The following is a 55,781-nucleotide window of genomic DNA, read 5'->3' on the forward strand; positions in this document are numbered from 1 at the left end:
AACGTCGCTGGCCGTCCACACGACCGCGCAATGTCGCAACGTCCTCCTCGTTCGTTTTGGCGTCTAGGGCGTCAAGCAGTGCCAAGGCTCCTGGCCGGCCGAGCTCAAGCCTGAGGGCATCCGATTGCGGGCGTTTTAGCTCCCCCTCTACGTCCCAGTTCGTTCTCGAAATGGCTTTGGCCGCGCGACGCAGGCCGGCATGCGCCTTGGTCGGGAGCTGATTCGTCATTCCTCCAAGTAAAGAGAAGCTCTCCTCGTTGCCCGATGTCCCGGCGCGCGCAAGCACGGCTGCCACAATCCCGAGCGACAACGAGTGCTGAGACTCTGTGCGCGCTTCGACAATGCTGCCGTCTTCCTCACGAGGCGGGGGTACGCGAAGCACCAAGTGAACCGATCCGGGCGCAGGCGCAACTATGTGGAGAGGCGATCTCAAACGCTGACGACCCATCGCCTGCTTGGAAACTTCCTTGACCGCGTCAGCGATCCCCCTTACGAACTCAGCAAAACTGTATGCGTCTGTCTCGTGGTCGATGACTCCCTCGCCCGAGAGGTGAACGTCTAACTCGGCTTGGAATCCGTTCTTAAGCTCGAATAGCGCCTGCTCGAGTTCGGGGACCTGGCTCGCCGAAGCCTCGAGTGACGACCTTGCGAGACGGGAGGCGAAATCGTTGCCCGACGAGGCGTGCCAAGCCCGACGGAGTTCACGCTCAAGCGTTGATTCGGGACTCATGCAACCACCTCCAGGTAGCCCTTAGAGACATTGTCCCTCGTGCCCCCGTCTTCGGCGCGAACTGCAGACCAGGTGCGGTGCCAATACGGCGCTGACTCGGGTTCCTCACGAATCGCCACGAACGCATCCACCAAGCCGTTCATTGGCTGGATGCGTCGTCCCGAGGCGTTGACCGTCATCAAATGTGACAGAGAATCTTGTTCGTCCGGGGAGAGCTGATTCAGTTCAATCTGCCGTGCCAGCAAAACGACGTCAATGTCTTTTGGGGCAGACCAAGGCTTATGGGTCACAAAGCCTCCATCTACCCAGTATCGATGACCAGGAAGAAGCTCGCTCACCTGCCTCAGCCACACGCTGAAGGCGTCGAAGATCAAACGCCTGCGCTCGGCAAACGGCGCATTCGTCACGAATGTCGCTTCGAGCTCTTGAAGCGTGGCTCGATGGCGACCTTCGGGAAGCAATCCCTCAGTGTTGAGGTCAGGAATGCTCAAGGAACCCCCAAGATTCTTGTAACTCCATGAGCATACATACAGAGTTTGTGGTGTGTAGACACCCCCGAAGGGGTTACCTCGGTGGCCCTGTCGGGACTGGAGGGCAATGGCTCGGCTGCACGCTCCGTACTAATGAAGGCCTGCGCGCAAGTCCTGAAGCCTCGGTAGGTCAGTCGATCGGGACGGGGTCGGGGCGCTGGGCGTGCACCACACCGGTGTCCACCCCGCGGCGGGTGCGGGAGCGGTCGATGCCGAACGACACGAGCGCGAGCGCGATGCCGGCGACGGCCAGGACGATGCCGACGAGGATCGGCGAGAGGTAGCCGAAGCCTGCCGCGATCGTGAGGCCGCCCAGGAAGGCGCCGGACGCGTTCGCGATGTTGAGGGCCGAATGGTTGAGGGCTGCGGCGATCGACTGGCTGTCGTGCGCGACATCCATCAGCCGTGTCTGGATCATCGGCGAGAGCGCCGACGCTGCGGCGGCGATGACGAAGATCGAGATCAGCAGGCCGGCCAGACTCCACGCGGTGAAGAACAGGGCGGCGAGGCCCGCGAGCATCACGCCGAAGAACAGCAGCATCCCGCGCTCGACGCTGCGGTCCGCCTGGCGGCCGCCGAGGATGTTGCCGACGGTCATGCCGACGCCGACGAGGATCAGCACCAGCGGCACGGCGGAGGCCGACAGCCCAGTGACCGTCGTCACCATCGGGGCGACATAGGTGTACACGGCGAAGAAGCCGCCGAAGCCGATCGCGCCGATGAGGAGCGCCAGCCAGACCTGCAGCCGGGTGAAGGCCCGCAGCTCGTTGCGCAGCGTTGCCGCGGGATCGCCGGCCTGCCACGGCACCAGCAGGGCGACGGCGGCGAACGTCAGGGCGAAGATCACCGCGACGACCAGGTAGGCGATCCGCCAGCCGTGGGTCTGCCCGATCCAGGTGATGAACGGAACGCCGATCACGTTGGCGATGGTCAGCCCCGAGAGCACGAAGGCGACGCCCTGTCCGCGCTTGCCCGGGCCCATCAGTGATGCGGCGACGAGGGAGGCGATGCCGAAGTACGCGCCGTGCGGCAGCGCCGACACGAACCGGGCGACGAGCACGAGTTGGAAGGTGGGCGCGAGCGCTGAGGCGACCGTGCCCACCGTGAACGCGACCAGCAGCCAGAGCAGCAGCTTCTTGCGCGGCCATCGCGCGGCGACCGCGGCGATGGTCGGCGCACCGACGACGACGCCGAGCGCATACGCCGAGATGATCCAGCCCGCCTGTGCGTTCGCTTCGGTGGGGGAGGCCGCGTACAGCTGCGGCAACAGGTCGTGGGCGATGTTCGGCAGCAGGCCCATCGCGACGAACTCCGTGGAGCCGATGCCGAAACCGCCGAGGGCGAGGGCGAGCAGCGCAAGACGAGTACGGGCCGACGACAGCTGCGTCGGCCCGTCGATAACCGGGTTCACCAGGTCAGTCTATCGAATCGTTTCGACTGTGACGTTTCAACCCCGTGAACAGGCGACGTGTCCCGACACGCGGCCCGTCGGCTGCGCGTCAGTCGTTCTGCAGCAGGATGCCGTCTTGGATGGCGCGCTTGCGCAACGCCACCTTCGTGCCGACGTCGTACCCGGCGACGCGGTACTTCTCGCGGATGCGCTTGAGGTAGCTCTTGGCGGTCTCGTCCGAGATCCCGAGCTGGAACGCCACCGCCTTCACCGGCTCGCCGGCGCCGTAGAGCGCCATCACCCGGCGCTCCTGCGCGCTGAGCTTCGGCGCGCCGCCGAGCTCGCCGGCGTTGAGCGCCAGGTCGAGCTCCGCCGAGATGAACGACTCACCCTTGCGCGCTGCACGGATGGCCTCCACGATCATCTCGGCGTCCTCGCTCTTGACCAGGTAGCCGAGCGCGCCGGCGGCCAGCGCCTCGCGAACGACGGCCGGTTCCGAGTAGGTGCTCATCAGCACCGTTCGCACACCCGTCGTCTTCAACGTCGACAGCTTGAGCGAGATCGGGATGTTGTCTTTGAGGTCGAGGTCGAGCAGGACGACATCGACGGGGAACTCGGGGTGGGTCAGCAACTCGGGCCAGCTGGCGACGGCCGCGACCATGCGGATGTCGTCCGCTGCGCCGCGGATCCACTCGGTGAGGGCACCGAGCAGCATCTTGTGATCGTCGACGATCGCGATTCTGATGGGGGGAGCCTCGCTCATGAGCAGCCTTTCTTCCTACGGGTGGTCGGCTGGGATCAGGTCAGCTCGGCCGTTGTGTCGCTCACGGTGGTGATCTCGATGCGGAGCGCCGAGTCGGAGAACGACTCGATATGCCGTCCCACCTTACGGATAGCTTGCCACGCCGCAGGGTCTACCCCGTTTCGCGGCACACCGGTGGTCGTGATCACGATCGACATGGTGGCGCCGGAGGCCACGGCGGAGCCCGCAGCGACCTGCGGCCCGGCTGCGCGCTCGATGTCGAGGCTGAGCGTGCGGGCCTGGCCCGCTCCCGAGCGCACCGGGTCGCTGATCAGCAGCCACACGGCGGTCAGCAGGCCGTCGCGCTGGTCGCGGGTGAGCCCGGCGGCGAGGCCGTCAGGGTCGGTCAGGGTCACGGTGGGGCCGAGCAGCGCCGACTCGGTCACCGCGTGGTACAGCCAGGTCTCCTTGCGACCCTGGATGAGGTGCAGCCGCAGCTCGGTGGCGATGCTGGCCGCGGTGTCGGCCGTGGCCTCGTCGAGCGGAAGGGCGGTGCGACCGGTCGCGACGCCGTCGAGGAGCCGCTCGGCGGCCAGGTCGAGGCGCGCGAGCTCCTCCGAGGCCATCATGCCGACCGCGTAGCCGGGGGACGACACGGTGCTCTGCACCTGCACGAGGTCGAGTTCCAGCTGGACCAGCGTGCTGAGCGAACGCACGATCTGCATGCCGACCAGGGGAGGCGCGATCGCGATGGCCACGGTGGCGATGCCCGGTCCGAGCATCTGCGGGTCGTCCACCGAACGGAACAGGAGAAGTCCAGCGAGCACGAGGCCGAGCACCGCTGTCGCGATGACGATGTCACGGGCCGGCCGCACCGGAACGCAGAGCAGCAAGGCCGGACCGACCGCGGCCGCGGCCGTGAGCGGGATCCACGTCGACGGCGACGCCGTGCCCACGACATCGAGCCCCACGACGCCCGCCCAGAGCACCAGGGCGGCGGCGAACAGCCAGGTCGGCAGGAGGTCGGGCAGCCGGAAGCGGAGGACGAGAGCCGTCACCAGGGTGACGACCAGCACGCCCCAGGCCGCCAGCGTGAACGGGAGATCGGGATACTCCGGCACTGTGATCACCATGATCGCGAACAGGGAGGCGATGAGCGCGATCGATGCGACGTTGAACCCCAGGTCGAGGCGCGCCCGGCCGAGCGCATCACGTTCCTGCCGCCCGCGCGGCAGGGCGGCGGAGCCGACCGTCCCCGACCGGCGGGAGCCGAGCAGCCCACGCGCCATCGGGATGGTGCGGTCGTCCGGGGTCACTTGGGCACCTCCAGCACCACGGTCGTCCCGCTGCCGGGCGACGAGAACAGTCGGGCATTGCCGCCCACGTCGCGCAGGCGGGCGACGATGGACTCGGTGAAGCCGAGCCTGCCCTCCTCGATGCTCGCGACGTCGAATCCCTTGCCCGCGTCGGTGACCATCGCACGCACCGTCGTCTCGTCGTCCGTGATGGTCACGTGGGCCTCGTTCACCCCGGAGTGCCTGCGCACGTTCTCGAGGCATTCGCCGAGGGCGAGCAGGAACGAGTCGAGGACGTCGCTCGGCAGCAGCACCTGGCCGGCGCCGTGCCAGTTGACCTCCAGCCCCATCCGCCGGAAGCGCTGCTTCACCGACTCCAGGGTGTTGCCGAGCGTGGACTCCTCGACCGGTTTGAGACGGTAGTCGCCGGATCGCGTCGGGTCGGGTGTGAAGCCGAGGCGCAGCTGGCGCAGCAGAGCGGCGTCCTCCGCGGCCTGCTCGCGCAGGGCGCCGACGCCGACGCCGACACCGGAGTGGGCGAGCAGCGTGAGCGTGGCGAGCACCGTGTCGTGCAGGAGCCGCGCGCCCTGGCGGCGTCGTGCCTCCGTCTCGCTGGCCTGACGCTCGACACGGTAGGCGCGGCTCATGGTCGAGATGCGCTTGAGCGCGCGGGGCACGGTGCGGGCCAGCCAGACGCCGGTGGCGGTGAGGGCGACCCAGCCCGCGGCGACGAAGATCAGGATCTCGACCAGACGCGACCCGGTGACCAGGAGCGTCGTCACACTGGCGCCGAGCGTCACGGCGCCCGCGAGGATCGTCACCAGGGTGCGGCGACGGGAGGTCGGCCCCAGCAGCGACACGCAGGCGACACCCACTGCGCCGATCACGCCGATCGTGGTGACCGCCGACGGTCCGAGCTGCACGCCCGGCAGCAGGTTCAGCAGGATGATCCCGACACCGGCGACGACGATCACGCACATCCACACTGTCAGCCGTGCGAGCGTCGTGAGCTGGAACTGCGCCACCCCCATGCAGGCCAGCAGGACCAGCGACGCGAAATAGAGGGGCAGCGGAATCGTGCCGGGGACGCTCAGCGTCAACAGCGTCGTCGCGGTGGCGGTGAGTCCGACGGTGCGGGCGGTGGTGGCGAGAAGCCGATCACGCTCCTTCTGGATGCGCGACATGCCCCTCCGTTCCCCTCAGGCCTCGAACAGCCTCCTCAGCTGCCCGGTGATCGCATCGTCTTCGATCAGGAACGCGTCGTGACCGAAATCGGAGCGGATCACCACCGGAACTCTACCGTCGATCGTCTCCGGGAGGTGGGAGGCGATGAGCTGCTGTCCTTCGACGGGGAACAGCCTGTCGCTGTCGATGCCGACCACGAGGGTGCGCGCGGTCACTCGTGCGAGCGCAGCGGCCAGCCCGCCGCGTCCGCGACCGACGTCGTGCGAGTTCATCGCCTCGACGAGGGTGAGGTAGCTGTTCGCGTCGAAGCGGCGCGTGAACTTGTTGCCGTGGAAGTCGAGGTACGACTCGACGGCGAACCGGCCTCCGCCGCCGAGCGGGCTGATCTCGCTCTGCCACGCGCGCTCGAACCGCTCGTTGAGCTCGGACGGGCTGCGGTAGTTGAGCAGCGCCATCCTCCGGGCGAGCGCCAGCCCACGATGCGGCCCCTCGCCGTCCTTCTCGTCGTAGTACAGGCCGCCGTGGAAGAGCGGGTCGGTGCGCACGGCCTCGATCTGCACCGAGTTGAGCGCGATCTGGTCGGCGGTGGAGAACGGGGGAGCGGCGATCACGGCCAGCCGCTCGACGCGGTCGGGGAAGGAGACGGCCCATTCGAGCGCCTGCATGCCGCCCATCGATCCTCCGACCACGGCGGCCCAGCGGCCGACGCCGATCGCGTCGGCGAAGGCGGCCTGGGCGTTCACCTGGTCGCGGATGGTGGTGAACGGGAACCGGGGGCCCCACTCGGCGCCGTCCGGCGCGATCGAGGCGGGGCCGGTGGTGCCCTGGCAGCCGCCGAGCATGTTGGGCGCCACGACGAACCAGCGGTCGGTGTCGATCGCCTTGCCTGGCCCGATGACGCCCTGCCACCAGCCGGCGGTCGGGTGCCCGGGGCCGGAGGCCCCGATGGCGTGGCTGTCGCCCGTGAGCGCGTGCAGCACGAGCACGGCGTTGTCGGCCTCCGGCGACAGCTCGCCCCAGGTCTCGTAGGCGACGCGCACGAAGGGGAGGGTCTCGCCGCTCTCGAACGCGAACGCGCCGATGCCGGCGAACCGCCGTGCGCCCTCGGGGTCGGATTCCTTCCAGGCCCCGCTCGCCGGAGGCTTGCCCAGCAGCGATCGCGCCTGAGCCTCCGTGATGAAGCTCGAGGGTGCCGTATCCGCCGAGGTCTGCCACTCCATAGGTTCATTCTCCTGGAGCGCGGAGCTGCACGGCGCAGTGTTACGGCGGCGGCGTCAGCGGGTGCTGCGATCCGGCCGCGGATCGTCGTCGCTGTCCGCCTCGTGGTGCTGGTGCTGGTGCTGGTGCTCGTGCTCCTGCGCCCGCCGCTCCCTCGCCTGTTGCGTCTGCTCGTTGAGGTAGCTCACGATGGTGGCGCTCGCGGTTCCGACGATCGCGATTCCACCGATCATGAGCACCACCGCCAGCAGCCTCCCCGTCAGCGTCACCGGGTAGTAGTCGCCGTAGCCGACGGTCGCCATCGTGACGCAGGCCCACCACAGCGAGTCGCCGAACGAGTGGATGTTCGAGCCGGGGGCGTAACGCTCCACCTGGTAGACCGCCAGCGAGATGACGTAGATGAACATCAGCACGAACGTGCCGGCGATGATGAGGATGCGCCGCCGCAGGTGACTGCCCGAGTTGCCGCGCAGGCTCGGCATCCGGAACAGATCGACGATCAACCGGAACGGCCGCGCGACCGGGATGAGCACCGAGAGCAGGTCGACGATGTTGTGGCGCACGAAGTCGCCTTTGTCGCCCGCGAGCCGCAGCCGCACGATGTAGTCCACGAGGAACGCCACCCAGATGAGCGCGAGCAACCAGATCAGCACCCGGTAGAGGCTCTGCGGCATCAGCGGATCGAGCACGGTCCACGAGTACGCGACAAGGAACGCGACGCTCGCGAGGATGCCCGGCCACACCGTGGCCGCCTCCCACCGCTTGCGCTTCGCCTCGTCCGACATGTCCGTCCCGGCGCCCTCCGCCTCCGCCTCTCAGTCCGTGATCCTCAGCCCTTGACCCTCAGCGGGCCCTTGGCGAACCGGTGCGAGGCCGCCTGCGCCACCGGCTTCACCACGATCAGGTCGAGGTCGACGTGGCGAGGCAGCTCCAGGGCGTGCACGATGGTCTCCGCGATGTCGTCGGCGGTGAGCGGCTCTGGCACGTCTTCGTAGACCGCGTCGCGACGCTCCCGATCGCCGCCGAACCGCACGAGCGAGAACTCCTCGGTGGCGACCATCCCCGGCGCCACCTCGACAACACGGATGGGCTCGCCGTTCAGCTCCAACCGCAACACCTCGGTGAGCGCGTGCTGGGCGAACTTGGCGGCGTTGTAGCCCCCGCCGCCCACATAGGCCGAGTGACCGGCGATCGAGGTGAGGTTCAGGATGTCGGCGTGGCCGGACTCCCGGGCTCCGTCGCGCAGCAGCGGCAGCAGAGCGCTGATCACCCGCTTGGTGCCGAGGACGTTGATCTCGAACATCCACACCCAGTCGTCGATGCTGGAGGCCTCGACCGAGTCGAGGCCCTTGGCCCCGCCCGCATTGTTGACGAGCGCGTGGATCGGACCGGTCGCCGCGAGGTGGTCGCGCAGCGCGTCGACATCCTCCTGTCGGGTCAGATCGGCGGCGAAGACGTCGGCGCCGGTCTCGGCGGCGAGCTCGTCGAGGCGGTCCTGGCGGCGGGCGACGCCGACGACCTCCCAGCCCCGCTCGCGGAACAGGCGGACCGTCGCCGCCCCGATCCCCGAACTCGCTCCCGTCACGACCACACGTCTGCTGCTCATGCTGCCTATTCTCACGGGTTACGGCATGTTTCGGCAGCGTTGCCCACGCGGGGCCGCGAGTCTAGCGTGTTACCGACCACCGAACGGTGCCCCAGCCGAGCAAAGCCATCACCCGAACGAGGAGCTCACGCCATGACCGATGCCGCCACCTGGCAGTTCGAGACCAAGCAGATCCACAGCGGTGCTGCACCCGACCCGGTGACCAACGCGCGCGCCACGCCGATCTACCAGACCACGTCCTACGTGTTCAACAACGCCGAGCACGCGAAGAACCTGTTCGCGCTCGCCGAGTTCGGCAACATCTACACGCGCATCCAGAACCCGACCCAGGCGGTCGTCGAGGAGCGCGTCGCCGCGCTCGAAGGGGGCACCGGCGCCCTCCTCGTCGCGTCGGGCCAGGCGGCGGAGACTTTCGCCGTGCTGAACATCGCCCAGGCCGGCGACCACATCGTCTCGTCGAGCTCCATCTACGGCGGCACGTACAACCTCTTCAAGTACACGCTCGCCAAGCTCGGCATCGAGACCACCTTCGTCGAGAACCAGGACGACGCCGAGGAGTGGCGCCGCGCGGTGCGCCCGAACACCAAGCTGTTCTTCGCCGAGACCATCGGCAACCCGAAGATCAACATCCTCGACATCGAGCTCGTCGCCGGGGTGGCGCACGAGTCCGGTGTGCCGCTGATCGTCGACAACACGATCGCGACGCCGTACCTGATCCGCCCGTTCGAGCACGGCGCCGACATCATCGTGCACTCGGCCACCAAGTTCCTGGGCGGCCACGGCACGGTCATCGGCGGCGTGGTCGTCGACGGCGGAAAGTTCGAGTGGTCGAAGAACGCCGAGAAGTTCCCCGGCCTGACGCAGCCGGACCCGTCGTACCACGGCGCGGTCTACACCGCGGCGGTCGGCGACGGCCTCGCCTACATCATCAAGGCCCGCGTGCAGCTGCTGCGCGACCTCGGCTCGGCGATCGCACCGGCCAGCGCCTGGCAGCTCATCCAGGGCATCGAGACGCTGTCCCTGCGGGTCGAGCGCCACACGCAGAACGCGCAGGAGATCGCGGAGTTCCTGGAGGCGCACCCCGACGTCGCGTCGGTCAACTACTCCGGCCTGCCGACCAGCCCCTGGTACGCCGCCGCCAACAAGTACGCCCCGAAGGGCGTCGGCGCGGTGCTCTCGTTCGAGCTCAAGGGCGGTGTGGATGCCGGCGCCGCGCTGGTCGACAACCTGTCGCTGTTCAGCCACCTGGCGAACATCGGCGACGTGCGCAGCCTGGTCATCCACCCGGCGTCGACGACGCACTCGCAGCTGACCCCGGAGCAGCAGCTCACCGCCGGCGTCACGCCCGGCCTGGTGCGCCTCTCGGTCGGCCTCGAGAACATCGACGACCTGAAGGCCGACCTCACCGCCGGCCTCGCCGCGGCCCGCGCGGTGGTCGAAGCCTCCCGCGTCTGACCCCGAACCAGTGCCGAGGGGCACGTCGTTGTCACTTTTCCGCCCGGAGAGTGACAACGACGTGCCCCTCGGTGCGTGTGGGTGACCAGTCAGGCGCGCGCGAGGGCGACGCAGGCGCGGAGGAGGGCGATGGACTCGCGGGCGTCGGCGGTCGTGAACGTCTGGCGCTCGCCGGCGCGGTCGAGTACGGCGCGGTCGAGCAGCGCGGCGTGCTCCGGCCAGCGTTCGGCGGCGGCGCGGGCGGCCGCGGTCTTCGACACGATGCGCCCGGTCTCCATCGTCTCCACCAGCCGGATCGGCCCGAGCGCGAGCCAGCGCACGGTCTCCGAGCGCACGATGTCGCCCTCCGCGCGGCCGGCGAGCTCGGCCTCCGCGCTGTCGCCGATCGGGTCCCAGTAGTCGACGAGGTTCGCGCGCGAGTGCGCGATGATGCCCGTGGCCGTGCCGGGATGGCGGTCGGCCGCCGGGGTCCAGATCACGTCGCCGCCGTCGGCGATGCCCTGCACGCCGTCCTCCAGCTCCCGCCAGGTCACCCAGCTCAGCTGCCCGCCCGCCAGCGCCGAGACGAGCACGCCCTCGACCACCTGGGGCGCCGACTGCACCGACTCCGGGCCGCGCGCGATCTCCGACTCCGTCAGGTAGACGCCGTCGATGTGCGGCGACGACTCCGCGTGGAGGGTGGCGAGGGCCGGGAGGTCGTCCCTGGGGTCGCGCGTGACGACGAACACCACGTCGATGTCGCTGACGCCGTCGTGCCAGTCGCCGGTCGCAGCCGAACCGGTGACCACGGCGCGGCTGACCAGGCCGGGGGCGATGCGCCGCTGTTCGAGGAGGAACCGGGTGAGGGCGTCGCCGACCTGCGGCGGTAGTGGAGTGTCCATGGTTCCCCCTGTCTCGTCCGGTCAGACGATCGCAGCCTCCGCGTCGGCGAATGCCAGGCGCGGCACGAAGAAGAGGAGGATCGCTGCCACGAGCGCGCCGAGACCGCAGATCGTCCAGACCAGCATGTAGCCGAACAGGCTCGCCGCCGTGGCGGTGACGGTCGCGGCGCCCGTCAGCAGCACGACACCGAAGACGGCGGAGGCGAAGGAGCCGCCGATCGTCTTCGTGGTGTTCGTCATCGCCGTCGCGACGCCCGTCTGGCCGCGCGGGGCCGCGGCGGCGGCGGCAGCGGGCAGTGCGCCGACAAGCGCCCCCGAGCCGATGCCGGCGATCGCCATGTTCAGGAACACCTCCCACGTCTGGAGGTGGAACGGCAGGAACATCAGATAGCCGATCGCGACCAGGAACGCGGCCCCGATCAGTGTGACGCGCGGGCTGAGCCAGGACGAGATCAGCGGGAAGAGGACGGCTCCGACGATCATCGAGATCAGGTACGCGCCGATCAGGATGCTGCGCTGCCCTGCGCTGAGGCCGAGCCCGTAGCCGTTCACGGGATCCGTGCCGGCGTAGGTGCTCAGCGGCGCCTGCGCTCCGAGGAGGCTGATCCCGATCAGGCCGGCCGTCAGCTGAACCGGCCACATGTTCGGCCTCCGCATCACGCGCAGGTCGATGGCCGGATCCTTCTGCTTCAGCTCCCAGCGCCCGAACGGCACGAACGCGAGGACGCCGAGCAGGATGAGCGCCCACACCCACCAGGTGCCCACCCCGTTGATCCGGAGGAAGGTCAGGCCGGACGTGATCAGCAGCAGAGCCAGCGTCAGGAGCAGGAAGCCGACGCCGTCGAGCGTACGGCCACGGACCGGCTCCGACTCCGGCACCCCGAACAGGATCGCGAAGAACACCAGCGTGACCGCTGCTGCAGGCACCATGAGCGTGAGGGAGACGTTCTGGCCCAGCGCCTCGAAGAGCAACCCGGCGCCGATCGCCCCCACGATGGCACCGACCTCCAGCGCCACCACCAGCAGGCCGGCGGCGCGGCGGGTGCGTGAGGCGGCTGTGCCCGTTCGGCGGCCCCGGTCGAAGATGAGCGCGATCTCCAGGGGAAGCCAGACCACGTAGAAGCCCTGCAGCGCGAACGCGAGGAGGTAGGTCGAGAAGTCGTTCGAGAAGGCGAGCGCCCAGCTGGCGAGCGCCGTGAGCACCGTGGCGATCAGGAGGATGCGCTTGTGGCCGAACATGTCACCGAGCTTGGCGAGCACGGGGACGACCAGCGCGGAGAGCAGCAGCTGGGCCGCCTCGAACCAGTTGTAGTCGGCGTCGTGGATTCCCAGATGCTTGACGATGTCGGAGATCAGCGGCACGTAGTAGCCCTGCAGGATGCCGCTGGTCAGCTCGACCAGCGCGAGCCAGCCGATGAGGGCCGCTGTCGCGCCGATCGCCGTGGTCGCCCGACGCTGGGCGACCGTCTTCTCCGATGTCATGCGCGGATGCTAACACCTGCCCTGCCCTTGTACGGTAGATGCGTGGCCAGCGAACTCGACGATTCAGGTACAGGCGTTCTCGCGGAGACCGAACGGGAGGTCCTGGGCTGGCTCGAGTTCGGCGAGGCGTCGCGCCATCTCGCAGGGGAGGTCGTCGAATCCGGCTTCGAACCCGACATGGTGGTGGCCATCGCGCGCGGCGGCCTGCTGCTCGCCGGCGCCATCTCGTACGCCCTCGGCATCAAGGCGTGCGGCGCCCTCAACGTGGAGTTCTACACGGGGGTCGACTCGCGCCTCCCCGAGCCGGTGGTGCTGCCCCCGATGCTCGACGCGTCCGCCCTCGAGGCCAAGCGCGTGCTGCTCGTCGACGACGTGTCCGATTCCGGCCGCACCCTCGCGCTGGTGGTCGACCTGATCGCGGCCTCCGGTGCCGACGTGCGCACCGTCTGCCTCTACTCCAAGCCGCACACCGTGCTGGAGCCCGACTTCGTCTGGCGTCGCACCGACCGGTGGATCACGTTCCCCTGGTCCGCGCTCCCGCCCGTCACCCCGGCCACGCACTGAGCACCGCACCGCGGAAACTCTGATGGCACGGAGACTCTGATGGCGAAGGCGCTCGCCGAGCTCGCCGCCGACGGCTCGATGGATCCGGGCTGGGCAGAAGCGCTCGCCCCCGTCGCCGACCGGATCGCGGCGATGGGCGACTTCCTGCGCGCGGAGGTCGCGGCCGGGAGGCCGTACCTGCCGGCCGGCGGGAACGTGCTGCGAGCCTTCCGTGCGCCGTTCTCCGACGTGCGCGTGCTCATCGTCGGGCAGGACCCCTACCCGACGCCCGGCCACCCGATCGGTCTCTCGTTCGCGGTGGAGCGCCACGTGCGCCCGATCCCGCGCAGCCTCCAGAACATCTACCGGGAGCTGCGCGACGACCTCGGCATCGTGCCGCCGGCGCACGGCGACTTGAGCGCGTGGTCGAACAGCGGCGTGATGCTGCTCAACAGGGTGCTGACCGTCCGCCCCGGCGCCCCGGCCTCCCACCGCGGCGCCGGCTGGGAGCCGATCACCGAGCACGCCATCCGCGCGCTGGTATCGCGCGGCAGGCCGTTCGTGAGCATCCTGTGGGGGAGGGACGCCTCCACGCTGAAGCCCATGCTCGACGGCAATCCCGTGATCGAGTCACCGCACCCGAGCCCGTTGTCGGCCTCCCGCGGCTTCTTCGGTTCGCGGCCGTTCTCGCGCAGCAACGCCCTGCTGGAGGGGGTCGGCGAACAGCCGGTGGACTGGTCGCTGGAGCCGTAACGCGCTCGAAACGCTCCACGACGTACGCTTGTCGTGCACGTTACGGAGGTCGCTGTGCTGGAAGAGGAATACGAGACGCGTCGGGTGCTCCCACGGCACCTGCGCAAGCCGGAGCCCGGAGAGTCGCCCTTCGAGTACAGCCTCCGCGACGCGCGACCGCAAGACCTCCCCGATGTCCGAGAGATCTACAACCACTACGTCGCCAACAGCACCGTCACCTTCGACGAGGACGCGATGACGCTGAAGGAGTGGAAGGACAAGTTCGCGTACCTCCACAAGCTCGGCATGCCGTTCATCGTCGCCGAGTCGTCCACCGGGCAGATCCTCGGCTACGCCCTGGTGACGCCGTGGAAGCAGAAGCGCGCGTATCGGTTCACCGTCGAGAACTCGATCTACCTGGGCGCGGCCTCCACCGGCAAGGGTCTCGGCCCTGTGCTCATGCAGGAGCTGATCGACCGGTCGAAGGCCGCGGGGCTCAAGGAGATGATCGCCGTCATCGCCGACAAGGGCGCGGAAGCCTCCATCAAGATGCACGAGAACTTCGGCTTCACCGAGATCGGCCGCATGGGACGCGTCGGCTACAAGTTCGAGCGCTGGCTCGGCACGGTGCTGATGCAGAAATCCCTCAAGTGAGGTGCGCTCGCCACTAGGGTGTGGTGCGTGACCACCGCCACCACCGACACCGGCAAGGTCGCCTCCGCCGCGCCAGCGGCGCCCGCGAACCTCCCGCTGCGCAAGCGCCCGTTCGACATCTTCTTCGTCGTGATGTTCTCGCTGTTCAGCCTCACCTGCATCATCAGCGATGCCATCCCGACCCTCGGCATCCCGCAGACGGCGACGACGACGAACATCCTCGCCCAGTGGAACTACACCTACTCCTCGCAGTACGACCCGCTCTACATGCACGAGCCGCTGTGGCTGCGGTTCATCACCGGCACGAGCGCCTTCGTGTATCTGCCGTTCTACATCCTGCTCATCGTGTGCCTGGTCAAGGGATTCAACTGGATCCAGCTCTTCTGCGTCATCTACGCGACGATGATCATCAGCCTGACGGCGATCCCGATCTTCGGCGTCGAGTTCTTCGGGCCGGTGGGGGAGCGTACGCCGAACCCCGTCGTCTTCCTGCTCTACAACGGCCCCTACGTGCTGGTGCCGTTGCTGCTGCTCATCCGGATGCGCAAGCCCATGCCGTTCACCAGGAGGTTCTGACATGCCGCTGCTGGAAGACCTGTCCGTCTACGAGGACGGCGACGTGTTCTCGGTCTACGACCACTCGTACGAAGACGAGGACGCCGTGCCGGACCGCGGCCGTCCGCTCGGCACGATCACGCTCACGGCCGGAGGCGACTACGTGCCGGAGGGCGTCGGCGCCATCTTCCCGTGGGTGCAGCCGGCGCGGACCATCGACGACGCCCTGGCGGCGTTCGTCGGCTGAGGGCGGCGGGCAGGCTCGGCTCAGGAGGCGGGGTGGCGTCCGCCGAGCTCGAGGAGGCCGACGCCTCCGATGAGCAGCACCAGGCCGAGGATCTGCACCCAGGTGAGCGACTCGTTGAAGAAGACCCACGAGATCACCGCGATCACGGCGACGCCGACGGCCGACCAGATCGCGTAGGCGACACCGAGAGGCACTCCGCGCGAGAGCGACTGGGACAGTGCGAAGAACGAAGCCACGTAGCCGACCACGACGATGGCGAACGCCCACCACCTGGGGTTGTCGCCCGACGTGAACTTGAGGAACGTCGTCGCCACGACCTCCGTCGCGATGGCGACGGCGAGGAAGATGTAACCCAGCACGCCACCACGCTACCGATCGGAAGGAAACCACGGATGGACGACACGACACCGGTGCGGCAGCTGCGCATCGTGGTGGAGGCGGAGGACTACGACACGGCGCTCGCGTTCTTCCGCGACGTGCTCGGACTCCCCGAGCAGGAGAGCTACGCGGGCGACGGCGGCGCGCGGGTCGCGATCCTCGATGCGGGCAGGGCAACGCTCGAACTCGCGAACCCGGCCCAGAAGGCGATGATCGACGACGTGGAGGTCGGCCGACCGGTCGCCCCGCACATTCGGCTGGCCTTCGAGGTGGGCGACGGGCGCGCGGTCACCGCTCGGCTGGTGGAGGCGGGCGCCGAGCTGATCGCGCCCCCGACGGTGACGCCCTGGAACTCGCTGAACTCGCGGCTCGCGACACCGGGCGAGCTCCAGGTGACGGTATTCCAGGAACTCGATTAGCAGCGTCTCTGCGTTTGCCGAGTATCCGGATGCGATCCGCCGGAACGACCTAGGCTGACGTCGACGACATCGTCGGACGGCCCGCGTGGCGGGTCGGCCGAGTGAGGCCGATGGCACAAATCGTGGCCGGGAGCAGAGCTCCCGGCCACGTCCATGTCCGGTGGTCCCGGAACGGCTCAGCTGCGCGGGGTCGCCCTGGCGAGCACCGCGTAGCCGGCCAGCGCGGCGAGTGCGGTCGGAACGAGCAGCCAGGCGGTCACGCCCACGGGCCCGTTGGCGACGAACCAGTCGCCGACCGCCGGCCAGCCGCCGGTGAAGGTGATCAGGGCGGATGCGCCGACGATCAGGAGCACGATCAGCGCGAGGATGGCGAGCACGCCGTACATCCGCCACCGCATGAACAGGGCGGCGGAGAACGCCCCGATCGCGAAGAAGAACAGCATGCCGCTGAACACGATGAACAGCCTTCCCGGGAACGACGCGCCCGCGAAGTAGACCGACGTGAACAGATGCCCGCCGAGCCCCCACCCGTTCGTCCACTCCTCGACGAACGAGAGCACTGTGAACCCGATCGAGTAGCCGGCGGACAGCAGGAGGAACGTGAGCGCGGAGCCGAGCGAGAAGTCGCGGCGGGTCACGCTGTAGCCGAGCGCGAACGGGAACGTCGCCGAGATCACCTGGATGCCCACGACGAGCATGTACACGAACACGTAGAAGGCGCCGCCGCTCCACTGCGTGCCGTCCATCGCCTTCGCGCGGTCGGCGGGTGCAGTCGCACCCCAGATGATCCACCAGATCAGCCAGTTGACCAGCCAGATGAAGAACATGATCATCACGGGCACCCAGATGGTGGTCCATTTGTTCACCAGGTTGAGGCGGACGACGCGCCAGATGCGCGTGCCGGTGCCGGGGCCGGCGTTCAGTGCCGGGGCGCTGGAGTCGTGGGTGATGGCGGTCATGCGCTCTGCTCGAATTCTGTCTCACGGACGTTGGTCTTGCGGACGATGAGTTGCTGGAGGGACACCGGAGCGAGCTCGAGGCCGGCAGCCGCCGCCTGCGTGCGCTCGGCAGGGCCGAGGCCGGAGACGGTCACGGAGGCCAGGCCGCCGATGCCGTCGCGCTGCAGCACCTCGCGGGAGCCGACGAAGGCGTCGACCGCGCTGCGCGGCCCGACGACCGTCGTGGCGGACGAGCGGAGCGTCTCCGCGTCGTCGTCCATCAGGATGCGGCCCTGGTCGATGACGATGACGTGCTCGAGGAGGTTGGCCACCTCGTCGATCAGGTGCGTGGAGAGCACGACCGTGCGCGGGTGCTCCGCGAAGTCTTCGAGCAGCCGGTCGTAGAACAGCTGACGCGCCACGGCGTCCAGCCCGAGGTAGGGCTCGTCGAAGAACGTCAGCGGCGCCCGCGATGCGAGCCCGACGATCACGCCGACCGCCGAGAGCTGGCCACGGGAGAGCTTCTTGATGCGACGGGTCAATGGGACCCGGAAGTCCTCGATCAGCCGGTCGGCCAGGTCGGCATCCCAGTTCTCGAAGAACCACGGCGCGCTGCGGAACACGTGCCGCGGCTGGAAGTCCTCCGGGTAGCGCTGGCTCTCCTTGATGAAGCAGATGTTCTGCAGCACGCGTGCGTTCTCGGTGGGCTTCTCGCCGAACACCCGGATGTCGCCGCCGCTGACGAAGTCCTGCCCGGTGATGAGCTGCATCAGGGTGGTCTTGCCCGCGCCGTTGCGGCCGAGGAGGCCGTGGATGCGGTTCGGCTTGATCGTGACGGACACGTCGTCGATCGCGGTGAACGACCCGAATCGCTTGGTCACGTTCGACACCTGCACCGCGGGGGCGATGGAGGTCGGTACCGGGGTCGCGCTCATGCGCTGATTCCTTCCTTCTGGATCATCTGGCTGATCTGGTCGGGGCCGATCCCGAGCTTCGCCGCCTCGGCGAGCAGGGGCCGGAGGTATTCGTCGCGGAACGCCTCGCGCCGCTTGGCGACGAGCTGTTCGCGCGCGCCGTCGGAGACGAACATGCCGATGCCTCGCTTCTTGTAGAGGATCCCGTCGTCGACGAGAAGGTTGACGCCTTTGCCGGCCGTCGCCGGGTTGATCCGGTAGAAGGCCGCGAACTCGTTCGTGGACGGCACCTGCGTCTCGGGCGGGTAGACGCCCTCGATGATGTCGTTCTCGATCTGCTCGGCGATCTGGACGAAGATCGGCTTGCCCTCTTCGATCACGCGAACCTCATGGGTTCATTAGTCATGTAACTAACCATGCAACCTGCACCGTGCGGCTGTCAAGAGATTTGCCGCAAATGTCGCTTTCGGGGACGCCAGAGACGACATTCGGCGCAAATCCGCCGCTCTCGGCCTAGCGTTGAGGGCATGGCGGAACTGCATGAGCTGACGGCGTTGGAGTTGTGGCAGGAACTGCAGGCGGGACGCGTCTCGCCTCGGGAGCTGGCCTCCCACTACCTGGATCGCATCGAGCGGCTCGACCCGCAGCTCGGCGCGTTCGTCACCGTGACGCGGGAGCGGGCGCTCGCCCGGGCCGACGAGGTCGCCGCGGCGGTGCCGAAGACGGCGCCGCTCTGGGGTCTGCCCTCCGGCGACAAGGACCTCTGGATGCGCGCAGGAGTCCCGACCGGATTCGGATCGCGCGTGATGGCCGGCTTCGTGCCGGAGGTCTCCGACGAGATCGTCGAGACTCTCGACGCGGCGGGCGCGGTGAGCCTCGGCAAGACGAACGCGCCGGAGTTCGGCCTCCCCGCCTACACCGAGTCGCTCGCGGCACCGCCGGCCCGCAATCCGTGGGATCCCACGCTCGGCGCGGGCGGATCGAGCGGCGGCGCGGCGGTCGCGGTCGCGAGCGGGATGCTGCCGTTCGCGCCCGGCTCGGACGGCGGCGGCTCCGTGCGCATCCCGGCAGCGGCCTGCGGGCTGGTCGGCATCAAGCCGTCGCGGGGGCTCGTTCCGGCCGGGAGCGGCATCGACTCCCTCGCCGGGCTCGTGGTCGACGGTCCGCTCGCGCGCACGACGGCCGACGCCGCCCTGCTGCTGGACGGGATGATCGCCCGGGTCGGCGGCCGGATCGACCACCACTACACGCTGCGAGCCCCGTACGACGACGACGGCCCCTTCCTCGGCACCGCCGTGCGCGGCGAGGGCCGGTTCCAGCTGGCGACGATGACCACCTCCGCCTGGGATGACGCGTACGACATCGCGATCGACCCCGAGGCGCGGGCGGCACTGCACGTCGCCGTCGAGGCTCTGACGAGCCTGGGGCACGGGATGGAAGAGGCCGCGCTCGAACCCGACCCGACGTACGCGCCCGCCTTCCGGACCATCTGGCAGGCCGGCGCCGCGCGCATCCCGGCGGAGGGCGACGCCCTCGCCCTGCTCGAGCCGCTCACGGCGTGGCTCGTGCAGCGCGGGCGCGCGATCAGTGCGCGCGAGCTGAGCGAGGCGCTGAGCGCGCTCACCGCGTACGAGCGCTCGTTCATCCGGCAGCTGGCGTCGTACGACGCGGTCCTCACCCCGGCCCTTGCGCTCACACCACGGCCGATCGGCTGGTACGACCAGGAGGACGGCGAACGCAACTTCGAGCAGCAGGTGCAGTACACGCCGTTCACCTCGATGCTGAACGTCACCGGCCTCCCGGCTATCGTCGTCCCGGTCTCGCAGACCGCCGAGGGGCTGCCGATGGGTGTTCAGCTCATCGGCCGCCCGGGGGGAGAGCGCACCCTGCTCTCGCTGGCGGCGCAGCTCGAGCGTCGCCTGCGCTGGGCGGACCGCCGGCCGCCGGTCTGGTGAGGACCCCAGGTCGCTGAGACGACGCGAGGCCCCCGAACCGTGTTCGGAGGCCTCGCGGACTGCTGGGTGCTAGAGCTTGAGCGCGGGGGCGAGCAACGCGGCCGTGTAAGCGAAGCTGTCGATGAGCGTGCCGGCGCTGTTGTAGACGTGGACCTTCAGGAAGTTGCCGTTGGAGCCGCCGAAGTCGGCGGTCGGAATCACGAACGACACCTTCTGCGGCGCGAACGCCTTCAGGTTCAGGTACTCGGCGATCTGGCCCCTGGTGGGGCTCCACATCGTGACCTTCACGCTGGTGCCGAACTGGCCCTTCGTGACGGTGAGCGTCGAGGTCAGCGTCTTGGAAGTGGTCTTCACCAGAGTCGGCACGGCGAGCCCGGGCGCGGTCGTGAGGGTCACGGGCGCGGCGAGGAACTTGCTGATCAGAATGCCCTGGCCGTCGATCCGGACGCCCTTGGCATTGAAGATCTCGACGTACAGCTGGTTCTCGTGACCGGCTCCGACGAAGTCTGCCTTCTGCACGGCGAACGTGACGGTTCCGGCGATGGCGGTCGAGCCCACGACGCCGATGTCCTTGAGCCGGACAGCGGCCGCGTCGGTCACGTACGCGCGAACGGTACCGCCGGTGACGGCGGAGATGGTCGCGTCGATCTGGTAGAGGTTCGGCGCGTAGGCCACTTCGTGCGTGACGATCGTGCTGAGCGTGCGGGTCGGTGTGGTCGCGGTCGCGGCGGTGGCCGGTGCAAGGACGAGTGCCGCGGCGACGGCGAGACCCGTGAGTGCCCTGAGGGGGGTAGTACGCAATTGTTCTCCAATGATGGTGTTGCCCGCCGACCGGCAGTCGGCGCCCCTGAAGTCTAGCCCTATGAAATGTTATGTTCGACGCCTCGTCAGCGCCCTGCCGCATACCCCTGCATCCCTCGGGGGTTCGCCGCGCCGTACACGGTGCCGCTCCGGGGGTCGCGGCCCACCGCGGAGAGCCGGCCGAGCGCCCAGTCGCCGGCGCGGGTCACCACGTGGCCGCGCGCCTCCAGCCCCGCGATCACCTCGTCGCCGAGCCGTGACTCCACGACGGCTCCTGCCGGCACCCACGTGCGCGGCCAGAACGACTCCGTCAGCGACGTGGTGTGGAGCGCCGGTGCGTCGATGGCCTGCTGCGGCGTGTACCCGCCCACGATGGTCCGGAGCAGGTAGAGCAACTGCCACTGATCCTGCTGGTCGCCGCCCGGCGAGCCGAGAGCGACGACGGGGACGCCGTCGCGAAGCACCAGAGTCGGGGTGAGCGTCGTGCGCGGCCGGTGACCCGGCCTGAGCGTCGACGCGGAGCCCTCCTCCAGCCAGGTCATCTGCAGTCGGGTGCCGAGGCAGAACCCGAGCGCGGGGATGGTCGGCGACGACTGCAGCCAGCCGCCGGAGGGCGTCGCCGAGACGATGTTGCCCCACCGGTCGACGACGTCGAGGTGACAGGTATCGCCGCGCGTCTCGCCGCTGCTGGAGACGGTCGGCTCGCCGGTGCCGGCGATCGGGGCGGACGCAGGAGGTTCGTAGGCGGTCCGCAGCGGCGGCACGAACGGAGCGACGCCCGGCACGACGCCCGGCCGGAACTCGGCCGAGGCGCGATCGCCGATCAGGGCGCGGCGCTCGGCGAGGTAATCGGGGGAGAGCAGCTCCGCGACCGGCACCGCCGCGTCGCCGAAGTAGGCGTCGCGGTCGGCGTAGGCGAGCTTCTGCGCCTCCAGGATCGTGTGGGCGCCCAGTTCCGTCGACGGGTCGAGGCGCTCCTCCTCGAAGCCGTCGAGGATGGCGAGGGTCTCCAGGAGTGTAGGACCCTGGCCCCACGGCCCGGTCTTCGCGATCGTGCTGCCGCGGAACTCCAGCATCGTGGCCGGCTCGTAGGTCGCGCGGAAGGCCGCGAAATCGGCTTACGCGATCACCCCGGCGTGGTCGGTTCCGGGGGAGTGCCGGTGCGGGATCGCCGCGAACGCGGCCGCCTCCCGTGCGACGAGCCCGGTCGCCCACTCGCTTCTGGCTGCCTCCACGCGCCCCTCTCGGCTCGCAGCGCCGTCGCCGGCGGCGATCAGCCCGCGCAGCACGCGAGCGTACGCCGGGTTCGCGATCAGCTCGCCCGGCTCCGGGACGCGCCCGCCCGGCATCCACTGCTCGGCCGACGACGGCCAGTGCTCGGTGAACAGGCCGGCGACCGTGCGGATCGTCGCGCACACGCGCTCCAGCACGGGATGGCCGTCCTCCGCGTACCCGATGGCGAACGCGAGCACGTCGGCCAGCTCCCAGGTGCCGTGGTCCTTCAGCAGCAGCAGCCACGCGTCCACCGCTCCGGGGACGGCGGCCGCGAGCGCCCCGGCGCCCGGAACCAGCTCGAGTCCCTCGGCGAGGTAGTGCTCGCGGGTCGCCGCGTCCGGTGCGGGGCCCTGCCCCGCGAGCACGACGGGCGTCGGGTCGTCCGACGTGGCGAACAGCGCCACCAGGTCGCCGCCCGGGCCGTTCAGGTGCGGCTCGACCACGTGCAGCACGAAGGCCGCGGCGACGGCGGCGTCGAACGCGTTGCCACCGCGCTCCAGCACGGCCTGCGCGCTGGCCGTCGCGAGCCAGTGGGTGGAGGCGGACATCCCGAACGTCCCGGTGAGGGTCGGGCGGGTGGTCGTGGCGGGAGGGGGCGTGAACGTCATGCGGCCAGTCTGCACCGCCGGTCCGCACCCGCGCTCCGCGCTCGCACTCGGCACCCGCGGTCTGCGCCGCCGGTCCGCACGGCCTAAGGTTGTGGAGCGTGTCCGTCTCTCATCGCCTGGGCGGTGTCGATGCCGATCGGCTGCACCTCGCCCTCATGCTCGCCCTCACGTTCTCCACCGGAGTCGTCGACGCTGTCGGCTATCTCGGCCTCGACCGCGTCTTCACCGGGAACATGACAGGGAACGTCGTGCTGCTCGGCATGGCGCTCACCGGCACGACGAACCTCCCGATCCTGCGGCCCCTGCTCGCCCTCGGGTTCTTCTTCGCCGGGGCCGTCGCCGGCTCTCGGCTGGTACGCCGCCAGGACGGCTGGTCGGGGCGGGTGACGGTGACCCTGTGGATCATCGCAGCGCTCCTGACCGCGATCGCCGCGCTGCTCGCCTTCGCACTGCACCTCGATCCGGAGACGGTCGGCACGATCGCGACGTCGGCGCTGGGCTTCGCGATGGGGATGCAGGCGGCGCTCGCCCGCCGGGTGAAGGTCGCCGAGGTGACCACCGTCGTGGTGACCTCCACGCTGACCGGTCTCGCGGCCGACAGCAGGCTCGCGGGCGGCACCGGGGCGCTGTGGCTGCGGCGGGCGCTGGCGGTCGTGCTGATCTCGGCGGGCGCGGCCGCGGGTGCGCTCGCGCTGCTGGTGAACGTCGCGCTCGGCGTGCTGGTGTCGGCGGCGGTGACCATCGTGGTCGCGTCGCTCGGCCACACCGGCCACCGCGCCCGTTCGGCCGTTCAGGAGCCGGCGGCGGATTAGTCGAGCAGGCGCCGCAGCGTCGCCGGCGCACGGTTGCGCCACGCGTCGGTGACCAGTTCGCGCAGCAGGCCGGGATCGATGTCGGCGAAGTCCACCCGCGCGGCCATCAGCCGGCCGGCGAACCAGCGCTCGGAGCAGTGCTCCGGCCAGGCGGCCGTCGCCTCCCGGATGCCGGCTTCGCCGAGCATCAGGTTGACGGTCGACGACTCCGCGTCGAGGAGCGTGGCGAACCGGCTGCCACGCACCCGGAACGCCGGAAGCCCGCCGTGGTCGTACTCCTCGACCTCGGGGAGGCCGAGGGCGACGGCACGGACCGCGGCGGCGTCCATCGGCTCAGCTCACCGGACCGGTGTACTTCTCGCCGGGTCCCTTGCCGATCTCGTCGGGGAACGGCGACGCCTCCCGGAAGGCCAGCTGCAGGGAGCGGAGTCCGTCGCGCAGGCTGCGCGCGTGCTGGTCGCCGAGGTGCTGCGCGCTGGCCGTGACCAGGCCGGCGAGGGCGTCGATGAGCTTGCGGGCCTCGTCGAGGTCGGTCTGGTGCTGCGGGTCGTCGGCGAGGCCCACCTTGACGGCGGCCGCGCTCATCAGGTGCACTGCGGTGGTGGTGATGACCTCCACCGCGGGCACCTCGGCGATGTCGCGCGTGACCTCGGCGATCGCCTCCTCGTCGTACGAGAAGCTGTCGGGGGTGGGGGATGTATCGCTCACTGCATTCCTCTGTTAGAATCGTTCGGGCTCCGAGGCATCTGCCTCGGGACGAAAGTGGAGATTCCTCCCACCCGCGCTTGACCGCTTTACAGGTTACCGGGTCGTTGCACTCCGCCGACGTGCGTCAGCACGGCGGTAGCCAGGGTGCTGCACCAGCCCTGCGAGCCGAAATCCTTCGGGAAATCGGGGCGCGGGGCTGCGCTGGTGCGTGGAATCCACACTTTCTCCGAACCGTCCCACGACGGCCCGAGCACACGAAGCATCGCTCATCAGAGGAGACTGACATCAGCGAACCCCGTACGAATGACCGTATCCGCGTCCCCGAAGTTCGACTCGTCGGCCCCAGCGGAGAGCAGGTCGGCGTCGTCAAGATCGAGGTCGCCATCCGACTCGCGCAGGAGGCGGACCTCGACCTGGTCGAAGTCGCGCCCAATTCCAAGCCGCCGGTCGCGAAGATCATGGACTACGGCAAGTTCAAGTACGAGGCTGCGCAGAAGGCCAAGGAGGCCAGGCGCAACCAGGCGAACACCATCCTCAAAGAGGTCAGGTTCCGCCTCAAGATCGACAAGCACGACTACGAGACCAAGCGCAAGCGCGCCGAAGGCTTCCTGAAGGCCGGCGACAAGGTGAAGGCCATGATCCTCTTCCGAGGCCGCGAGCAGTCGCGCCCGGACCAGGGTGTGCGCCTCCTGCAGCGCTTCGCCGAAGACGTCGCGGAGTTCGGCCAGGTGGAGTCCAACCCCACCATCGACGGCCGCAACATGGTGATGATCATCAGCCCGCTCAAGAACAAGTCCGAGGCCAAGGCCGAGGCCAACGCACAACGTGCCGCTTCCAAGGCGCGCGCCCAGGGGCGCGACCAGGACGCGGTTGCTGAGACAGCCGACGCTGCTCAGTCCGAAGAGAGTTCGCCCGCCCAGGCGACGAACGAGGAGAAGTAATGCCCAAGCAGAAGTCCCACTCCGGCGCCAAGAAGCGCTTCAAGATCACCGGCACCGGCAAGGTCATGAAGCAGCAGGCCGGCATGCGCCACAACCTGGAGCTCAAGTCCAGCCGTCGCACCCGTCGACTGAACCAGGACCAGGTCGTCCCCGAGGTGGACGCCAAGGTCATCCGCCGGATGATCGGCAAGTAGAGCTCCTCCCCGACACGCACGTAAGGAATAACGACTAATGGCAAGAGTGAAGAGGGCTGTCAACGCCCACAAGAAGCGTCGGGTCATCCTCGAGCGCGCCGAGGGCTACCGCGGTCAGCGGTCGCGCCTCTACCGCAAGGCGAAGGAGCAGGTCACCCACTCGCTCGTCTACGCGTACCGCGACCGCCGCCAGAAGAAGGGCGACTTCCGTCGCCTCTGGATCCAGCGGATCAACGCTGCGAGCCGCGCCAACGGCCTCACCTACAACCGCCTCATCCAGGGCCTGGGCCTGGCGGGCGTCGAGGTCGACCGTCGCATCCTCGCCGAGCTGGCCGTGAACGAGCCCGCGACCTTCGCGGCCCTCGTCGAGACGGCGAAGAAGGCCCTCCCGGCCGACACCTCGGCTCCGAAGGCCGACGCCGCCGCGTAAGCTGCGCACCATCCGGACGGCCCGGTCGACCTCGCGTCGACCGGGCCGTCCGTCGTTCTCGGCAGGGCCCCGGCCTCCGTTCGTCCGGAGAACCATCCCTGTGCCGCCACCGATCTCCGGAGTTACGGACATCCGCGCGGCGTGTCGGGCCGAACCTCCGGAATTGCCGACGGCGTCGCAGGTGCGGCTGCTCCGCGGGCGCGCCGATATGCTGAGCGCATGCTTGACAACCCGCGCTCCCCGCGCGTCCGCGCCGTTGCGAAGCTGGCGAAGCGTCCCGCCAGGGCCGAGACCGGGCTCTTCCTGCTGGAGGGGCCGCAGGCGGTCTCCGAAGCGCTGACCTTCCGTCCAGAGCTCGTGGTCGAGCTGTATGCCACGCCGTCGGCCCTGGAGCGCTACCAGGACATCGCGCAGACGGCGGTGGAGGCCGGCGTCGACGTCGAATTCGTCACCGAGCACGTGCTCGACACCATGGCCGACACCGTCACGCCGCAGGGCTTCGTCGCCGTGTGCCGGCAGTTCCCGACATCGATCCGCGACATCTTCGCCGACGAGCCGCGGCTGGTCGCGGTGCTGGAGGAGGTCCGCGACCCGGGCAACGCCGGCACGATCATCCGTGCCGCCGACTCCGCGGGTGCGGACGCGGTGGTGCTCACCGGGCGCACGGTCGACCTCTACAACCCCAAGGTCGTGCGCTCGACCACGGGGTCGCTGTTCCACGTGCCGGTGGCCGTCGGCGCCGATCTCGCCGACGTCGTCGGCCGCGCGCACTCGGCGGGCCTGCAGGTGCTGGCCGCCGATATCAAGGGGGAGGACCTCCTCGCCGCGCGCCAGGAGGGGCAGCTCGCGCGGCCGACCGCGTGGGTGTTCGGCAATGAAGCCCACGGGCTGGACGACGAGCTGCTCGGTCTGGTCGACCGTGTGGTGACCGTTCCGATCTACGGTCGCGCCGAGTCGATGAACCTGGCGACCGCGGCGTCGGTGTGCCTGTACGAGTCGGCGTTCGCCCAGCGCTCCGTGTAGGTCTATAAGTCTTGCGTTATATAACGCTGGCTTGATAGATTGTCCGCATGGACGGTCTGGAGGCGGTGGGCGACCCGGTTCGGCGGCGCTTCGTGGAGCTGCTCGCGCACGGTGAGCACACGGCGGGTGAGCTCGCCGAGCACGCCGCCGACGAGTTCGGCATCAGCCAGCCCGCCACCTCCCGGCACCTGCGGGTGCTGCGCGAGGCGGGCGTGGTCGCCTCCCGTGTCGACGGGCAGCGGCGGGTCTACGCCCTCGATCCGGACGGCCTCCGGCAGGCCGCGGCCTGGTTCGACGGGCTCTCGGTCTTCTGCGCGGTGGAGCTCAGTGCAGCGCGGAGCGATGCCGCGACCCCAGCGCCGAGGGAGCCTGCGACCGAGGTTCTTCAGCAGCGCCTCGACGCCCTCGGCACCGAGCTCGCCCGCGGACGCTCGGCACAGCGCCGCGCCACGGTGCACACCACCCGGGAGGCGTCATGACCCTGTGGGGGGAGATCGCCCTCGACGGCGCCCGCCGATCGGTGACGGTACAGCGCGAGTACCCCGCCACGCCCGCGGAGCTCTGGGCCGCGCTCACCGAACCGGAGCGCCTGGCCCGTTGGATCGGCCGCTACCGGAAGACCGCCGACGGCTTCCGCCTCGAGATGGGCGGCCCCGGCACCGATGCCGTCGTCGACGGCCGCGTGCTCGCCTGCGAACCCGAGCGACGCCTCCTCGTGAGCTGGCGGTTCCGCGGTGCCGGCGAGGTGGAGGCGCGCACCGAGCTGGAGGCGGCCATCGCCGAAGCAGGCGACGACCGCGTGCTGCTGACGCTGACCCACCGCCGCGTGCAGGCCGTGACGGCCTCCGTCTACGGCGCGGGCTGGCAGGACGTCCTCACCCGGCTCGCCCGCGAGCTCGGCGCGGAGTCGACGCCGCAGGAGCGAGACGGCTACCTCGGCGAGGCAGCCGATCCCGCCGCATTCGACGCCGCGCTCGACGAGTACCGTCGCGACGAGGCCGCCCTCGTGCCCGCGACGATCGAGCGAACGGGAGATCGGTCGGCAGTCGCCCTGGAGCGGCTGCTGGACGCACCGCTGGTCGAGGTCTGGGATGCGCTCACGCTGCCCGACCGTGTGGGCCGTTGGCTCTGGCCGGTGGTGGAGTGGCCGGACGACCCGGCTCGCGAGCGCCGGCTGCGCACCGGCGACGTGATGCGGCTCGGCGACGGGAACGTCGAGGGGGCGGTGCAGGAGCTCGAGGTCCTCGACCTCCAGGAGCGCGCGCACCTGCGGTTCACCTGGGGCGACGCCGCGGTGAGCATCCGCCTGGAGGAGACCCGCGACGGCACGCTGCTGTCGCTCGTGCAAGACGGAGTGAAGGATGCCTTCGGCGCCGGGCGGCTGCGCTCGGCGCCCGACTTCGCGGCGGGCTGGCACACGCTGATCGACCAGCTGACCCTGCTGCTCTCCGGGCTCTCCGTCCCGGCTCCCGACCGGCTCTGGGAGGCCGCGTACCTGGTGTACGCGGGCGAGTGAGCCCCGATTCCGTCGAGCGGCGATCCGTCGCATCGGGCGCCGACGAGACCTCCACCTCCGCCGACTAGACTGGGGAACCGTGTCTGAATCCACCGAAATCACCGAGGAGTCCGTCGAGACGGCCGTCGCTGCGGCGCTCGCCGCGATCGACGCCGCCGACACCTCGGACGCGTTGAAGGCCGTCCGTCACGACCACACCGCCGAGGGTTCTCCGCTCGCGCGGCTGAACGCCGCCATCCGCTCGCTTCCCGGCGATCAGAAGGCCGCTGCCGGCAAGCTCGTCGGCGGCGCACGCGGGCGCGTCACCCAAGCATTCGCCGCCAAGGAGGCCGACATCGCGGCCGCGGAGGACGCCGCCCGGCTGGCCGCGGAGGCCGTGGACGTCACCGCGCTGCCGAGCCGCTGGACCCCCGGTGCCCGGCACCCGCTGAGCCTCCTGCAGGAGCGCATCGCCGACATCTTCGTCGGCATGGGCTGGGAGGTCGCCGAGGGGCCGGAGCTCGAAAGCGAGTGGTACAACTTCGACGCCCTCAACTTCGACGCCGACCATCCCGCGCGTGCCATGCAGGACACCTTCTTCGTGGAGCCGACCGACTCCCACCTCGTGCTGCGCACGCACACCTCGCCGGTGCAGCTGCGCTCCCTGCTCGGCAACGAGCTGCCGGTGTACCGGATCGCACCGGGGCGCGTGTTCCGCACCGACGAGTTCGACGCGACCCACCTCCCGGTCTTCACCCAGGTGGAGGGCATCGCCGTCGACAAGGGACTGACGATGGCGCACCTGCGGGGCACCCTCGACCACTTCGCCCGGACACTCTTCGGCGAGGGCGCGCGCGTGCGCCTGCGCCCCAATTACTTCCCGTTCACCGAGCCGAGCGCCGAGCTCGACCTCTGGCACCCGACCTTCAAGGGCGGCGCGCGCTGGATCGAGTGGGGCGGCTGCGGCATGGTGAACCCGAACGTCCTGCGTTCCGCCGGCATCGACCCGGAGGTGTACTCCGGGTTCGCGTTCGGGATGGGCGTCGAGCGGGCGCTGATGTTCCGCAACGACGTCAAAGACATGCGTGACATGGCCGAGGGCGATGTCCGGTTCTCCCAGCAGTTCGGAATGGTGGTCTGATGCGCGTCCCCCTGAGTTGGCTCGGCGAGTACGTCGACCTCGAGCCGGGAACCACGGCCGAGGAGGTCCACGCCGCCCTCGTGTCCGTCGGACTGGAAGAGGAGGACGTCCACACCTTCGAGATCAGCGGCCCGGTGGTCGTCGGTCAGGTGCTGGAGTTCGTGGAGGAGCCGCAGAGCAACGGCAAGACCATCCGCTGGTGCCAGGTGCGCGTCGCGCCCGACGGGCAGCAGGCGGCCGACGGCGGGGACGCCGTGCACGGCATCGTCTGCGGCGCCCGCAACTTCTTCGTCGGTGACAAGGTCGTGGTCACCCTGCCCGGCTCCGTCCTCCCCGGGCCGTTCCCCATCGCCGCGCGCAAGACTTACGGCCACGTGTCCAACGGCATGATCGCCTCCGCGCGCGAGCTCGGGCTCGGCGACGACCACGAGGGCATCCTGCGGCTGTCGACGCTCGGCCTCGACCCGGAGGTCGGCGCCGACGCGATCTCGCTGCTCGGTCTCGACGACACCGCGGTGGAGGTCAACGTCACCCCTGACCGCGGCTACGCGTTCTCGATCCGCGGCATCGCCCGCGAGTACTCGCACGCGACCGGAGCGGCGTTCCGCGACCCTGCGGAGGCCGTCCACGTGCACTCTGCCGGTGCGCACGCGCACGGCTTCAGCGTGACCATCGACGACCGTGCGCCGATCCGCGACCGCGTCGGGGCGACCGTGTTCGTGACCCGCGTGGTCCGCGACGTCGACGGTTCGCGACCGACCCCACCGTGGATGGTCGCGCGCCTCAAGCTCGCCGGCATCCGCTCGATCTCGCTGATCGTCGATATCACCAACTACGTGATGCTCGAACTCGGGCAGCCGATCCACGGCTACGACCTCGACAAGCTCGCCGGCGGCATCGTCGTGCGACGGGCCCACGCGGGCGAGACGCTGGTGACGCTCGACGACCAGACGCGCGTGCTCGACGTGGAGGACCTCCTCATCACCGACGAGTCCGGCGCGATCGGTCTCGCCGGTGTGATGGGCGGGGCGTCCACCGAGATCGGCGAAGGCACCAGCAACGTGCTCGTGGAGGCCGCCAACTTCGACCCCGTGTCGATCGCGCGCACCGCGCGCCGGCACAAGCTGCCGAGCGAGGCCTCCAAGCGCTTCGAGCGCGGGGTCGACCCGCGGGTCGCCGTCGCTGCTGCGGCGCGTGTCGTGCAGCTGCTCGAGCAGCTGGCGGGCGGTCACGCCGACGAGCTCGGCTCGTTGCTCGACACGGCGGAGGACGCGGAGCCGATCCGGCTGCCGAACGACTACATCCCGAACCTGATCGGGGTCGCGTTCACCGACGACGAGGTGCGCGGCGCGCTCGCCGAGATCGGCGGAGCGGTGACCGGCGACGGCGACGCGCTGCTCGTCGTGCCGCCGAGCTGGCGGCCCGACCTGCGTGACAAGTCCGACCTGGCGGAGGAGGTCGCCCGCATCGTCGGGTTCGACCGCATTCCGTCGGTGCTGCCCGTCGCGCCTCCCGGGCGCGGCCTCTCGCGCGGCCAGAAGCTGCGTCGCGCCGTGGCGCAGATGCTGGCCGACAACGGCGCGACCGAGGTGCTCGCGTTCCCCTTCGTCTCCGAGGCGCAGAACGATCTGTTCGGCTCGCCCGAGAGCGGCACGGTCCCCGCAGTGCGGCTGGCGAATCCGCTCGATGCGACCGCGCCGTACCTGCGCGCTTCGCTCCTGCCCGGTCTTCTCGACGTCGCCAAGCGCAACCTCGCGCGGGGCCTCGTCGACCTGCGTGTGTACGAGCTCGGCACGGTCTTCCTGCCGTCCGGTGTCCAGCTCGGGAGTGCGGACCTGCCCCCGGGCGCAGCCCTCCCCGGCGACGACGTGCTCGCGGCTCTCAACGCCGGGATCCCGGCGCAGCCCCGGCACCTCGCCGGCCTGATCGTCGGCAACCCGGTGGAGAAGCAGCCGGGCCAGGCGCCGGTGGCGGCGGGCATCGCGGATGCCCTGACCGCCGTGCAGCAGACCGCTGCCGCCGTCGGCGTGGCGATCGAGCCCGTGCAGAGCCGGCACAAAGCGCTGCACCCAGGGCGCACGGCGCAGCTGGTCGCGCACGCTGCGGACGGATCGCGGGTCGTCGTCGGCTACGCGGGCGAACTGCTGCCCGCGATCGCCGACGAGCTCGACCTTCCGCGCGTCGTCGCGGTCTACGAGCTCGACCTCGATGCGTTGGTCGCTGTCGCACCCGCCGACATCATCGCCGGCACGATCGCCGGCTTCCCGGCGGCGACTCAGGACCTCTCCCTCGTCGTCCGCGAGGAGGTGTCGGCCGGTCAGGTGCTTGCCGCCGTTCGCGAGGGGGCGGGCGACCTGCTCGAGGACATCCGGCTGGTCGACGACTACCGAGGCGCCGGCCTCCCGGTCGCGCACAAGAGCCTGACCTTCGCGCTGCGCTTCCGCGCCGACGACCGCACGCTCACGGCCGCGGAGGCCAGCGACGCGAAGCTGGCCGGCGCCGCCCGCGCCGAGCAGCTCTACGGCGCCCGCATCCGCGACTAGCACTCGCCGCCGATTCGTCACGAATGTCGTGCTCCGCGCGCCTGGACGCGACATTCGTGACGAATCCCCGCGCCGGCCGACACGAGCTTCGTGACGAATGTCGGCGTTCGTGCCGCGTGCGCGTCGTTTCGTGACGAATATCGATATTCGTGGCGCGAACGGACCGATTCGTGACGAATGTCGATATTCGTGCCGCGTGCATGGTGATTCGTGACGAATGTCGATATTCGTGCCGCGTGCATGGTGATTCGTGACGAATGTCGGCGTTGGCGCAGTGAGCGCGTCGATTCGTGACCAATGTTGAGGTTCGTGCCGCGTGCGCGGTGATTCGTGACGAATGTCGATATTCGTGCCGCGAACTCGTCGATTCGTGACGAATCTCGACTCTCGTGCCGCGAACGCACCGATTCCGCCACGGATGTCAGCGTAGGTGCTGGCCGATTGGTGATTCGTGACGAATGTCGACGTTGGTGCCGCGTACGCGGTGATTCGTGACGAACGTCGGCGCTGGTGCCGCGAGCGCGGCGATTCGTGACGAATGTGATCGTGCGCGCGCGTCGCGATTCGTGACGAATCTGTGCGTGAACGCGGGCGAGGTGGTGATTCGTGACGAATGTCGACATTCGTGGCACGAAAGGGGAGATTCGTCACGAATGGCGGTGCGCGCCGCCGATTTGGCGACCGACGGGGATCGGGCGGTAGGGTTGCAGCATGCTTATCGTCGGTGCCCCCTCCTTGCGCCGACGCCTGCGCGACCGCCGAATCTAGGCGGCGTTCGGGCGACCCCTCGCGGGTCGGACATGGGCGCCGCCGGAGTTTCGGCCCCCTGTCGTCCACTCATCAAGGAACAAGCATGACTTTCTCGGTTGCCGTCGCCGGTGCCTCCGGGTACGCGGGCGGCGAGCTGCTGCGCATCCTCGCCGATCATCCCGATTTCGAGATCCGCACCGTCACCGCCCACCAGAACGCCGGTCATCCGCTGATCGCGCACCAGCCGCACCTGCGTTCGCTCGCCCACCTCACGCTCACCGAGAGCACGGCGCAGAACCTGTCCGGTCACGACGTGGTCTTCCTCGCCCTGCCGCACGGCGCATCCGGCGCGATCGCCGCGCAGCTTCCCGCCGACACCCTCGTCGTGGACGCGGGAGCAGATCACCGGCTGGAGGACCCGGCCGACTGGGCCGCGTTCTATGGCGGCGAGCACCACGGGGCGTGGGCCTATGGAGTGCCCGAGCTGATCGTGGGGGCCGACGGCACCAAGCAGCGGTCGAAGCTCGCCGGTGCGACCCGGATCGCCGCGCCCGGGTGCAACGCGAGCGCCGTCTCCCTCGCGCTCGCGCCGGGCATCCACGCCGGCATCATCGACGAGCAGGACATCGTCAGCGTCCTCGCTGTCGGCCCCTCGGGTGCGGGCAAGTCGCTCAAGACCATGTACCTGGCCAGCGAGATCCTCGGCTCGGCCAACCCGTACGCGGTGGGCGGCACGCACCGGCACATCCCCGAGATCCAGCAGAACCTCCGCAAGGCGGGTGCGACGGCGCCGACCCTGTCGTTCACGCCGGTGCTCGTGCCGATGTCGCGCGGCATCCTCGCCACCTCCACGGCACGGGTGAAGCCGGGAGTGACGGCGCAGCAGGTGCAGGAGGCCTGGGCGGCCGCCTACGCGGACGAGCCGTTCGTGCAGGTGCTGCCCGCCGGCGCCGTGCCGCGGACCGCCGACGTGCTCGGAGCCAATACGGTCCTGATCGGCGTCGCCCTCGACGCGGCGGCGGGGCGGGTCGTTACGGTCCTGGCGATCGACAATCTCTACAAAGGAACAGCCGGGGCGGCGATCCAGTCCGCGAACATCGCTCTCGGCCTCGCCGAGACCGCCGGCCTGAGCGTGAACGGAGTCGCGCCATGAGCGTCACCACAGCCAAAGGATTCGCCGCGGCCGGTGTCGTCGCCGGGCTCAAGTCGAGCGGCAAGCGCGATCTCGCGCTCGTGCAGAACCGTGGGCCGCTCACCGCGGCGGCCGCCGTGTTCACCACCAACCGCTGCCAGGCCAATCCGGTGATCTGGAGCAAGCAGGTCATCGCCGATGGCGTCGTCTCCGCGATCGTCCTCAACTCCGGGGGCGCGAACTGCTACACCGGCTCCCGGGGCTTCCAGACCACCCACGCGACCGCCGAGGCCGTGGGGGAGGCCCTCGGCGTCTCGGCAGGCGACGTGCTGGTGTGCTCGACGGGTCTCATCGGCGAACAGCTCGACGTGGCCAAGCTGACGGCCGGTGTCGCACAGGCGGCGACCGCGCTCGCCGGCGACTCCGGGCTCGGCGCCGCCGAGGCGATCATGACCACCGACACGCGGCCCAAGCAGGCGGAGCAGCGCTCCGATGCCGGCTGGGCGGTCGGCGGGATGGCCAAGGGCGCCGGAATGCTGGCGCCCGGGCTCGCGACCATGCTCGTCGTCATCACCACCGACGCCGTGCTCGACTCCGCCCAGCTCGACCGTGCACTGCGCGCCGCCACCCGGGTCACGTTCGACCGCGTCGACTCCGACGGCTGCATGTCGACGAACGACACCGTCGCCCTCCTCGGCTCGGGGGCGAGCGGCGTGACCCCCGACCTCGACGAGTTCACGCTCGCCCTCACCGAGGTGTGCCGCAGCCTCGCGAAGCAGCTGCAGGAGGATGCGGAGGGCGCCTCCCACGACGTCACGATCGAGGTCGTGAACGCCCGCACCGAGGACGACGCGGTGACCGTCGGCCGTGCGGTGTCGCGTTCCAACCTCTTCAAGGCGGCGATCTTCGGCAACGACCCCAACTGGGGCCGCGTGCTGGCCGCCGTCGGCACGACCGATGCGGAGTTCGACCCGTACGGCATCGACGTCGCGATCAACGGCGTGCAGGTGTGCACCGCGGGGGAGCCCGATCAGCCGCGCGACCTGGTCGACCTGACCCCGCGCGCCGTGCACGTGCTCATCGACCTCCACGCGGGAGACGAGAGCGCCGCGATCCTCACCAACGACCTGACCCACGACTACGTGCACGAGAACAGTGCCTACTCCAGCTGAGATGACGACGACAGACGACACCGCAGAAGCGGCGGAGCACGCCGCCGCCGCGGGCAAGGCCGCGACCCTGATCGAGTCGCTCCCGTGGCTCAAGACCTTCCACGACCGCATCATCGTCGTGAAGTTCGGCGGCAACGCCATGGTGAGCGACGACCTCCAGCGCACCTTCGCCGAAGACATCGTCTACCTGCGCTACGCCGGTCTGCGACCCGTCGTCGTGCACGGCGGGGGACCGCAGATCTCCGCCATGCTCGACCGGCTGGGCATCGACAGCGAGTTCCGGGGCGGCTACCGTGTCACGACACCGGAGGCCATGGACGTGGTGCGCATGGTGCTGACCGGCCAGATCAACCGGGACATCGTGAGCAACATCAACAAGCACGGCCCGCTCGCCGCGGGCCTCTCCGGGGAGGACGCCGGCCTCTTCCAGGGCCGCAAGCGCGGTGCCGTCGTCGACGGCGAGGAGGTCGACCTCGGCCTGGTCGGCGATGTGATCGGTGTGAACCCGGAGGCCGTGCTCGCGCAGCTCGACGCCGGGCGCATCCCCGTGGTCTCCTCGATCGCGCCAGACATCGACGACCCCGGTCAGTCGCTCAACGTCAACGCGGACGCGGCTGCGGCGGCGCTCGCCGTGGCGCTCGGCGCCGCGAAGCTCGTCATCCTGACCGACGTCGCCGGGCTCTACAGCGACTGGCCCAACCGCGACTCGCTGCTGTCGAAGATCGCGGCGCCCGAGCTGCGCAAGCTGCTGCCGACGCTCGAGTCGGGGATGATCCCCAAGATGTCGGCCTGCCTCGACGCCGTCGACGGCGGCGTGCCCAAGGCTGCGATCATCGACGGGCGGGTGGCGCACTCGATACTGCTCGAGGTGTTCACGCAGTCCGGAATCGGAACGGAGGTGGTGCCCGCATGAGCGCACAGCTCGCAGGCGACACGGGAACGGTCACCGAGGGGCGCTGGAAGCCGCGCTTCGGCGACGCGATGATGCGCACGCTCGCCACGCCCAGGCTCATGCTCGCGCGCGGCGAGGGCTGCCGGGTCTGGGACGTCGACGGCAACGAGTACCTCGATTTCCTCGCCGGCATCGCCGTCAACTCGCTCGGCCACGCCCACCCGGTGCTGGTGGAGGCCGTGAGCAGCCAAGTGGCCACGCTCGCGCACGTCTCCAACTACTTCTCCACCGCACCGCAGCTGGAGCTCGCCGAGCGTCTCCGCACGATCACCGGCGCGGGTGAGCAGGGCCGCATCCTGTTCGGCAACTCCGGTGCGGAGGCGAACGAGGCGGCCTTCAAGCTGGCCCGGCTCAACAGGGGGCCGCACGGCAAGCGCACCCGGGTCCTCGCCCTGCACAACGCGTTCCACGGCCGCACCATGGGTTCGCTCGCTCTCACCGGCAAGCCGCCGATGCGCGAGGCGTTCGAGCCGCTGCCGGGGGGCGTCGAGCACATCGACTCCACCGTCGCCGCGCTGGAGGCCGCGATCGACGACCGCGTCGCCGCCCTGTTCGTGGAGCCGATCAAGGGCGAAGCCGGTGTGCTCGACCTCCCCGAGGGGTTCCTGCAGCGCGCCCGCGAGCTCACGGAGCAGCACGGTGCGCTCCTGATCATCGATGAGATCCAGACCGGAATCGGCCGTACCGGCCGCTGGTTCGCCTACCAGCACGCCGACATCCTCCCCGACGCCATCACCGTCGCGAAGGGCATCGCCGGGGGTGTGCCGATCGGCGCGCTGATCACCTTCGGCCGCGCTTCCGACCTGTTCACGCAGGGTCAGCACGGGTCGACGTTCGGCGGCAATCCGCTCGCCACCGCGGCCGGAAACGCCGTGATCGGCGAGATCGAGCGCGCCGACCTGATCGGCAACGCCGCACGACGCGGCGAGGAGCTGCGCGCCATCCTGCGCTCGTACGACTCTCCGCTGATCGGCGACATCCGCGGCGCCGGCCTCCTGATCGGCGTCGGGCTCACCGACGGCGAGGCGCACCGCCTCTCCGACGCCGCGCTCGCCGAGGGGTTGATCATCAACGCCCCCAACGAGTCGAGCATCCGCCTCGCCCCGCCGCTGATCGTGGGCGACGCCGAGCTCGCGGAGTTCCGCGAGAAGTTCGGCCGCGCCCTCGACGCCCTCTGACCTGAACACCCCGCACGCGCACCGGCGCAGACCAAGGACCACGATGACCCGTCACTTCCTCCGCGACGACGACCTCAGCCCGGCCGAGCAGCTGGAGGTGCTCGAGCTGGCCGCACGCCTGAAGGCGGATCGCTTCTCGGCCAAGCCGCTCGCCGGCCCGCAGACCGTCGCCGTGATCTTCGACAAGACCTCGACCCGCACCCGCGTGTCGTTCGCGGTCGGCATCGCCGATCTCGGCGGCAGCCCGCTCATCATCCAGAGCGGTGAGAGCCAGCTCGGCGGCAAGGAGTCGTTGGCCGACACCGCGCGCGTGCTCGAGCGGATGGTCGCCGCGATCGTCTGGCGCACGTACGCGCAGTCCGGTCTGGAGGAGCTGGCCGAGGGCACACGGGTGCCGGTGGTCAACGCCCTCTCGGACGACTTCCACCCGTGTCAGATCCTCGCGGACCTCCAGACCGTCCGCGAGCACAAGGGCAGGACGGCGGGGCTCACCCTCGCGTTCTTCGGCGATGGCGCCAGCAACATGTCGCACTCGTATCTCCTCGGCGGTGCGACGGCCGGCATGCACGTGCGCATCGCTGCGCCCGCCGCGTACGCGCCGGCCGAGGGCGTGGTCGCCGACGCGCGTGCGATCGCCGAGCGCACCGGCGGCTCGGTGACGGTGACCACCGACGCACGGGAGGCCGCCGCCGGCGCCGACGTCGTCATCACCGACACCTGGGTGTCGATGGGCAAGGAGGACGAGAAGGCCGAACGGGTCGCCGTGTTCGGCGACTACACGGTCGACGCCGCCCTCATGGCCCGCGCAGCGGACGACGCGGTGTTCCTGCACTGCCTGCCCGCCTACCGTGGTCTGGAGGTCACCGCCGAGGTGATCGACGGGCCGCAGTCGGTGATCTGGGACGAGGCCGAGAACCGCCTCCACGCCCAGAAGGCGCTGCTGACCTGGCTGCTGAACGAGAACGAGAACGAGGAGGCCGCATGACCGCGGACGGTGTCGGCAAGACCGACGAGGGCAAGCTCTGGGGCGCACGGTTCGCCGGGGGACCGTCGGCCGAGCTCGCCGCGCTCAGCAAGTCGACGCATTTCGACTGGGCGCTGGCGGCCTACGACATCGCAGGATCCCGCGCGCACGCGCGCGCACTGGCCGCGGCCGGTTACCTCAGCGACGGCGAGCTGGCCGGCATGATCGCGGCGCTCGATGCGCTCGACGCGGACGTCGCCTCCGGTGCGTTCGTCGCCGCCGAGAGCGACGAGGACGTGCACGGAGCCCTCGAGCGCGGCCTGATCGAGCGCGCGGGCGCCGACCTGGGCGGCAAGCTGCGCGCCGGGCGCAGCCGCAACGACCAGATCGCAACGCTGGTGCGGCTCTACCTGCGCGACCACGCCGGCGTCATCGCCGAGCGGCTGATCGCCCTGATCGACGCGATCGCGGCCCAGGCCGACGCCCATCCCACCGCCATCATGCCGGGACGCACGCACCTGCAGCACGCGCAGCCGGTGCTGCTCGCCCACCACCTGCTCGCGCACTGCTGGCCGCTGGTGCGCGATCTGGAGCGCCTGGCCGACTGGGACCGCCGCGCGAACGTGTCGCCGTACGGGTCGGGGGCGCTGGCCGGTTCCACGCTCGGGCTCGACCCGCGGCTCGTGGCCCGTGAGCTCGGCTTCGCCGCCAGCTCCGAGAACTCGATCGACGGAACGGCCGCCCGCGACGTGGTGGCGGAGTTCGCCTTCGTCGCGGCTCAGATCGGCGTCGACCTGTCGCGCTTCGCCGAGGAGATCATCCTCTGGAACACGCGCGAGTTCGGGTTCGTGACCCTCGACGACGCGTACTCCACGGGATCGTCGATCATGCCGCAGAAGAAGAACCCCGACATCGCTGAGCTCGCCCGCGGCAAGGCCGGTCGCCTGATCGGCAACCTGACCGGCCTCCTCACGACGCTCAAGGGCCTCCCGCTGGCGTACAACCGCGACCTGCAGGAGGACAAGGAGCCGGTCTTCGACTCCGTGCAGACCCTGGAGGTCGTCCTCCCGGCGTTCGCCGGCATGGTCGCGACGCTGAGCTTCCACACCGATCGGATGGCTGAGCTCGCGCCGCAGGGCTTCTCGCTGGCGACCGACGTGGCCGAGTGGCTGGTCAAGCAGCACGTGCCGTTCCGCAACGCGCACGAGATCACCGGAAGCCTGGTGAAGTTCGCCGAGGACAACGGGCTCGAGCTGAGCGAGGTTTCCGACGAGCAGCTGGCGGCCGTGTCGCCGCTGCTCACGCCGGACGTGCGCTCGGTGCTGACGGTCGAGGGCTCCGTCGCCAGTCGCGCCGGCGCCGGCGGCACCGCCCCGGACCGCGTCGCCGACCAGCTCGCGGCGCTGACCGAGCGGATCCGCAGCCTCACCCAGACGCTGGCCGCGACGCGCAGGGATCTCGGCTGATGGCCGGCCAGCCTGAGCGTCGGCGGCCGGCGTGGCTCATCCCGCTGATCGTCGTCGTCGCCGTCGCCGTGATCGTGGTCGGCCTGATCGTCACCGTCGTGGCCGGCGGCCGGATCTTCTGAGCCGGCGGCCGTCGTGACCCTCTTCCGTCCCGGGCGCGACGTCTTCCTCCCGTCGGCGCTCGAGGTCGCGCCGAGACTGCTCGGAGCGGTGCTGCGGCACGAGACGGAGGAGGGCGCCGTCTCGGTGCGCATCACCGAGGTGGAGGCGTACGTCGGCGACGGCGTCGACCCCGGTTCCCACTCCTTCCGCGGCCGCACGAAGCGCAACGCCGTGATGTATGGCGGGCCGGGACGCCTCTACACGTACTTCACCTACGGCATGCACGTCTGCGCGAACGTGGTCTGCTCTCCGGAGGGGGTGTCGTCGGCTCTGCTGCTCCGGGCCGGGGAGGTCGTGGAGGGTGTGGAGCTGGCGGAGCGGCGGCGGTCCGGGCCGTCCGGGCGCGCGATCCCCTCGCGCGATCTCGCCAGGGGTCCTGCCCGGCTGGTGGTGGCGACGGGCATCCTGCTGTCGGAGAACGGGTCGGACCTCTTCGCGCCGCCGTTCGACCTCCTGCTGCCGTCGGCGCCGCCCGACTACGAGACGGGCCCGCGCACGGGCGTCTCGGGTGCCGGTGGCAGTGTGACGTTCCCGTGGCGGTTCTGGATCCCCGGCGATCCGACGGTCTCCCCGTACAAGCGCCACCCCAGATCGCACGACTGAGCGCCGCCTCGGCGGCAGGTCGACGCGGTCAGGCGGCGGCGAAGCGGAAGAGGCCGGCGCAGACGCAGGCCCAGATGAGGCTGACCAGGGTGCCGATGATGAACCGCTCGCGGGCCTCCGGCGCCTCCAGCTCGGTGAAGCGGCCGACGCCCTTGATCGCGATGAGCACGCCGAGCGCCTCGGGGAAGCCCGCCATGATCGCCCCGGTCGTCGCGAACCGCTCCAGGAACCCGATGGTCGTGCCGCCCCGCAGCACCTCCCTGGTCTCCTCCAGACCGCTCACGCGGTCGTGGACGACGATGCCGCCGTGGACGCCGGGCACCGCGGTGCTCCGCGTGGCGAGGGCGAGCGCGAGCTGGGCCGCAGGGCCGCCGCCGATCACGCTCAGGACGAGGGCGACGATGCCGATCAGCACCCGGAAGGTCAGGGGCGCCTCCTGCTGGGGGATCGCGACCAGGAGGAACGCCAGGCCGAGCAGCCCCGCCGCCGTGTAGACGAGTGGGCGCCGCGGAGTGCGCAGGGTGGCGACCATGCAGCACACGGACGCGATGGCGACCACGAGCGCCAGCGCCCACACGGAGATCGGCAGCGCGGCCAGGAGGAACTGGGGCAGAGGCAGGGCGGTCATTCGGCTCACGTTCGGTCGGCGGGCATTCTGTCGGAGGAGCGGAGGGCGGACGTGCTCATCCGGTACTCGTTGCCTGGGCGGCGTCGGCGCTCTCCATCAGCCTAACCAGGGCCGGCTGCGCCGCGAGGTCGGCGCGCAGTCCGGCCGCGCGGGCGCGGTCGCTGGCCGATTGGGGCGTGATGCCGAGCCGGGCGCCCGCCTCGGCCTGGGTCATCCCGGTCGAGACGAGGTCGTACAGCTCCCATCCCGCTGCGCTGCGACCCGCGCGCAGGCTGAGCAGGAGGCCGACGAGCGCCTCCACGTCGGCCGCCGGCTGCGGGGCGACGACCGCGTCGGCGGCGAAGCGCGTCGGTGCACGCTTTGCGCGCGTGACCGCGGCCCGGGCGGCGACGAACGCGTCGCCTCCCGCCTCCCTGGTGTGGGGCGGCAGGGGCGTGCGCACGTCCCCGATGCCGAGACCGACGCTCCACGCGTCGCCCCGGGCGAGCGTCGTCACGATGTCGAGGGCGGCGGCGGCATCGGCGGTGAGCGCCTGCAGTTCGTCGCCCGCGTTGCGGTCTGCGGGGAGCAGGAGCCGATCGCCGAAGCGCGTCTCGAGCGCCTCGAGCACCGGCGTGACGATGTCGGGCCGGCCCCGGCTGTCGACCTGGTCGGCCGTGATGACGAACATGGTCCCTCCGATCAGGGGTGGTGGCCTGATCGTGAGCATATCAGGGTTATCAGCCTGATTCAACGATCATCAGGAACTCAGACCTGATCGCCGAACCGAGCCGGGTGGCCGCCGCTGCTAGCCTGGGGACGTGCCAGAAACCGCCGCAGCCGCAGAACGGAGCAGCGCAGAGCAGAGGCTCAGCGCGCAGACCAACGACCCGACGTTCGCCGATGTCTGGGACGAGCTCAGGTGGCGCGGGCTCGTCCACGTCTCGACCGACGAATCCGCCCTCAAAGAGCTCCTCGCCGGCGAGCCGATCACCTACTACTGCGGATTCGACCCGACGGCGCCCAGCCTCCACCTCGGCAACCTGGTGCAGCTCCTGCTGATGCGTCGCCTCCAGCTCGCCGGCCACCGCCCGCTCGGCCTCGTCGGCGGGTCCACCGGCCTCATCGGCGACCCGCGACCGACCGCCGAGCGCACGCTCAACACCAAGGAGACCGTCTCGGAGTGGGTCGGCTACCTGCAGCAGCAGGTCACCCGCTTCCTGTCCTCCGAGGGTGACAACGCCGTGCGCCTGGTCAACAACCTCGACTGGACGGCTCCGCTGTCGACCATCGACTTCCTGCGCGAGATCGGCAAGCACTTCCGCGTGGGCACGATGCTCAAGAAGGACGCCGTGGCGGCTCGGCTCAATTCCGACGAGGGCATCTCGTACACCGAGTTCAGCTACCAGATCCTCCAGGGGATGGACTTCCTCGAGCTCTACCGCCAGTACGGCTGCGTGCTGCAGACCGGCGGCAGCGACCAGTGGGGCAACCTCACGAGCGGCACCGACCTCATCCGCAAGGTGGAGGGCGAGCACGCGCACGCCATCGGCACCCCGCTCATCCTGAACAGCGACGGCACCAAGTTCGGCAAGAGCGAGGGCAACGCGATCTGGCTCGACGCGAACCTCACCAGCCCGTACCGCATCTACCAGTTCTGGCTCAACGCCGACGACGCCGACGTGATCGACCGGCTCAAGGTCTTCACCTTCCTGCACCGCGACGAGATCGAGCGACTCGAGCGCGCCGTCGCCGAGGAGCCGTTCCGCCGGGAGGCGCAGCGCCGCCTCGCCTACGAGGTGACCGCGCTCATCCACGGCGTGGAGGCGACGGAGGCGGTCATCGCCGCGTCCGAGGCGCTCTTCGGGCAGGGCGACCTGGCCGGGCAGGACACCGGGACGCTCGAGGCGGCCCTGCGCGAGCTGCCCAACACGACGACGGCGGCGTCCACCACGATCGCGCAGGCGCTCGTCGACACCGGGCTCACCAAGAGCCTCGGCGAGGCTCGTCGCGCGGTGGCGCAAGGCGGTGTCTACGTCAACAACGCCAAGGTCGACGAGGCCGAGCTCGAGGTGGGGGAGCACCTGCTCCCGGGCGGCATGGTCGTGCTGCGACGCGGCAAGAAGACCCTCAGCGGCGTCTTCGTCGAGTGACGGGCGAGGCCGGGTAAGGTGTCGGGCATGCAGTCCGAATCGAACGCGGGTGACCTCGGCGATCCCTCGTCGGCCGAAGAGTCGGGCGAGGGGCTCCTGGGGCTGCTCGACGTGATCGAGGAGCAGCCGTTGAGCGAGCGTGCCACGGCGTACACGCAGCTGCACGCGGAGCTGTCGGCGCGGCTCGAGGGGGCAGACGCTCCCCGCCATGGCTGAGCGGCTCGACGTCGCCCTCGCCGCGCGCGGGCTGGCCCGGTCGCGGACGCACGCGGCGACCCTGATCGCCGGCGGTCTCGTCACGGTGGACGGCCGGCCGGCCGGCCGCGCGTCCGCGAAGGTCGGCGACGACCAGCAGATCGTCGTCGCCGGGGCCGATCACTACGTCAGCAGGGGCGCGCACAAGCTCATCGCCGGTCTCGACTCCTTCGGGGTGGAGGTCGCCGGTCGCCTCGCCCTCGACGCCGGAGCCTCCACGGGCGGGTTCAGTCAGGTGCTGCTCGAGCGGGGCGCCGGGCGCGTGATCGCGGTCGACGTGGGTCACGGGCAGCTCGCGCGCGAACTGGAGGGTGAGGCGCGTCTGGTCTCGTACGAGGGGATCAATGTGCGCGAGCTGACGCACGACTCGTTCGTGCAGCTCGTGGGCGGCGACGATCGGCCAGACCTGGTGGTGGCGGATCTCTCGTTCATCTCGCTCACCCAGGTGCTGCCCGCACTGCGGGAGGTCGCGGCAGGGGCCGCGGACTTCGTGCTGCTCGTCAAACCGCAGTTCGAGGTCGGCCGCACCGGCGTGCGCGAGGGGATCGTGCACGACGCGGGACTGCGTGCCGACGCGATCGGCGGCGTGCTCTGGAGCGCCTGGGACCTGGGGCTCGGCACGGCCGGGGTCATCGCCTCGCCGATCGTGGGGTCGCACGGCAACCGTGAGTTCCTGGTGCACCTGACGGAGCGCGGAGTCAACCCGACGGAATGGTTGGAACGGGTCCGGGCCCTCGCGGCGTGAGTGCCGAGTCCGTCCCGCGCGTGAAATCCGAGGCGAACCGTGGCCGTGCGCGCCCGTTCGCGCCGCTTCCCACCGCTCGTCTCCGAGCTCGTCGCGGGTAGTCTCGTCCGAACCCCTTGAAATGTGAAACTCCGGCGGCGTTCGATGCGCCTCCGAGCCGCTCGACGCCGAAACGAGGCAGCCTCCTGTGAGCTCGAATCCTCCCTCGACGTGGTGGTCTCGACTCGATCGTGGTCGAGTGCTGTTCTCGGTCCTGATCGGCTACCTTGCAGTGCCCGTCCTCAACGCGGTCTCCCCGCTCCTCGCTCTGCCCGCGGTCACCTCCACGCACGGGGCGGGGGCCTGGACCGCGATCGCGCTCGGCCAGTCGCTCGGCGGCACGGCAGGCGTCGTGATCGAGCTGGGCTGGGGATTGAGCGGCACCCAGCGCGTGGCGCGGATGTGCAGCAGGAACCGGGCGCGTGTCTTCGCGCTGTCGCTGGTGACAAAGGCGGCCGTCGCGGTGCCCGCGCTCTGCATCGCAGCACCGCTCGCCGCGTGGCTAGCCCCGGACTATGCGGCGGTGGCCGCCCTGATCGCCGTGGCGACGGGCCTCGCCGTGATGGGCGGCGGATGGATCTTCATCGGGATGATGCGTCCGCGGCTCTTCCTCTTCACCGAGGTTCTTCCGAGGACCACTCTGATCGCGGCGGCCGCCGCCGCCATCTCCGCGGGGCTCTCGCTCTATCTCTACCCGATCGCGCTGCTTCTCGGAGCACTGATCTCGCCGGCAGCGGCGGCGGCTGTGCTCGGCGTGCGGGGCTCCGACCTCGTCGCGCTCGGTCCACGGCGCATCGTTCGCGTCATCCGGCTGCAGGGGCATGCGCTGAGTACGAATGTCTTCTCGTCGATGTACCTGTCGCTGGGCACGACGGTCGCGACGCTCGGTTCGGTGAACGCCACTCTGCTCTACGCGTCCGTCGACCGGCTCAAGCGGATGGTCCAACAGGTCATCTCGACGCAGCAGTACGTGCTCAAGGGCTGGGTCGGCCGGGAGGTCCAACCGGCGCAGCGGATCGCCCGCGCCGTACGCGCCACGATCATCAGCGCCGGAGTCGGCGTGATCTGCGGGATCGGCTTCGCCACCTCGGCGCCGCTCGCCGCCCGGCTGGTGTTCTCCGGGACGGTGCAGATTCCTCCGCTTGCGGCCGTGTTGGGCGGCGCGAACCTCGCGATCGTCTGCGCGAGCATGGCGACCGGGCCGGTGCTGCTGGTCGCCCTGGGGCGGATGTCGGCGGTCGCCCGCTCGGCCGCGGTCGGCGCCGGGGTCGGCCTGCCGGCGATCTTCGTGGGAGCACTGCTGTTCGGGGGCACAGGTGCGCTGGCGGGCCAGCTGATCGCGGAGGCGGGGGTCGTGAGCGTGCAACTGCTCGCGATCCGCGCACGTCTGCGGGAGCTTCGTGGCAGCGGCCGACTGCGGGCGGGACGCACCGAGCCGGACGCCTCCACAGCCGCTCCCGAGTGAACGTTCTCCACAATTCCGGCGCCTCTCGCACATTCGCCCCTCGAAAACCGACAGAATGGAGGGACGTAGCCAGAAGGAATCGATGAGCTCGTGAGGAGGCGACGTGACGGCATCGGGTGAGGCGCAGCGATACATCCTCGTCGTGGCGCACACCGGTCGTCGAGACTCCCTCGAAGCGGGCGTGCAGGTCTGCCGCCAGCTCGTCTCCGCCGGTGTCGTCCCGGTGCTCAGCGAGGACGAGCGGCGCGATCTGCTGCTCGCGGCTCCCGACCTCGACTCCGTCGCGGTCTTGGGAGACGAGGTGAGCTCCAGCGATCTCGAGCTGGTGATCGTGCTCGGAGGCGACGGCACGATCCTGAGGGCGGCCGAGCTGGTGCGCGGCTGCACGGCGCCGCTGCTGGGCGTCAACCTCGGTCACGTCGGCTTCCTCGCCGAGAGCGAGCGCGACGATCTCGAGATCGCCGTCGCGCGCGGGCTCGCCAAAGACTACGAGGTCGAGGAGCGCATGACGCTCTCCGCGCGCGTCAAGGTCGGCAAAGAGGTCGTCTACGAGAGCTGGGCGCTCAACGAGGCGACGGTCGAGAAGGCCAGCCGCGAGCGGATGCTCGAGGTCGTCATCGAGGTCGACGGCCGGCCGATGTCGAGCTTCGGGTGCGACGGCGTCGTGATGTCCACGCCGACCGGTTCCACCGCCTACTCGTTCTCCGCAGGCGGCCCGGTCGTCTGGCCGGGCGTCGCCGCGCTCCTGCTGGTCCCGCTCAGTGCGCACGCGCTGTTCTCGCGGCCGCTCGTGGTCGACGCCGACTCGTCGCTCGCCGTCGAGCTGCTCGACCGGGCGGGCGGGGAGGGCATCCTGTGGTGCGACGGTCGCCGTGCGTTCGACCTGCCGCGCGGCGCCAGGGTCGTGGTGCGTCGTTCGCCGATCCCCGTGCGACTCGCGCGCCTGCACCAGGGGCCGTTCACCGATCGGCTCGTGCACAAGTTCGATCTTCCCGTGACCGGGTGGCGGGGGCCGGCCGGCCGTGAGTGACGTGCGTGGAGGCATCGAAGAGATCTCGATCCGCGACCTGGGAGTCATCGCCGACGCGTCCCTCCCGCTGGGAGCAGGGTTCACAGCGATCACGGGTGAGACCGGGGCGGGCAAGACGATGGTGGTCTCGGCCCTCGGCCTGCTGCTGGGCGAACGCGCCGACACCGGCGCCGTGCGCGTCGGCAGCCCGCAGGCCTGGGTGGAGGGCCGCTGGCGCGTCGCCGACGCCGGCGACGTGGTGGAGCGGGTGCGCGACGCCGGAGGAGACGTCGACGAGCTCGGCGGCGGGGAGGCCGAGCTCGTGCTCAGCCGCTCGGTCTCGGCCGAGGGACGTTCGCGGGCGGTCGTCGGCGGCCGGGGTGCGCCCGTGAGCGTGCTGACCGAGCTCGGCGGCCAGCTCGTGGTCGTGCACGGTCAGTCCGACCAGATCCGGTTGCGTTCGGCGGTCGCCCAGCGCGAGGCCCTCGACCGGTTCGCCGGTCCGGGGTTCGCCGAGCGGGTCGACACCTACGCCCAGGTCTTCCACCGGTGGCGCGACAACCGTGCGGAGCTCGACGAACTGGTCGCCGACCAGGAGCGCCGAGCACGCGAGGCCGACGATCTCCGCGCCGCGATGTCCGAGATCGAGACCGTCGCTCCGCAGCCGGGGGAGGACGATGAGCTCACCGAGCGCGCCGAACGCCTGACCAACCTCGAGGATCTCCGGCTTGCCGCCGCGGGAGCCCGCGAACTGCTCTCGGCCGAGGAGTCGGAGGGCGCCGACGCCCTCGGCCTGCTCGACAACGCCCGCAGGCAGCTGGAGCGCGTCGCACCGCACGACGCCGAGCTGCGCCCTCTGGCCGAGGCCGTCGCCAACGCCAACTACCTCGTCTCCGACATCGCCGCGCAGCTCTCCACCTATCTCGCCGCCCTCGACACCGACGGCGCCCGCGAGCTGGAGGTCGTCCAGGAGCGCCGCGCGGAGCTGGCCGGGCTCGTGCGCAAATACGGCCCCGGTCTCGACGACGTCATCGCGACGCTGGAGACCGGCAGCCTGCGCCTCCTGGAGCTCGACGGCGATGCCGACCGCATCGACGAGCTGGCCCGAGAGGTCGAGGCCGACGCCGCGCTCGTCGCCGAGCTCGCCGCCGACCTCGGCGCGCGTCGTCGCGAGGCCGCGCAGCGCCTTGCCGACGCCGTCTCCGACGAGCTCGCAGCGCTGGCCATGCCCGACGCGCGGATCGTCGTGGAGGTCACCGAGCGCGAGGAGTACACGGCCAGCGGGCGCGACCAGGTCGCCATCCTGCTGCGACCGCACCCCGGCGCGGAGCCGCGGCCGCTCGGCAAGGGCGCCTCCGGGGGCGAGCTCTCCCGCGTGATGCTGGCCATCGAGGTGGTCATCGCCGGCAGCGATCCTGTGCCCACCTTCATCTTCGACGAGATCGACTCCGGCGTCGGCGGCGCCTCCGCCATCGAGATCGGCCGCCGGCTCGCGCGCCTGGCCGAGAACTCCCAGGTGATCGTCGTGACGCACCTCGCCCAGGTGGCGGCGTTCGCCACGAACCATCTCACCGTGGTCAAGGGCAGCGACGGAGCTGTCACCGAGTCCAGCGTGCGTCGCCTCGACGGCGACGAGCGCATCGCCGAGATGGCCCGGCTGCTGTCCGGCCTGCCCGACTCCGAGAGCGGGCTCGCCCACGCGCGCGAGCTCGTCGAGATGGCGGCCGCCGCGCGCTGATCCCTGCGGCCGGCCCGAGGCGGCGCGAATTCGCCCCGGATCCGCCCGGACGGCGGATTCTGCCCGCTTCGACGCGGCTCGCGGAGCGGCGGTGCGCGCAGACGGCCCGTCAGCAGGTGATAAGCTATAAGCCCGTGGTGGATTATTCAGAAGCGGGCCAGATCAGCAGCAAAACCAACGGCACTACCAAGCACATCTTCGTGACAGGTGGTGTCGTTTCTTCGTTGGGGAAGGGCCTCACGGCGGCTTCCCTGGGCAATCTTCTGACGGCCCGCGGCCTCCGCGTCGTCATGCAGAAGCTCGACCCCTACCTCAATGTCGACCCCGGAACGATGAACCCGTTCCAGCACGGCGAGGTGTTCGTGACCGATGACGGTGCGGAGACCGATCTCGACATCGGGCACTACGAGCGCTTCCTCGACATCAACCTCGGCCAGTCCGCGAACGTCACCACCGGCCAGATCTACTCGAACGTCATCGCCAAGGAGCGTCGCGGCGAGTACCTGGGCGACACCGTCCAGGTCATCCCGCACATCACCGACGAGATCAAGCGCCGCATGCGCCTGCAGGCGCAGCCCGGGCCGGACGGCGAGCCCGCCCCCGACGTGATCATCACCGAGATCGGCGGAACGGTCGGCGACATCGAGTCGCAGCCGTTCATCGAGTCGGCCCGTCAGGTGCGCCATGAGCTCGGCCGCAAGAACTGCTTCTTCGTGCACGTCTCGCTCGTGCCGTTCATGAACGCCTCCGGTGAGCAGAAGACCAAGCCGACGCAGCACTCCGTCGCCGCGCTGCGCTCCATCGGCATCCAGCCTGACGCCCTCGTGCTCCGCAGCGACCGCCCGGTCTCCGAGTCGAACAAGCGCAAGATCGCCCTCATGTGCGACGTGGACGAGCAGGCCGTGGTCAACGCGATCGACGTGCCGAGCATCTACGACATCCCGACGATGCTCCACGAGCAGGGCCTGGACGCGTACATCATCGACCAGCTCGGCCTCGACAAGGCGGCCGACGTCGATTGGCGCGGCTGGGCGCGACTCCTGGAGGCCGTCCACGACCCCAAGCACGAGGTCACGATCGGCCTGGTCGGCAAGTACATCGACCTTCCCGACGCCTACCTCTCGGTCACCGAGGCGCTGCGGGCCGGCGGGTTCGCCCACCGCACGAAGGTCGCGCTCAAGTGGATCCCGTCCGACGAGTGCCAGACGCCGGAGGGTGCCGCACTCCAGCTGAGCGACGTGGACGCGATCTGCGTTCCCGGTGGATTCGGCGTGCGCGGCATCGAGGGCAAGGTCGGCGCGCTGCGGTTCGCACGCGAGAACGGCATCCCCGCCCTGGGACTGTGCCTGGGCCTGCAGTGCATGGTCATCGAGTACGCGCGTCACGAGGCCGGCCTGGCCGGTGCGTCGTCGTCGGAGTTCGACCCGGAGACCGAGTTCCCGGTGATCGCGACGATGGCCGAGCAGGTCGAGATCATCGCGGGCGGCGACCTGGGCGGCACCATGCGCCTCGGCCTGTACCCGGCCGCTCTCGCCGAGGGCTCCCTCGTCGCCGAGCTGTACGGCGCCCCTGAGGCCAGCGAGCGCCACCGCCACCGCTACGAGGTGAACAACAACTACCGCGAGCAGATCGCCGACGCCGGCCTGTGGTTCTCCGGAACCTCGCCGGACGGGCACCTGGTCGAGTACGTGGAGCTGCCGCGCGACGTGCACCCGTTCTACGTCGGAACCCAGGCGCACCCCGAGCTGCGGTCGCGGCCCAACCACGCGCACCCGCTGTTCGCGGGACTCGTGGGAGCCGCGCTCGAGCGCCAGAAGGCCAGCCTCCTGTTCGAGGTGTCGGCGGAGGAAGCCGAAGAACTGGTGACGGAGGCCTGATGGCCACCGACGTCGGCGTGATCGGCGACGAGCCGTTCCGCCCGGAGATCGCCTCGTCAGAGATCGCCTTCGCCGGCAGGATCTGGGACGTCCGCCGCGACACGTTCGGCTACAACGGCGAGCAGATCACGCGGGAGTACGTGGACCACACGGGCGCCGTCGCGGTGCTCGCCCTGGACGACGACGGCCGCGTGCTGCTCATCCGGCAGTACCGGCACCCGGTCCGCTACCGCGACTGGGAGATCCCGGCCGGCCTGCTCGACATCCACGGAGAGGACCCGCTCATCGCCGCCCAGCGCGAGCTGGCGGAGGAGACCGACCTGCAGGCCGGTCGGTGGAACGTGCTCGCCGACGTCTTCACCAGCCCGGGCGGCAGCGACGAGGCCATCCGCATCTACCTCGCCAGGGACGTGCGGCCGACGGCGGAGGCGTTCGCCCGGGAGGCCGAGGAGGCCGACATCGAGCTCGCCTGGGTCCCCCTGGAGGAGGCGGTGGACGCCGTGCTCGAGCGCCGCGCGCACAACGCGCCGCTGAGCATCGCGGTGCTGGGCGCCCTGGCCGCGCGCGAGCGGGGCTGGGCGAGCCTCGGTGCCGCCGATGCGCCCTGGCCGAGCCACCCGAAGCTGAGCGGGACGAGCGAACCCACCGCGTCCGGCACCGAGGGATGACCCTCCCCGCGGACGTTGACGCCTACCTGAGGCACGTCGCCATCGAGCGGGGCCTCTCGGCGAACACGGTCGCCGCGTATCGTCGCGACCTCGCGGTGTACACGTCGTGGCTCGCGGAAGAGGGCGTCGACGATGTGAGCGCGGTGTCCGGCGCGACGGTGTCCGGCTACCTGGCGCACCTCGGGTCGCGCGAGGAGTCGCCGCTGACGGCGACCTCCCTCGCCCGTATGCTGTCGACCGTCCGCGGATTCCATCGGTTCCTGCTCGAGGAGGGTCGCGTGGAGGTCGACGCCGCGCGCGACGTTCGCCCTCCCAAGCTGCCGAGCACGCTGCCGAAGGCCATCAGTGTCGACCAGGTCGCGGCCCTGCTGGCGGCGACCGACGGCGACGAGCTCGACGACCTCCGCGACAAGGCGCTGCTGGAGCTCATGTACGCGACGGGGGCGCGCGTCAGCGAGGCCGTCGGACTGAACGTGGACGACGTCATCGACACCGACGTCGTCCGGCTCACCGGCAAGGGCGCGAAGCAGCGCATCGTGCCGCTCGGCAGCTTCGCGCAGGAGGCCGTCGCCGCCTATCTCGTCCGGGCGCGCCCCGTGCTCTCGACGCGCGGCCGGGCGACGCCCGCGCTGTTCCTCGGCATGCGCGGCGCCCGGTTGTCGCGCCAGAACGTCTGGCTGATCATCCGGGCGGCTGCGGAACGGTCGAATCTCGGCATCGAGATCTCGCCGCACACCCTCCGGCACTCGTTCGCGACCCACCTCCTGGCCGGGGGAGCGGACGTGCGCGTGGTGCAGGAACTGCTCGGCCACTCGTCGGTGGCGACGACCCAGATCTACACACTGGTGACGGCGGACGCGCTGCGGGACGTGTACGTCACGGCTCACCCGCGGGCGCGGTGACGCCCTCGCGGAGCCTTCCGGTACAGCCACACCAGGACCTTCCCGCCGTCGCCGGTGACCCGTGACGGTCTGAAGCCGAGCTTCTCCAGCACCCGGAACGATGGCGCGTTCCAGCGTTCCACGATCGCCCAGAGCACGGGGATGCCGCTGTCGAACGCGGCCTCGGCGACCGCGGCCGCCGCCTCGGTGGCGTAGCCGCTGCCGACGTGACGGCGCAGCAGCTCGTAGGCGAGCTCGGGCTGTGCCGGTGTCGCGCGCGTGGTGACGAGGCCGCAGTAGCCGACCGGTTCGCCGGTGTCGGCGACCTCGATCGCGTAGACGCCGAAGCCGCGCTCGTCCGCCGCACGGCGTTGGGCGTCCAGGCGCTTCCGCTCCTCGTCGAGCGGGCGGGACTCCTGCGACGGGTCCTCGGCGATCAGCTCCAGGTTCCACTCGGCGTCCCTGCCGTCACGCAGGCGCAGGCGCAGGCGCTCTGTGGCGAGTTCGGGTGGCATCGTCGGCACGGGCACAGCGTACGCCCTGGGGACCCGCCGCCGTCACGCCGACGCAGGCGTGAGCACGCGGATAGGATGGAACGAAGTGAACAGGCCGGGAACGGCCGCCGATCGACAGAGGACGAGGAACAGCCAGGTGACGCGCAACGACGAGGTCAGGACGGAGCTTCCGGGCATGGACACCGCAGCCCTCGCCGCACCGCTCGGACCGACCGGGCGGCCCCAGCGCACGTTCCCGGCACCGGCCGAGCTGACCCAGCACGGGCCCGCCAAGATCGTCGCGCTCTGCAATCAGAAGGGCGGGGTCGGCAAGACCACGACCTCCATCAATCTCGGCGCCGCGCTCGCGGAGTACGGCCGTCGCGTGCTGGCTGTCGACTTCGACCCGCAGGGCGCCCTGTCCGCCGGGCTCGGGGCGAAGACCCACGACGTGACCACCATCTACGACCTGCTGCTGAACAGGCACGCCGACGTACAGGAGGCCATCCAGTCGACCGGTGTCGCCGGTCTCGACATCATCCCGGCCAACATCGACCTGTCGGCCGCCGAGGTGCACCTGGTCAACGAGGTGGCGCGCGAGCAGATCCTCGCCGGCGTGCTGCGCAAGGTGTCCGGCGACTACGACGTCATCCTGATCGACTGCCAGCCGTCGCTCGGCATCCTCACCGTCAACGCGCTGACCGCCAGCCACGGCGTGCTCATCCCGCTCGAGTGCGAGTACTTCGCGCTTCGCGGCGTCGCCCTCCTCATCGAGACCATCGACAAGGTGCGCGAACGGCTGAACCCTGCGATCGAGCTCGACGGCATCCTCGCCACGATGTACGACTCCCGCACACTGCACTCGCGCGAGGTGCTGGAGCGCGTCGTCGACGCCTTCGGTGACCGTGTGCTCGAGACGGTGATCTCACGCACGGTGAAGTTCCCGGACGCGTCGGTCGCGGCCACCCCGATCACGCAGTTCGCGCCGGAGCACCAGGCGGCGGAGGCCTACCGCCAGCTGGCGAGGGAACTGATCTTCCGTGGCGCCGTCGCCTGAAGACCCCACGAGTGCGGTGACCCCGAAGGGCACGTCGTTGTCGCTTCCGGAGGCCGAAAGCGACGACAACGTGCCCTTCGACGGCCAGGAGACCGCGGAGGCGGAGGAGCACACGGGGTTCCGGGTGGCGGTGGGAACCTTCGAGGGGCCCTTCGACCTCCTGCTGTCGCTGATCAGCAAGCACGAGCTCGACATCACCGAGATCTCGCTCAGTCGCGTCACCGACGAGTTCATCGCCTACCTGCGCCGGCTCGACGCCGACCAGAGCCTCGACGAGGCGAGCGAGTTCCTGCTCGTCGCCGCGACCCTCCTCGACCTCAAGATCGCCGGGCTGCTGCCGCAGGGCGAACTCGTCGATGCGGAGGACGTCGCCTTGCTGGAGGCGCGCGACCTGCTGTTCGCGCGCCTGCTGCAGTACCGGGCCTTCAAGGAGGCCTCGGCATGGTTCTCGGCGCAGCTGGACACCGAGTCGTCGCGGCACGCGCGTTCGGTGCGCCTGGAGGACAAGTACCGCCAGCGCACGCCCGAGCTGGTCTGGACGCTCACCGCCGACGATTTCGCCGCTCTCGCCACGCTGGCGATGACGCCGCGGGAGATCCCGGTCGTCGGGCTCGACCACCTGCACGCGCCGCTCGTGAGCATCCGCGAGCAGGCGGCGGTGGTGGTCGGGATGCTGCGCAGCGGCGACCAGCTGTCGTTCCGGCAGCTCGTCGCCGGCGCCGAGCAGAAGGGCGTCGTGATCGCGCGGTTCCTCGCCGTGCTGGAGCTGTACCGGCACGCGGCGATCGCGTTCGAGCAGCTCGAGCCACTGGGCGAGCTGACGCTGCGCTGGACGGCCGAGCACTGGTCGGAGGAGAACCTGTCGAACCTGGGAGCGGACTATGACGGTTGACGGAACCGAGCTGGAGACGGAGGCGGCGGCCGGCCAGGAGATCACTCTGGAGGACGCGCAGATCGAGCGCGCGCTGGAGGCCATCCTGATGGTGGCCGACGAGCCGATGAGCCTCGTCACGCTGGCGACGGCGGTCGGCGCGCCCGTGAAGCGCGTGCGCGCGGCGATCGACACGCTGGTCGCCGACTACGACGGCGAGACCGACGCCGGGGGGAGGCCGGGCCTGCGCCGCGGTTTCGAGCTGCGGGAGGTCGGCGGCGGCTGGCGCGTCTATGTGCGGTCGGAGTTCGACGCGGTCGTCTCCGGCTACGTGCTGCAGCAGAACCCGACCCGGCTGTCGCAGGCGGCCCTCGAGACACTCGCGGTGATCGCGTACAAGCAGCCGATCAGCCGAGGGGCCATCGCCTCCATCCGCGCCGTCAACGTGGACTCGGTGGTGCGCACGCTGCTCGGCCGCGGTCTGATCACCGAGCTGTTCACCGACAGCGAGACCGGGGCGATCAACTACGGGACGACCGATCTGCTGCTCACCCAGCTCGGCATCAACTCGATCGAGGAGCTTCCGAAGATCTCCCCCCTGCTGGCAGACGGCGCAGACGGGTTCGACGATGTCCGGTAACGCGGGAGCCGGAGACGCGGCGCAGGGCGAGCGCCTCCAGAAGGTGATGGCGGCGGCCGGAGTGGCCTCCCGGCGGGTGTCGGAGGACATGATCGTGGCCGGCCGGGTCACCGTGAACGGACAGGTGGTGACGGAGCTCGGCCGGCGCGTCGACCCGGCGACCGACCGCGTCGCCGTCGACGGCACGGCCGTGCAACTCGACACCTCCCGCCGCTACGTGATGCTCAACAAGCCGGTGGGCGTGGTGAGCTCGATGCGCGACGAGCAGGGCCGTCCCGACCTGTCCCGGTTCACCGCCGACTACCCCGAGCGTCTGTTCAACGTCGGCCGTCTGGACGCCGAGACGTCCGGGCTGCTCATCCTCACCAACGACGGGGAGCTCGCCCACGTGCTCGCCCATCCCAGCTTCGGCGTGACCAAGACGTACATCGCACGGGTGCGCGGCACGGTCGCTCCGCAGACCATCGCGCGACTGACCAAGGGCGTCGAGCTGGAGGACGGCCCGATCGCAGCCGACAAGGCGCGGCTGCTGCAGTCGCGGTCGGGAGGCGGCGACAGTCTCGTCGAACTCACCCTGCACTCGGGGCGCAACCGGATCGTCCGCCGGATGATGGCGGAGGTCGGGCACCCGGTGATCGAGCTCGTCCGGCGGCAGTTCGGGCCGCTGCACCTGGGCACGCTGAAGGTCGGCGCCATGCGCGACCTGACCAAGGACGAGCTGGGGGCGCTGCTGACGATCTCGCGGCAGTGAGGCCGGGGCGCGGTGCGGGCACTGACTAAGGTGGATTCGTGAATGAATCCGCCTCCCGCCTGGCCGGTCCGGTCCGCGTCGTCGGGGCCGGGCTCCTCGGGGCGTCCGTCGGGCTCGGGCTGCGTGCCCGCGGCATCGACGTGCTGCTCGCCGACGCCTCGCCCGCCCACCTGCGGCTGGCGGCCGACTACGGCGCGGGACGACCGGACGACGGGGGAGCGGAGCCGGCTCTGATCGTGGTCGCCGTGCCGCCTGACCTGGTGTCGCGCGTCGTCGCGGACGAGCTCGCCGCCCATCCCGCCGCCGTGGTCACCGACGTCGCCAGCGTCAAG

General features: G+C 70.3%; 60 protein-coding genes and 1 pseudogene (2 of these 61 running past the window's edge). 39 read left to right on the forward strand and 22 right to left on the reverse strand.

Features of this window, described 5'->3' with window-relative positions:
• The 9 genes from KNO15_RS16395 to KNO15_RS16435 all read right to left on the reverse strand — a co-directional run.
• Positions 1-730, reverse strand: partial view of a hypothetical protein gene (locus tag KNO15_RS16395; RefSeq protein WP_241704873.1) — the 5' portion only. The gene continues 236 nt to the left of window position 1, outside the view; 730 of the gene's 966 nt are visible here — the first part of the coding sequence; its start codon is at positions 728-730; the stop codon falls past the left edge of the window.
• Positions 727-1,221: a DUF6932 family protein gene (locus tag KNO15_RS16400; RefSeq protein WP_241704874.1), complete on the reverse strand. Its 495-nt coding sequence runs from the start codon at positions 1,219-1,221 to the stop codon at positions 727-729. The genes KNO15_RS16395 and KNO15_RS16400 overlap by 4 nt, the downstream gene beginning before the upstream one ends.
• Before the next feature lie 169 nt (positions 1,222-1,390).
• Positions 1,391-2,671, reverse strand: a complete 1,281-nt coding sequence (locus KNO15_RS16405) for an MFS transporter (RefSeq protein WP_241704875.1) — start codon at positions 2,669-2,671, stop codon at positions 1,391-1,393.
• Positions 2,672-2,759: 88 nt separating this feature from the next.
• Positions 2,760-3,413 (reverse strand): response regulator, encoded by a 654-nt coding sequence (locus tag KNO15_RS16410; protein WP_241704876.1) that lies wholly within the window; start codon positions 3,411-3,413, stop codon positions 2,760-2,762.
• Between the two features lie 35 nt (positions 3,414-3,448).
• Positions 3,449-4,708, reverse strand: coding sequence for a hypothetical protein (locus KNO15_RS16415; RefSeq protein ID WP_241704877.1), 1,260 nt, complete (start codon positions 4,706-4,708; stop codon positions 3,449-3,451).
• Complete coding sequence (locus tag KNO15_RS16420) at positions 4,705-5,871, reverse strand: sensor histidine kinase (RefSeq protein ID WP_241704878.1); 1,167 nt, start codon at positions 5,869-5,871, stop codon at positions 4,705-4,707. Before KNO15_RS16420 ends, KNO15_RS16415 begins: the two co-directional genes overlap by 4 nt.
• A gap of 15 nt (positions 5,872-5,886) precedes the next feature.
• The gene (gene metX / locus KNO15_RS16425) at positions 5,887-7,092 is read right to left on the reverse strand and encodes a homoserine O-acetyltransferase MetX (RefSeq protein ID WP_241704879.1); all 1,206 of its coding nucleotides are present in this window, start codon (positions 7,090-7,092) and stop codon (positions 5,887-5,889) included.
• A 54-nt stretch (positions 7,093-7,146) separates the two neighbouring features.
• Entirely contained in the window at positions 7,147-7,875 is a 729-nt protein-coding gene (locus KNO15_RS16430) for a potassium channel family protein (RefSeq protein ID WP_241704880.1), read from the reverse strand.
• Positions 7,876-7,919: 44 nt separating this feature from the next.
• Positions 7,920-8,696 (reverse strand): SDR family oxidoreductase, encoded by a 777-nt coding sequence (locus KNO15_RS16435; RefSeq protein WP_241704881.1) that lies wholly within the window; start codon positions 8,694-8,696, stop codon positions 7,920-7,922.
• Positions 8,697-8,828: 132 nt separating this feature from the next.
• Between KNO15_RS16435 and KNO15_RS16440 the strand changes: the two genes are divergently transcribed.
• Entirely contained in the window at positions 8,829-10,151 is a 1,323-nt protein-coding gene (locus KNO15_RS16440) for a bifunctional o-acetylhomoserine/o-acetylserine sulfhydrylase (protein WP_241704882.1), read from the forward strand.
• A gap of 89 nt (positions 10,152-10,240) precedes the next feature.
• Here the strand turns inward: KNO15_RS16440 and KNO15_RS16445 are convergent, their stop codons facing one another.
• Positions 10,241-11,032, reverse strand: coding sequence for a nucleotidyltransferase domain-containing protein (locus tag KNO15_RS16445; RefSeq protein WP_241704883.1), 792 nt, complete (start codon positions 11,030-11,032; stop codon positions 10,241-10,243).
• A gap of 21 nt (positions 11,033-11,053) precedes the next feature.
• The gene (locus KNO15_RS16450; RefSeq protein ID WP_241704884.1) at positions 11,054-12,514 is read right to left on the reverse strand and encodes an MFS transporter; all 1,461 of its coding nucleotides are present in this window, start codon (positions 12,512-12,514) and stop codon (positions 11,054-11,056) included.
• Positions 12,515-12,556: 42 nt separating this feature from the next.
• Here KNO15_RS16450 and KNO15_RS16455 point away from each other — a divergent pair, with 42 nt between their 5' ends.
• The 5 genes from KNO15_RS16455 to KNO15_RS16475 are packed head-to-tail and all read left to right on the forward strand — an operon-like array spanning position 12,557 to position 15,245.
• The gene (locus KNO15_RS16455; RefSeq protein WP_241704885.1) at positions 12,557-13,078 is read left to right on the forward strand and encodes a phosphoribosyltransferase; all 522 of its coding nucleotides are present in this window, start codon (positions 12,557-12,559) and stop codon (positions 13,076-13,078) included.
• A gap of 39 nt (positions 13,079-13,117) precedes the next feature.
• Positions 13,118-13,810 carry a uracil-DNA glycosylase gene (locus tag KNO15_RS16460; RefSeq protein ID WP_241704886.1) on the forward strand — a complete coding sequence of 231 codons (693 nt, stop codon included), beginning with the start codon at positions 13,118-13,120 and terminating at the stop codon, positions 13,808-13,810.
• 54 nt (positions 13,811-13,864) lie between these two features.
• Entirely contained in the window at positions 13,865-14,443 is a 579-nt protein-coding gene (locus KNO15_RS16465; RefSeq protein ID WP_241704887.1) for a GNAT family N-acetyltransferase, read from the forward strand.
• A gap of 27 nt (positions 14,444-14,470) precedes the next feature.
• Entirely contained in the window at positions 14,471-15,019 is a 549-nt protein-coding gene (locus tag KNO15_RS22935) for a DUF2781 domain-containing protein (protein ID WP_241704888.1), read from the forward strand.
• 1 nt (position 15,020) lies between these two features.
• Positions 15,021-15,245 carry a hypothetical protein gene (locus KNO15_RS16475; protein WP_241704889.1) on the forward strand — a complete coding sequence of 75 codons (225 nt, stop codon included), beginning with the start codon at positions 15,021-15,023 and terminating at the stop codon, positions 15,243-15,245.
• Between the two features lie 20 nt (positions 15,246-15,265).
• Here the strand turns inward: KNO15_RS16475 and KNO15_RS16480 are convergent, their stop codons facing one another.
• The gene (locus KNO15_RS16480) at positions 15,266-15,604 is read right to left on the reverse strand and encodes a DMT family transporter (RefSeq protein WP_241704890.1); all 339 of its coding nucleotides are present in this window, start codon (positions 15,602-15,604) and stop codon (positions 15,266-15,268) included.
• Between the two features lie 33 nt (positions 15,605-15,637).
• Between KNO15_RS16480 and KNO15_RS16485 the strand changes: the two genes are divergently transcribed.
• Positions 15,638-16,042 (forward strand): VOC family protein, encoded by a 405-nt coding sequence (locus KNO15_RS16485; protein WP_241704891.1) that lies wholly within the window; start codon positions 15,638-15,640, stop codon positions 16,040-16,042.
• Positions 16,043-16,218: 176 nt separating this feature from the next.
• Here KNO15_RS16485 and KNO15_RS16490 read toward each other — a convergent pair whose 3' ends face one another.
• Genes KNO15_RS16490 through KNO15_RS16500 form a run of 3 tightly spaced genes read right to left on the reverse strand, consistent with a single transcriptional unit; the run spans position 16,219 to position 18,274 of the window.
• Positions 16,219-17,001: a hypothetical protein gene (locus tag KNO15_RS16490; RefSeq protein ID WP_241704892.1), complete on the reverse strand. Its 783-nt coding sequence runs from the start codon at positions 16,999-17,001 to the stop codon at positions 16,219-16,221.
• Positions 16,998-17,915, reverse strand: coding sequence for an ABC transporter ATP-binding protein (locus KNO15_RS16495; RefSeq protein ID WP_241704893.1), 918 nt, complete (start codon positions 17,913-17,915; stop codon positions 16,998-17,000). The genes KNO15_RS16490 and KNO15_RS16495 overlap by 4 nt, the downstream gene beginning before the upstream one ends.
• Positions 17,912-18,274, reverse strand: coding sequence for a GntR family transcriptional regulator (locus KNO15_RS16500; protein WP_241704894.1), 363 nt, complete (start codon positions 18,272-18,274; stop codon positions 17,912-17,914). The genes KNO15_RS16495 and KNO15_RS16500 overlap by 4 nt, the downstream gene beginning before the upstream one ends.
• 147 nt (positions 18,275-18,421) lie before the next feature.
• On the opposite strand from KNO15_RS16500, the gene KNO15_RS16505 reads away from it, so the two are divergent.
• On the forward strand, positions 18,422-19,849 hold the full coding sequence (locus KNO15_RS16505; RefSeq protein ID WP_241704895.1) for an amidase: 1,428 nt from the start codon (positions 18,422-18,424) through the stop codon (positions 19,847-19,849).
• A gap of 69 nt (positions 19,850-19,918) precedes the next feature.
• Here KNO15_RS16505 and KNO15_RS16510 read toward each other — a convergent pair whose 3' ends face one another.
• Both KNO15_RS16510 and KNO15_RS16515 read right to left on the reverse strand, forming a co-directional pair.
• Complete coding sequence (locus tag KNO15_RS16510) at positions 19,919-20,650, reverse strand: hypothetical protein (protein ID WP_241704896.1); 732 nt, start codon at positions 20,648-20,650, stop codon at positions 19,919-19,921.
• An 86-nt stretch (positions 20,651-20,736) separates the two neighbouring features.
• Positions 20,737-22,533: pseudogene (locus tag KNO15_RS16515) on the reverse strand (gamma-glutamyltransferase family protein).
• 98 nt (positions 22,534-22,631) lie between these two features.
• Here KNO15_RS16515 and KNO15_RS16520 point away from each other — a divergent pair.
• A complete protein-coding gene (locus KNO15_RS16520) occupies positions 22,632-23,345 on the forward strand; it encodes a YoaK family protein (protein ID WP_241704897.1) in 714 nt (237 codons plus the stop codon).
• On the opposite strand, the gene KNO15_RS16525 is transcribed toward KNO15_RS16520, so the two are convergent.
• Together KNO15_RS16525 and KNO15_RS16530 are read right to left on the reverse strand one after the other, a co-directional pair.
• A complete protein-coding gene (locus KNO15_RS16525) occupies positions 23,342-23,674 on the reverse strand; it encodes an MmcQ/YjbR family DNA-binding protein (protein WP_241704898.1) in 333 nt (110 codons plus the stop codon). The genes KNO15_RS16520 and KNO15_RS16525 overlap by 4 nt on opposite strands.
• A gap of 4 nt (positions 23,675-23,678) precedes the next feature.
• Positions 23,679-24,053: a DUF1844 domain-containing protein gene (locus tag KNO15_RS16530; RefSeq protein WP_241704899.1), complete on the reverse strand. Its 375-nt coding sequence runs from the start codon at positions 24,051-24,053 to the stop codon at positions 23,679-23,681.
• Positions 24,054-24,337: 284 nt separating this feature from the next.
• On the opposite strand from KNO15_RS16530, the gene infC reads away from it, so the two are divergent.
• The 16 genes from infC (at position 24,338) to KNO15_RS16605 (ending at position 40,199) form a co-directional block, all read left to right on the forward strand.
• Positions 24,338-24,994 (forward strand): translation initiation factor IF-3, encoded by a 657-nt coding sequence (gene infC, locus KNO15_RS16535; protein ID WP_241705309.1) that lies wholly within the window; start codon positions 24,338-24,340, stop codon positions 24,992-24,994.
• A complete protein-coding gene (gene rpmI / locus KNO15_RS16540; RefSeq protein ID WP_241704900.1) occupies positions 24,994-25,188 on the forward strand; it encodes a 50S ribosomal protein L35 in 195 nt (64 codons plus the stop codon). Before infC ends, rpmI begins: the two co-directional genes overlap by 1 nt.
• A gap of 37 nt (positions 25,189-25,225) precedes the next feature.
• Positions 25,226-25,618 carry a 50S ribosomal protein L20 gene (rplT, locus tag KNO15_RS16545; protein ID WP_241704901.1) on the forward strand — a complete coding sequence of 131 codons (393 nt, stop codon included), beginning with the start codon at positions 25,226-25,228 and terminating at the stop codon, positions 25,616-25,618.
• Between the two features lie 219 nt (positions 25,619-25,837).
• Positions 25,838-26,641 (forward strand): TrmH family RNA methyltransferase, encoded by an 804-nt coding sequence (locus KNO15_RS16550; RefSeq protein ID WP_241704902.1) that lies wholly within the window; start codon positions 25,838-25,840, stop codon positions 26,639-26,641.
• Between the two features lie 47 nt (positions 26,642-26,688).
• Complete coding sequence (locus KNO15_RS16555) at positions 26,689-27,120, forward strand: ArsR/SmtB family transcription factor (protein WP_241704903.1); 432 nt, start codon at positions 26,689-26,691, stop codon at positions 27,118-27,120.
• The gene (locus tag KNO15_RS16560; RefSeq protein ID WP_241704904.1) at positions 27,117-28,157 is read left to right on the forward strand and encodes an SRPBCC domain-containing protein; all 1,041 of its coding nucleotides are present in this window, start codon (positions 27,117-27,119) and stop codon (positions 28,155-28,157) included. The genes KNO15_RS16555 and KNO15_RS16560 overlap by 4 nt, the downstream gene beginning before the upstream one ends.
• A 79-nt stretch (positions 28,158-28,236) precedes the next feature.
• Complete coding sequence (gene pheS, locus KNO15_RS16565) at positions 28,237-29,277, forward strand: phenylalanine--tRNA ligase subunit alpha (RefSeq protein WP_241704905.1); 1,041 nt, start codon at positions 28,237-28,239, stop codon at positions 29,275-29,277.
• Positions 29,277-31,820 carry a phenylalanine--tRNA ligase subunit beta gene (pheT, locus tag KNO15_RS16570; RefSeq protein ID WP_241704906.1) on the forward strand — a complete coding sequence of 848 codons (2,544 nt, stop codon included), beginning with the start codon at positions 29,277-29,279 and terminating at the stop codon, positions 31,818-31,820. The genes pheS and pheT overlap by 1 nt, the downstream gene beginning before the upstream one ends.
• An 853-nt stretch (positions 31,821-32,673) precedes the next feature.
• Entirely contained in the window at positions 32,674-33,723 is a 1,050-nt protein-coding gene (gene argC / locus KNO15_RS16575; RefSeq protein ID WP_241704907.1) for an N-acetyl-gamma-glutamyl-phosphate reductase, read from the forward strand.
• On the forward strand, positions 33,720-34,874 hold the full coding sequence (argJ, locus tag KNO15_RS16580; protein WP_241704908.1) for a bifunctional glutamate N-acetyltransferase/amino-acid acetyltransferase ArgJ: 1,155 nt from the start codon (positions 33,720-33,722) through the stop codon (positions 34,872-34,874). The genes argC and argJ overlap by 4 nt, the downstream gene beginning before the upstream one ends.
• 1 nt (position 34,875) lies before the next feature.
• Positions 34,876-35,787 (forward strand): acetylglutamate kinase, encoded by a 912-nt coding sequence (gene argB / locus KNO15_RS16585; RefSeq protein ID WP_241704909.1) that lies wholly within the window; start codon positions 34,876-34,878, stop codon positions 35,785-35,787.
• A complete protein-coding gene (locus KNO15_RS16590) occupies positions 35,784-37,004 on the forward strand; it encodes an acetylornithine transaminase (protein ID WP_241704910.1) in 1,221 nt (406 codons plus the stop codon). The genes argB and KNO15_RS16590 overlap by 4 nt, the downstream gene beginning before the upstream one ends.
• A 43-nt stretch (positions 37,005-37,047) precedes the next feature.
• Positions 37,048-37,989 carry an ornithine carbamoyltransferase gene (gene argF / locus KNO15_RS16595; RefSeq protein ID WP_241704911.1) on the forward strand — a complete coding sequence of 314 codons (942 nt, stop codon included), beginning with the start codon at positions 37,048-37,050 and terminating at the stop codon, positions 37,987-37,989.
• Positions 37,986-39,434, forward strand: a complete 1,449-nt coding sequence (argH, locus tag KNO15_RS16600) for an argininosuccinate lyase (protein WP_241704912.1) — start codon at positions 37,986-37,988, stop codon at positions 39,432-39,434. The genes argF and argH overlap by 4 nt, the downstream gene beginning before the upstream one ends.
• Complete coding sequence (locus tag KNO15_RS23170) at positions 39,434-39,556, forward strand: hypothetical protein (protein ID WP_278046574.1); 123 nt, start codon at positions 39,434-39,436, stop codon at positions 39,554-39,556. The genes argH and KNO15_RS23170 overlap by 1 nt, the downstream gene beginning before the upstream one ends.
• Positions 39,557-39,569: 13 nt before the next feature.
• Positions 39,570-40,199: a DNA-3-methyladenine glycosylase gene (locus KNO15_RS16605; protein ID WP_241704913.1), complete on the forward strand. Its 630-nt coding sequence runs from the start codon at positions 39,570-39,572 to the stop codon at positions 40,197-40,199.
• A 28-nt stretch (positions 40,200-40,227) separates the two neighbouring features.
• Here KNO15_RS16605 and KNO15_RS16610 read toward each other — a convergent pair whose 3' ends face one another.
• Complete coding sequence (locus tag KNO15_RS16610; protein WP_241704914.1) at positions 40,228-40,827, reverse strand: hypothetical protein; 600 nt, start codon at positions 40,825-40,827, stop codon at positions 40,228-40,230.
• 55 nt (positions 40,828-40,882) lie between these two features.
• Positions 40,883-41,497, reverse strand: a complete 615-nt coding sequence (locus tag KNO15_RS16615; RefSeq protein ID WP_241704915.1) for a DNA-binding protein — start codon at positions 41,495-41,497, stop codon at positions 40,883-40,885.
• 130 nt (positions 41,498-41,627) lie between these two features.
• Between KNO15_RS16615 and tyrS the strand changes: the two genes are divergently transcribed.
• From tyrS to xerD, 9 genes are all read left to right on the forward strand, one after another.
• Positions 41,628-42,959, forward strand: coding sequence for a tyrosine--tRNA ligase (gene tyrS, locus KNO15_RS16620; RefSeq protein ID WP_241704916.1), 1,332 nt, complete (start codon positions 41,628-41,630; stop codon positions 42,957-42,959).
• A 27-nt stretch (positions 42,960-42,986) separates the two neighbouring features.
• A complete protein-coding gene (locus KNO15_RS16625; RefSeq protein ID WP_241704917.1) occupies positions 42,987-43,175 on the forward strand; it encodes a hypothetical protein in 189 nt (62 codons plus the stop codon).
• Positions 43,168-43,959, forward strand: a complete 792-nt coding sequence (locus KNO15_RS16630; protein WP_241704918.1) for a TlyA family RNA methyltransferase — start codon at positions 43,168-43,170, stop codon at positions 43,957-43,959. Before KNO15_RS16625 ends, KNO15_RS16630 begins: the two co-directional genes overlap by 8 nt.
• Positions 43,960-44,197: 238 nt before the next feature.
• Positions 44,198-45,463, forward strand: coding sequence for a hypothetical protein (locus KNO15_RS16635; protein ID WP_241704919.1), 1,266 nt, complete (start codon positions 44,198-44,200; stop codon positions 45,461-45,463).
• 103 nt (positions 45,464-45,566) lie between these two features.
• On the forward strand, positions 45,567-46,493 hold the full coding sequence (locus KNO15_RS16640; RefSeq protein WP_241704920.1) for an NAD kinase: 927 nt from the start codon (positions 45,567-45,569) through the stop codon (positions 46,491-46,493).
• A complete protein-coding gene (gene recN, locus KNO15_RS16645; protein ID WP_241704921.1) occupies positions 46,486-48,210 on the forward strand; it encodes a DNA repair protein RecN in 1,725 nt (574 codons plus the stop codon). Before KNO15_RS16640 ends, recN begins: the two co-directional genes overlap by 8 nt.
• Positions 48,211-48,344: 134 nt before the next feature.
• Positions 48,345-50,087, forward strand: coding sequence for a CTP synthase (locus tag KNO15_RS16650; RefSeq protein WP_374113181.1), 1,743 nt, complete (start codon positions 48,345-48,347; stop codon positions 50,085-50,087).
• A complete protein-coding gene (locus tag KNO15_RS16655; RefSeq protein WP_241704923.1) occupies positions 50,087-50,755 on the forward strand; it encodes an NUDIX domain-containing protein in 669 nt (222 codons plus the stop codon). The genes KNO15_RS16650 and KNO15_RS16655 overlap by 1 nt, the downstream gene beginning before the upstream one ends.
• Positions 50,752-51,657: a site-specific tyrosine recombinase XerD gene (gene xerD, locus KNO15_RS16660; RefSeq protein ID WP_241704924.1), complete on the forward strand. Its 906-nt coding sequence runs from the start codon at positions 50,752-50,754 to the stop codon at positions 51,655-51,657. Before KNO15_RS16655 ends, xerD begins: the two co-directional genes overlap by 4 nt.
• On the opposite strand, the gene KNO15_RS16665 is transcribed toward xerD, so the two are convergent.
• Positions 51,639-52,151 carry a GNAT family N-acetyltransferase gene (locus tag KNO15_RS16665; RefSeq protein ID WP_241705310.1) on the reverse strand — a complete coding sequence of 171 codons (513 nt, stop codon included), beginning with the start codon at positions 52,149-52,151 and terminating at the stop codon, positions 51,639-51,641. The genes xerD and KNO15_RS16665 overlap by 19 nt on opposite strands.
• 136 nt (positions 52,152-52,287) lie before the next feature.
• Here KNO15_RS16665 and KNO15_RS16670 point away from each other — a divergent pair, with 136 nt between their 5' ends.
• The 5 genes in view from KNO15_RS16670 to KNO15_RS16690 are tightly spaced (at most 38 nt apart) and all read left to right on the forward strand, a layout consistent with a single transcriptional unit that may run on beyond the window.
• Positions 52,288-53,187 carry a ParA family protein gene (locus tag KNO15_RS16670; protein ID WP_241704925.1) on the forward strand — a complete coding sequence of 300 codons (900 nt, stop codon included), beginning with the start codon at positions 52,288-52,290 and terminating at the stop codon, positions 53,185-53,187.
• Positions 53,188-53,224: 37 nt separating this feature from the next.
• A complete protein-coding gene (locus KNO15_RS16675; RefSeq protein ID WP_242599802.1) occupies positions 53,225-54,079 on the forward strand; it encodes a segregation and condensation protein A in 855 nt (284 codons plus the stop codon).
• Positions 54,069-54,698 carry an SMC-Scp complex subunit ScpB gene (gene scpB / locus KNO15_RS16680; protein WP_241704926.1) on the forward strand — a complete coding sequence of 210 codons (630 nt, stop codon included), beginning with the start codon at positions 54,069-54,071 and terminating at the stop codon, positions 54,696-54,698. Before KNO15_RS16675 ends, scpB begins: the two co-directional genes overlap by 11 nt.
• Positions 54,688-55,449: a pseudouridine synthase gene (locus tag KNO15_RS16685; RefSeq protein WP_241704927.1), complete on the forward strand. Its 762-nt coding sequence runs from the start codon at positions 54,688-54,690 to the stop codon at positions 55,447-55,449. The genes scpB and KNO15_RS16685 overlap by 11 nt, the downstream gene beginning before the upstream one ends.
• Before the next feature lie 38 nt (positions 55,450-55,487).
• Positions 55,488-55,781: the start of a prephenate dehydrogenase gene (locus KNO15_RS16690; protein ID WP_241704928.1), read on the forward strand. 795 nt of this gene lie beyond the right edge of the window; 294 of the gene's 1,089 nt are visible here — the first part of the coding sequence; its start codon is at positions 55,488-55,490; its stop codon lies off the right edge, out of view.

It is taken from the genome of Leifsonia shinshuensis (genome assembly GCF_022606355.1).
GTDB lineage: Bacteria > Actinomycetota > Actinomycetes > Actinomycetales > Microbacteriaceae > Leifsonia > Leifsonia shinshuensis_B.

Excerpts from the sequence above, each read along its gene's own strand:
- KNO15_RS16410 (WP_241704876.1), bottom strand. The coding sequence starts at position 3,413 with ATGAGCGAGGCTCCCCCCATCAGAATCGCGATCGTCGACGATCACAAG.
- KNO15_RS16420 (WP_241704878.1), bottom strand. The coding sequence starts at position 5,871 with ATGTCGCGCATCCAGAAGGAGCGTGATCGGCTTCTCGCCACCACCGCC.
- metX (WP_241704879.1), bottom strand. The coding sequence starts at position 7,092 with ATGGAGTGGCAGACCTCGGCGGATACGGCACCCTCGAGCTTCATCACG.
- KNO15_RS16430 (WP_241704880.1), bottom strand. The coding sequence starts at position 7,875 with ATGTCGGACGAGGCGAAGCGCAAGCGGTGGGAGGCGGCCACGGTGTGG.
- KNO15_RS16435 (WP_241704881.1), bottom strand. The coding sequence starts at position 8,696 with ATGAGCAGCAGACGTGTGGTCGTGACGGGAGCGAGTTCGGGGATCGGG.
- KNO15_RS16440 (WP_241704882.1), top strand. The coding sequence starts at position 8,829 with ATGACCGATGCCGCCACCTGGCAGTTCGAGACCAAGCAGATCCACAGC.
- KNO15_RS16445 (WP_241704883.1), bottom strand. The coding sequence starts at position 11,032 with ATGGACACTCCACTACCGCCGCAGGTCGGCGACGCCCTCACCCGGTTC.
- KNO15_RS16450 (WP_241704884.1), bottom strand. The coding sequence starts at position 12,514 with ATGACATCGGAGAAGACGGTCGCCCAGCGTCGGGCGACCACGGCGATC.
- KNO15_RS16460 (WP_241704886.1), top strand. The coding sequence starts at position 13,118 with ATGGCGAAGGCGCTCGCCGAGCTCGCCGCCGACGGCTCGATGGATCCG.
- KNO15_RS16475 (WP_241704889.1), top strand. The coding sequence starts at position 15,021 with ATGCCGCTGCTGGAAGACCTGTCCGTCTACGAGGACGGCGACGTGTTC.
- KNO15_RS16485 (WP_241704891.1), top strand. The coding sequence starts at position 15,638 with ATGGACGACACGACACCGGTGCGGCAGCTGCGCATCGTGGTGGAGGCG.
- KNO15_RS16490 (WP_241704892.1), bottom strand. The coding sequence starts at position 17,001 with ATGACCGCCATCACCCACGACTCCAGCGCCCCGGCACTGAACGCCGGC.
- KNO15_RS16495 (WP_241704893.1), bottom strand. The coding sequence starts at position 17,915 with ATGAGCGCGACCCCGGTACCGACCTCCATCGCCCCCGCGGTGCAGGTG.
- KNO15_RS16505 (WP_241704895.1), top strand. The coding sequence starts at position 18,422 with ATGGCGGAACTGCATGAGCTGACGGCGTTGGAGTTGTGGCAGGAACTG.
- KNO15_RS16525 (WP_241704898.1), bottom strand. The coding sequence starts at position 23,674 with ATGGACGCCGCCGCGGTCCGTGCCGTCGCCCTCGGCCTCCCCGAGGTC.
- rpmI (WP_241704900.1), top strand. The coding sequence starts at position 24,994 with ATGCCCAAGCAGAAGTCCCACTCCGGCGCCAAGAAGCGCTTCAAGATC.
- rplT (WP_241704901.1), top strand. The coding sequence starts at position 25,226 with ATGGCAAGAGTGAAGAGGGCTGTCAACGCCCACAAGAAGCGTCGGGTC.
- KNO15_RS16550 (WP_241704902.1), top strand. The coding sequence starts at position 25,838 with ATGCTTGACAACCCGCGCTCCCCGCGCGTCCGCGCCGTTGCGAAGCTG.
- KNO15_RS16555 (WP_241704903.1), top strand. The coding sequence starts at position 26,689 with ATGGACGGTCTGGAGGCGGTGGGCGACCCGGTTCGGCGGCGCTTCGTG.
- KNO15_RS16560 (WP_241704904.1), top strand. The coding sequence starts at position 27,117 with ATGACCCTGTGGGGGGAGATCGCCCTCGACGGCGCCCGCCGATCGGTG.
- pheT (WP_241704906.1), top strand. The coding sequence starts at position 29,277 with ATGCGCGTCCCCCTGAGTTGGCTCGGCGAGTACGTCGACCTCGAGCCG.
- argC (WP_241704907.1), top strand. The coding sequence starts at position 32,674 with ATGACTTTCTCGGTTGCCGTCGCCGGTGCCTCCGGGTACGCGGGCGGC.
- argJ (WP_241704908.1), top strand. The coding sequence starts at position 33,720 with ATGAGCGTCACCACAGCCAAAGGATTCGCCGCGGCCGGTGTCGTCGCC.
- argB (WP_241704909.1), top strand. The coding sequence starts at position 34,876 with ATGACGACGACAGACGACACCGCAGAAGCGGCGGAGCACGCCGCCGCC.
- KNO15_RS16590 (WP_241704910.1), top strand. The coding sequence starts at position 35,784 with ATGAGCGCACAGCTCGCAGGCGACACGGGAACGGTCACCGAGGGGCGC.
- argF (WP_241704911.1), top strand. The coding sequence starts at position 37,048 with ATGACCCGTCACTTCCTCCGCGACGACGACCTCAGCCCGGCCGAGCAG.
- argH (WP_241704912.1), top strand. The coding sequence starts at position 37,986 with ATGACCGCGGACGGTGTCGGCAAGACCGACGAGGGCAAGCTCTGGGGC.
- KNO15_RS23170 (WP_278046574.1), top strand. The coding sequence starts at position 39,434 with ATGGCCGGCCAGCCTGAGCGTCGGCGGCCGGCGTGGCTCATCCCGCTG.
- KNO15_RS16610 (WP_241704914.1), bottom strand. The coding sequence starts at position 40,827 with ATGACCGCCCTGCCTCTGCCCCAGTTCCTCCTGGCCGCGCTGCCGATC.
- KNO15_RS16615 (WP_241704915.1), bottom strand. The coding sequence starts at position 41,497 with ATGTTCGTCATCACGGCCGACCAGGTCGACAGCCGGGGCCGGCCCGAC.
- KNO15_RS16625 (WP_241704917.1), top strand. The coding sequence starts at position 42,987 with ATGCAGTCCGAATCGAACGCGGGTGACCTCGGCGATCCCTCGTCGGCC.
- KNO15_RS16630 (WP_241704918.1), top strand. The coding sequence starts at position 43,168 with ATGGCTGAGCGGCTCGACGTCGCCCTCGCCGCGCGCGGGCTGGCCCGG.
- KNO15_RS16655 (WP_241704923.1), top strand. The coding sequence starts at position 50,087 with ATGGCCACCGACGTCGGCGTGATCGGCGACGAGCCGTTCCGCCCGGAG.
- xerD (WP_241704924.1), top strand. The coding sequence starts at position 50,752 with ATGACCCTCCCCGCGGACGTTGACGCCTACCTGAGGCACGTCGCCATC.
- KNO15_RS16665 (WP_241705310.1), bottom strand. The coding sequence starts at position 52,151 with ATGCCACCCGAACTCGCCACAGAGCGCCTGCGCCTGCGCCTGCGTGAC.
- scpB (WP_241704926.1), top strand. The coding sequence starts at position 54,069 with ATGACGGTTGACGGAACCGAGCTGGAGACGGAGGCGGCGGCCGGCCAG.
- KNO15_RS16685 (WP_241704927.1), top strand. The coding sequence starts at position 54,688 with ATGTCCGGTAACGCGGGAGCCGGAGACGCGGCGCAGGGCGAGCGCCTC.